This is a genomic window from Hymenobacter puniceus (genome assembly GCF_014333525.1).
GTDB lineage: Bacteria > Bacteroidota > Bacteroidia > Cytophagales > Hymenobacteraceae > Hymenobacter.
On sequence record NZ_JACSCX010000001.1, the window covers coordinates 805,900 to 863,570 of the forward strand.

The 57,671-nt window shown below is 58.9% G+C and carries 40 protein-coding genes and 2 tRNA genes (2 of these 42 only partly in view); 14 read left to right on the top strand and 28 right to left on the bottom strand.

Translation table 11 applies throughout. The features are described 5' to 3' along the window. Nucleotides 1-542, bottom strand: the 5' portion of a protein-coding gene (locus H8B14_RS03480) for an SGNH/GDSL hydrolase family protein (RefSeq protein WP_261989857.1). The gene continues 139 nt to the left of window position 1, outside the view; only the first 542 of its 681 coding nucleotides appear in the window; it begins with the start codon at nt 540-542; its stop codon lies off the left edge, out of view. Between the two features lie 140 nt (nt 543-682). Here H8B14_RS03480 and H8B14_RS03485 point away from each other — a divergent pair, with 140 nt between their 5' ends. After that, nucleotides 683-1,183, top strand: coding sequence for a YdeI/OmpD-associated family protein (locus H8B14_RS03485; RefSeq protein ID WP_187314193.1), 501 nt, complete (start codon nt 683-685; stop codon nt 1,181-1,183). A gap of 155 nt (nt 1,184-1,338) precedes the next feature. Continuing rightward, nucleotides 1,339-2,316: an ABC transporter ATP-binding protein gene (locus tag H8B14_RS03490; RefSeq protein ID WP_187314194.1), complete on the top strand. Its 978-nt coding sequence runs from the start codon at nt 1,339-1,341 to the stop codon at nt 2,314-2,316. Between the two features lie 118 nt (nt 2,317-2,434). Here H8B14_RS03490 and H8B14_RS03495 read toward each other — a convergent pair whose 3' ends face one another. From H8B14_RS03495 to mfd, 6 genes are all read right to left on the bottom strand, one after another. After that, nucleotides 2,435-2,935 (bottom strand): hypothetical protein, encoded by a 501-nt coding sequence (locus tag H8B14_RS03495; RefSeq protein WP_187314195.1) that lies wholly within the window; start codon nt 2,933-2,935, stop codon nt 2,435-2,437. A 262-nt stretch (nt 2,936-3,197) separates the two neighbouring features. After that, nucleotides 3,198-4,379, bottom strand: a complete 1,182-nt coding sequence (locus H8B14_RS03500) for a M50 family metallopeptidase (protein ID WP_187314196.1) — start codon at nt 4,377-4,379, stop codon at nt 3,198-3,200. A 552-nt stretch (nt 4,380-4,931) separates the two neighbouring features. Continuing rightward, nucleotides 4,932-5,702 carry a hypothetical protein gene (locus tag H8B14_RS03505; RefSeq protein ID WP_187314197.1) on the bottom strand — a complete coding sequence of 257 codons (771 nt, stop codon included), beginning with the start codon at nt 5,700-5,702 and terminating at the stop codon, nt 4,932-4,934. Between the two features lie 13 nt (nt 5,703-5,715). After that, on the bottom strand, nt 5,716-6,030 hold the full coding sequence (locus H8B14_RS03510; protein ID WP_187314198.1) for a hypothetical protein: 315 nt from the start codon (nt 6,028-6,030) through the stop codon (nt 5,716-5,718). A gap of 34 nt (nt 6,031-6,064) precedes the next feature. Continuing rightward, nucleotides 6,065-6,925 (bottom strand): zinc ribbon domain-containing protein, encoded by an 861-nt coding sequence (locus H8B14_RS03515; protein ID WP_187314199.1) that lies wholly within the window; start codon nt 6,923-6,925, stop codon nt 6,065-6,067. A gap of 143 nt (nt 6,926-7,068) precedes the next feature. Continuing rightward, on the bottom strand, nt 7,069-10,587 hold the full coding sequence (gene mfd / locus H8B14_RS03520) for a transcription-repair coupling factor (RefSeq protein ID WP_410054452.1): 3,519 nt from the start codon (nt 10,585-10,587) through the stop codon (nt 7,069-7,071). Between the two features lie 286 nt (nt 10,588-10,873). Between mfd and H8B14_RS03525 the strand changes: the two genes are divergently transcribed. The 3 genes from H8B14_RS03525 (at nt 10,874) to H8B14_RS03535 (ending at nt 13,757) form a co-directional block, all read left to right on the top strand. Next, nucleotides 10,874-11,089 (top strand): hypothetical protein, encoded by a 216-nt coding sequence (locus H8B14_RS03525; RefSeq protein WP_187314200.1) that lies wholly within the window; start codon nt 10,874-10,876, stop codon nt 11,087-11,089. 208 nt (nt 11,090-11,297) lie between these two features. Continuing rightward, nucleotides 11,298-12,038: a metal-dependent hydrolase gene (locus H8B14_RS03530; RefSeq protein WP_187314201.1), complete on the top strand. Its 741-nt coding sequence runs from the start codon at nt 11,298-11,300 to the stop codon at nt 12,036-12,038. Between the two features lie 711 nt (nt 12,039-12,749). Continuing rightward, the gene (locus H8B14_RS03535; protein WP_187314202.1) at nt 12,750-13,757 is read left to right on the top strand and encodes an NYN domain-containing protein; all 1,008 of its coding nucleotides are present in this window, start codon (nt 12,750-12,752) and stop codon (nt 13,755-13,757) included. A gap of 162 nt (nt 13,758-13,919) precedes the next feature. Here H8B14_RS03535 and H8B14_RS03540 read toward each other — a convergent pair whose 3' ends face one another. After that, a complete protein-coding gene (locus H8B14_RS03540; RefSeq protein ID WP_187314203.1) occupies nt 13,920-14,402 on the bottom strand; it encodes a PaaI family thioesterase in 483 nt (160 codons plus the stop codon). Between the two features lie 84 nt (nt 14,403-14,486). Beyond that, entirely contained in the window at nt 14,487-14,957 is a 471-nt protein-coding gene (locus H8B14_RS03545) for a GNAT family N-acetyltransferase (protein WP_187314204.1), read from the bottom strand. Between the two features lie 159 nt (nt 14,958-15,116). Between H8B14_RS03545 and H8B14_RS03550 the strand changes: the two genes are divergently transcribed. Both H8B14_RS03550 and H8B14_RS03555 read left to right on the top strand, forming a co-directional pair. Next, complete coding sequence (locus tag H8B14_RS03550; RefSeq protein WP_187314205.1) at nt 15,117-15,614, top strand: YajQ family cyclic di-GMP-binding protein; 498 nt, start codon at nt 15,117-15,119, stop codon at nt 15,612-15,614. Nucleotides 15,615-15,718: 104 nt separating this feature from the next. Next, the gene (locus H8B14_RS03555; RefSeq protein ID WP_187314206.1) at nt 15,719-16,489 is read left to right on the top strand and encodes a TerC family protein; all 771 of its coding nucleotides are present in this window, start codon (nt 15,719-15,721) and stop codon (nt 16,487-16,489) included. Nucleotides 16,490-16,612: 123 nt separating this feature from the next. Here H8B14_RS03555 and H8B14_RS03560 read toward each other — a convergent pair whose 3' ends face one another. The 3 genes from H8B14_RS03560 to H8B14_RS03570 all read right to left on the bottom strand — a co-directional run bounded on the left by H8B14_RS03560 (nt 16,613) and on the right by H8B14_RS03570 (nt 20,584). Next, nucleotides 16,613-17,044, bottom strand: coding sequence for a hypothetical protein (locus H8B14_RS03560; RefSeq protein ID WP_187314207.1), 432 nt, complete (start codon nt 17,042-17,044; stop codon nt 16,613-16,615). 125 nt (nt 17,045-17,169) lie between these two features. Beyond that, the gene (locus H8B14_RS03565) at nt 17,170-19,860 is read right to left on the bottom strand and encodes a T9SS-dependent M36 family metallopeptidase (RefSeq protein WP_187314208.1); all 2,691 of its coding nucleotides are present in this window, start codon (nt 19,858-19,860) and stop codon (nt 17,170-17,172) included. Between the two features lie 181 nt (nt 19,861-20,041). After that, on the bottom strand, nt 20,042-20,584 hold the full coding sequence (locus tag H8B14_RS03570) for an RNA methyltransferase (RefSeq protein WP_187314209.1): 543 nt from the start codon (nt 20,582-20,584) through the stop codon (nt 20,042-20,044). A 333-nt stretch (nt 20,585-20,917) separates the two neighbouring features. Between H8B14_RS03570 and mutS the strand changes: the two genes are divergently transcribed. The 3 genes from mutS (at nt 20,918) to H8B14_RS03585 (ending at nt 24,191) form a co-directional block, all read left to right on the top strand. Beyond that, nucleotides 20,918-23,635 carry a DNA mismatch repair protein MutS gene (mutS, locus tag H8B14_RS03575; protein WP_187314527.1) on the top strand — a complete coding sequence of 906 codons (2,718 nt, stop codon included), beginning with the start codon at nt 20,918-20,920 and terminating at the stop codon, nt 23,633-23,635. A 275-nt stretch (nt 23,636-23,910) separates the two neighbouring features. Further along, nucleotides 23,911-23,983: transfer RNA gene (locus H8B14_RS03580), tRNA-Gly, on the top strand. A gap of 125 nt (nt 23,984-24,108) precedes the next feature. Continuing rightward, a tRNA-Leu gene (locus tag H8B14_RS03585) sits at nt 24,109-24,191 on the top strand. A 44-nt stretch (nt 24,192-24,235) separates the two neighbouring features. Here the strand turns inward: H8B14_RS03585 and H8B14_RS03590 are convergent. Further along, nucleotides 24,236-24,766: an XrtX-associated membrane protein gene (locus tag H8B14_RS03590; protein WP_187314210.1), complete on the bottom strand. Its 531-nt coding sequence runs from the start codon at nt 24,764-24,766 to the stop codon at nt 24,236-24,238. A 4-nt stretch (nt 24,767-24,770) separates the two neighbouring features. After that, a complete protein-coding gene (gene xrtX, locus H8B14_RS03595; RefSeq protein WP_187314211.1) occupies nt 24,771-25,328 on the bottom strand; it encodes an exosortase X in 558 nt (185 codons plus the stop codon). A 419-nt stretch (nt 25,329-25,747) separates the two neighbouring features. On the opposite strand from xrtX, the gene H8B14_RS03600 reads away from it, so the two are divergent. Then, nucleotides 25,748-26,740, top strand: a complete 993-nt coding sequence (locus H8B14_RS03600; RefSeq protein WP_261989858.1) for an AAA family ATPase — start codon at nt 25,748-25,750, stop codon at nt 26,738-26,740. 1,225 nt (nt 26,741-27,965) lie between these two features. Here the strand turns inward: H8B14_RS03600 and H8B14_RS03605 are convergent. Next, nucleotides 27,966-28,520: an RNA polymerase sigma factor gene (locus tag H8B14_RS03605; RefSeq protein WP_187314212.1), complete on the bottom strand. Its 555-nt coding sequence runs from the start codon at nt 28,518-28,520 to the stop codon at nt 27,966-27,968. Nucleotides 28,521-28,796: 276 nt separating this feature from the next. Here H8B14_RS03605 and H8B14_RS03610 point away from each other — a divergent pair, with 276 nt between their 5' ends. Next, the gene (locus H8B14_RS03610) at nt 28,797-29,621 is read left to right on the top strand and encodes a class I SAM-dependent methyltransferase (RefSeq protein ID WP_187314213.1); all 825 of its coding nucleotides are present in this window, start codon (nt 28,797-28,799) and stop codon (nt 29,619-29,621) included. Here the strand turns inward: H8B14_RS03610 and H8B14_RS03615 are convergent. From H8B14_RS03615 to H8B14_RS03630, 4 genes are all read right to left on the bottom strand, one after another. Continuing rightward, nucleotides 29,618-30,877 (bottom strand): lipopolysaccharide biosynthesis protein, encoded by a 1,260-nt coding sequence (locus H8B14_RS03615; protein ID WP_187314214.1) that lies wholly within the window; start codon nt 30,875-30,877, stop codon nt 29,618-29,620. The genes H8B14_RS03610 and H8B14_RS03615 overlap by 4 nt on opposite strands. A 275-nt stretch (nt 30,878-31,152) precedes the next feature. Continuing rightward, the gene (locus tag H8B14_RS03620; protein ID WP_187314215.1) at nt 31,153-32,331 is read right to left on the bottom strand and encodes a glycosyltransferase; all 1,179 of its coding nucleotides are present in this window, start codon (nt 32,329-32,331) and stop codon (nt 31,153-31,155) included. A 124-nt stretch (nt 32,332-32,455) separates the two neighbouring features. After that, nucleotides 32,456-34,105: a T9SS type A sorting domain-containing protein gene (locus H8B14_RS03625; RefSeq protein WP_187314216.1), complete on the bottom strand. Its 1,650-nt coding sequence runs from the start codon at nt 34,103-34,105 to the stop codon at nt 32,456-32,458. A 116-nt stretch (nt 34,106-34,221) separates the two neighbouring features. Further along, nucleotides 34,222-37,014 carry a TonB-dependent receptor gene (locus tag H8B14_RS03630; protein WP_187314217.1) on the bottom strand — a complete coding sequence of 931 codons (2,793 nt, stop codon included), beginning with the start codon at nt 37,012-37,014 and terminating at the stop codon, nt 34,222-34,224. A gap of 147 nt (nt 37,015-37,161) precedes the next feature. On the opposite strand from H8B14_RS03630, the gene H8B14_RS03635 reads away from it, so the two are divergent. Both H8B14_RS03635 and H8B14_RS03640 read left to right on the top strand, forming a co-directional pair. After that, nucleotides 37,162-38,061, top strand: coding sequence for a YicC/YloC family endoribonuclease (locus H8B14_RS03635; protein ID WP_187314218.1), 900 nt, complete (start codon nt 37,162-37,164; stop codon nt 38,059-38,061). 324 nt (nt 38,062-38,385) lie between these two features. Next, on the top strand, nt 38,386-38,931 hold the full coding sequence (locus tag H8B14_RS03640; RefSeq protein ID WP_187314219.1) for a hypothetical protein: 546 nt from the start codon (nt 38,386-38,388) through the stop codon (nt 38,929-38,931). Between the two features lie 299 nt (nt 38,932-39,230). Here the strand turns inward: H8B14_RS03640 and H8B14_RS03645 are convergent, their stop codons facing one another. The 9 genes from H8B14_RS03645 to H8B14_RS03685 form a co-directional block, all read right to left on the bottom strand. After that, entirely contained in the window at nt 39,231-40,601 is a 1,371-nt protein-coding gene (locus H8B14_RS03645; RefSeq protein WP_187314220.1) for a M28 family metallopeptidase, read from the bottom strand. Between the two features lie 23 nt (nt 40,602-40,624). Further along, a complete protein-coding gene (locus H8B14_RS03650) occupies nt 40,625-40,990 on the bottom strand; it encodes a VanZ family protein (protein WP_187314221.1) in 366 nt (121 codons plus the stop codon). Between the two features lie 55 nt (nt 40,991-41,045). Next, a complete protein-coding gene (gene gcvH / locus H8B14_RS03655) occupies nt 41,046-41,426 on the bottom strand; it encodes a glycine cleavage system protein GcvH (protein WP_187314222.1) in 381 nt (126 codons plus the stop codon). 243 nt (nt 41,427-41,669) lie between these two features. Next, nucleotides 41,670-49,190 carry a T9SS outer membrane translocon Sov/SprA gene (gene sov, locus H8B14_RS03660; protein WP_261989860.1) on the bottom strand — a complete coding sequence of 2,507 codons (7,521 nt, stop codon included), beginning with the start codon at nt 49,188-49,190 and terminating at the stop codon, nt 41,670-41,672. A 149-nt stretch (nt 49,191-49,339) separates the two neighbouring features. After that, nucleotides 49,340-49,945: a Holliday junction branch migration protein RuvA gene (gene ruvA, locus H8B14_RS03665; RefSeq protein WP_187314223.1), complete on the bottom strand. Its 606-nt coding sequence runs from the start codon at nt 49,943-49,945 to the stop codon at nt 49,340-49,342. 281 nt (nt 49,946-50,226) lie between these two features. Beyond that, the gene (locus tag H8B14_RS03670) at nt 50,227-52,506 is read right to left on the bottom strand and encodes an NADP-dependent malic enzyme (RefSeq protein ID WP_187314224.1); all 2,280 of its coding nucleotides are present in this window, start codon (nt 52,504-52,506) and stop codon (nt 50,227-50,229) included. Between the two features lie 186 nt (nt 52,507-52,692). Continuing rightward, nucleotides 52,693-53,286 carry a hypothetical protein gene (locus H8B14_RS03675; protein ID WP_187314225.1) on the bottom strand — a complete coding sequence of 198 codons (594 nt, stop codon included), beginning with the start codon at nt 53,284-53,286 and terminating at the stop codon, nt 52,693-52,695. A 143-nt stretch (nt 53,287-53,429) separates the two neighbouring features. Then, nucleotides 53,430-55,967, bottom strand: coding sequence for a TonB-dependent receptor plug domain-containing protein (locus H8B14_RS03680; RefSeq protein WP_187314226.1), 2,538 nt, complete (start codon nt 55,965-55,967; stop codon nt 53,430-53,432). A 187-nt stretch (nt 55,968-56,154) separates the two neighbouring features. Further along, nucleotides 56,155-57,671 carry the 3' portion of a PAS domain-containing sensor histidine kinase gene (locus H8B14_RS03685; protein ID WP_187314227.1) on the bottom strand. It continues 328 nt past the right edge of the window, so 1,517 of the gene's 1,845 nt are visible here — the last part of the coding sequence; its start codon lies off the right edge, out of view — the gene reads right to left on this strand; it ends in the stop codon at nt 56,155-56,157.

Here is a 57,671-nt window from a genome sequence, read left to right on the forward strand (position 1 = left end):
CGCAGGCGCTTGGGGTGCGCGGCCACGTACTCGCGGATGAGGCGGTTGGCTTCCTGCATCTGCGGGTAGAGCGCCCAGCGCGACGGGCTGGGCTTGATGGCCAGAAACACCAGCGGCACCTTCGGCAGCTTTTGCTGCATTAGCTGTTCAAAGGCCAGAAACGACTGAAACACCTCCTGCGGCGTGGCCCCGGCATTGATGTCGTTGTCGCCCTCGTAGAGCACCACCTGGCGCGGATTGTAGGCCACCACCAGCTTATCGAAGAAGTGCAGGGCGTCGGGGAAGCGGGAGCCGCCGAAGCCGCGGTTGAGTGCCGGGCGGCCCGGCAAATCCTCGCGCAACGTTGTCCATTTGCGCACCGACGAGCTACCATAGAACAGGATGGGCCGGGCAGGCGGCGGCGTGAGGCTGTCCTGGCGGGCAAAGGCGCGCAACTCGTCGGTCCACTGGGCGGGGTTGAGCGGGGGCACGGCTGCCGACTGCGCCCAGCTAGCCCCCAGTGTTGTCAGCCAGAAGCCACCTATTATCATTACTAGACGCATCAGATACAGCATAGGGAAACAGCTAAAGAGGGCCGGGCCTCGCGAAAAACAGGTTGTCAGTAGAAGGTAACGGCAACATGTGGCAGGCTGCACAAATTCTGTTGTATTTGCAGTAGCTAAACTGCCAGGCGGCCTGCCCTATGCCCATCGAACTCTTCAACGCCGAGGTGAAACTAGAGAAATTCTCCGGCAAAGGCGGCTGGACGTATGCACCGCTGCCGGCCACGGTGTCGGCCCCCAAGTCATGGTTCAACCAGTTGCGGGTGAGCGGGCAGATTGATGATTTCGTGCTCTACAACGCCAGCCTGATGTCGATGGGCAAGGGCCGGCTGTTTCTGCCGGTGCGCGCCGCTATCCGCAAGCAGCTCGGCAAGGAAGCCGGCGACGTGGTGCAGCTAGTGCTGCTCTGCGCCGACGAGGATGCGCCACTCTCGGTATCGGCCGAGGACTTTGCGGAATGCCTGGCCGAAGTACCGGCCGCCCTGACCACCTATCAGCAGCTGCCCGCCGCCGACCAGCAAGCCTGGGTGGCGTGGGTAGCCTCCGCCCCTACCGACGAGCAGAAAGTGGCGCGCGTGGAAATTGCCTGCCAGCGCCTGGCTTACCACAACAGTTCTTCTCGCTGCCTGCCGCTAACCTGACCCTCCCCCGTAGGGTGCGGTGCCTGCCCCCGCCCGCCGTTGCCCGAACGATTATCCCAACGGCATACCCTGGCGGCTATGAGCGGCCCGCGGCTGAACGGCGTAGCTTTGCGGGGCGGGCAGAGGTTGCCCGCATGGTTAGTTGGCGGGTACTTATGAGCTTATTGCAGGTTGCGGGAATATCGGTGCAGGAAAGCAGCCACACGGCGCTGCAGGATGTCAGCTTCTCGCTGTCGGAAGGACGGCGGCTGGCCATTGCGGGTGAAACTGGGGCCGGCAAAAGCACCCTGCTCCAGGTGATTGCCGGGCTGGTGCAGCCCACGGCCGGTACGGTCACGTTTGATGGGCGCCGCGTGCGCGGGCCCCACGACGTGCTGATTCCGGGGCATCCGGGCGTGGCGTATCTGTCGCAGCATTCGGAGCTGCCGCACTCGTTGCGGGTGGAGCAGGTGCTCCGCTACGCCAGCAAGCTGGCCGTGGAAGAAGCCGAGGCGCTGTACGATTTGTGCCGCATCCGGCATCTGCTGGCGCGCCGCACCGACCAGCTTTCTGGCGGTGAGAAGCAGCGGGTGGCGCTGGCCCGGCTGCTGCTGGGGTCGCCGCGGCTGTTACTGCTGGATGAGCCGTTTTCCAACCTCGACCGCGCCCACAAGCAGCTGCTCAAAGCCGTAATTGAGGATATCGGGGCCGAGCTGGGCATCACCTGCATGCTCGTTTCGCACGACCCTACCGACACGCTGGCCTGGGCCGAGGAGCTGCTGGTGCTGCAGGCGGGCCGGCTGGTACAGCAAGGTTCGCCCCAACAGGTGTATCAGCAGCCCGCCAACGAGTACACGGCCGGGCTGTTCGGCGACTACAACCTGCTGACCGGGGCGCTGGCTACGGCGCTGGCGCAGCAGGCCAGCCTGAAACTCCGCCGCAAACCGCTATTGGTGCGGCCCGAGGCCCTGCAGCTCAACCCGGATGCGCCGGGACTAGCCGGCACCGTGCGGGCCGTACGGTTTGTGGGCAGCTACTCCGAAGTGGACGTAGCCCTCAAAGGCGGCCAACTGACGGTGAAAACGGCCGCGCCCACTGTAGCGCCCGGCGAGGCCGTGACGGTGGCGGCTACGGCGGCGTGGTATCTTGGGTAGCGGCGCGACACTTCGCGTCTCGTCGTTGAACGGCCGGAACCGTGCCATACTGCCCAGGCGGCGCGGACGACGCGACGCGAATACGCGTCACTACACTGGTGAGGTTGGAGTGCTTATATCAGTTCAGTTCTGGTACCGGCCGCCGCCAGGTAAACAGGAACGGCAGGCATCCTACTAGCAACAATACAGAGCCGACAATACCCAAGCGGGTAGCCAGCGGCCACACTTCAAATGGCGACCGAAGATATGCCAAGCCACTTTTGACGACCTCGATTTCATAGCAATGCGTCCGGGAGGTGAGTATGGCAAGTACAAACAGCGCAACGGGAAGCAGCTTGCTTTCCCGCCTGTGCCATACCACCAGGGCCGACAGCATGCACCCACCCAGAATAGCCAGGAACCATGCATATAAAGGCGCGGCAATCAGTCCGCCTATATCTGTTGCCCTGAACACCTGGGGCGAGTTCTCTAGGGCCCGCATTCCTCCTCGTTCATATAGTGTCAATAGCTCGGCATAGGGAATCAATGCCAGCTGCCGCGCACCAAGGATGAATAAGGATATGGATAGAAAGTGCAGGAACAGTAAACGCCAGTTGATACGTGACAGCTGAATTGGCATAAGTCAGGATAGATGGGCTTACTTCCGCGAAGAAATTGATTACTGAACAAATACTCTTGAGTTGAATACCATCATAGAAAATGCAGTAAGTACCCCTACCTCACTGCGCATCAAAAATCACCGCACCCTGCGCGACGTGGAGCGGCACTACCTAATGCCGCGAATGGTGTTCATCAGTTCCAACGGCCACGGTATATCCACGGAGTTCGTGCGCTGCACGATACCGTCGCGGCCGGTCTGCAGTTGGTTTAGTAGTGCATGGCTACCTGCTGTGCGCCGTCAGGTGCGGCTCAGCTTCAGGTGAAGCCGACTGGGAAACGGCTGGATAAGCTGGCTCTGCCGCAGACGCGGTGTGCCGTTCGGCAATGCGCCGGCGAATATCAGCAATGCAGTCCTGAGTGTATTCCCTACTGCCGGCTTCGGTCATGAGGGCTGCTTTGGCTTCGGCTAGCGCCAGTAGGTGCAGGGCCTGCTCATCGTGGTGCAGACTGAACGCCACAGCGGCCCGCACGAAATAAGAATCCTCCGGCGGCAATGGCTGTATTTGTTCGGCACGCGTCAGCCAATGCTGCGCATCGGCGGCAACAGCGTTGTGGACGCCTGCAACGTATGCCGCCTGGCAAAACAAGAGTTGCTGAACAGGAGCCGAGGCAATATGCTTACAGTCCAGTGCCGCATTCAGGTGAAAACGCCCCTGCGTCAGGTCATGCACGTCGAAGTAGTAGCTGTAAGCGTATAGGTGCGCCAGGCAGTCTGCTTCCGTGTTCGTGGTGCTGCCCAGCAGCTTCGGCAGCCATGCCGGATTCCAGTCGCGGGGCCGCTGGCCTTGATAGGTGGCATCATGAATCCGGAGAAGCGCGTAACTGCGTGCCGCAGCCGGGGTCCGGAGTAAGAGCTGCAGTATTTTGGCGCCATCGGTGGTGAGGGTGAGCGGCAGCAGGTTCATCACGCCCAGACACACCGAGATGCACCCAAAGCTACCCAGCAACAGCCCCAGCATAAATACTGGCAGAGAGACACCCTGGCTGAGCAGGTAAATCAGTTTCATTTTTTCGCTGACCAGGAGTGCCACGCCGCCAGTCAGGAGGTTGAGTAACGGGCCCGCGCTTAGAAAGATGCTGTGGCGCAGCCGAAACCGGTGGAAGCGGGAAGGCACCGAGACAACAAAGCCCCAAGCATTATTTCGGGTTCGGGCCAGCCGGGCGCGCCATTTGCTGCCGTGCCGCTCCACTCGCAGCCATAGCACACTATATATCAAGCAGTAGTAGCCCATGAAGTGGCCTGCCACCCAATGCCCGAACTCATGCACCGTTATGCTCAGCACCAAGGCCGGCACTATAACAGTAAACGGCAGCAAGGCATCAAACCCCGTTAGTCCGGCCCGCTGTATTTCGTGGGATACTGCTACAAACCAGTCGGGTAGCCACTGCAAAATACAATACATGACAGCAAACGACACCACATAGCTCCAAACCCGCTGCGTTGCCCAAGAAGACGACTCTACACGCATATAAAACTTTATCTAACAACTGCCAACCAGCAGCATAGCAGCAGCAATGTACTGCCCACCTTGGCTGAAGTCCAAAACAGACTCCTGCGCCAACTGGTGACCCGGCAGCGGCAACTGGCCACGGCATCACCAGTCAACTCCTTTGGCCGGACAGATGAGGCGGTGGCGGGCGGCACCCGCTAAGCAGGGCGGCAAGTATGCTGCCCCCGTGACAAGGGCCGCTGCCCAGGTGACAACGCCTAGTGGCGGGCTGACGAGCCGTGCTAACCGGGTGGCATCCGCTGGTAACGGTGTCGCAACGCCCTCAGCCCGCCGCAGAGGCTTCAGCAGCGGCGCGACTGTCCATATGCGGGAGTATTGATAAGGATGCGGGTGGCTTTGAGCGAGTGGGGTAAATGGTGTGGTCCCGACTTGCTGCGTTGCATTAGATGATGTACAATCCAATTGTTATAGCTAAGGGAATGTTTCAGGTTCTCGTCGGCAGGACTAAATACTGTATTTCTTGACTATATTTAGTATTATATCTTCAATAAAATCAATTGCTTTTGTTTCTATTATTTTTATTGCAGATGGATGAGCAGCAGAGTTTCTGATTCCTAATTTTGCATCTAATATCTTTTTAATATCATGTGTAATGATATTCGCTGAACGACACATATCTAAAAATTTACCTTCTGGAATTTCACTAAAATCATCTTTAGTATTTACTTTTCTTATTTTTATAAATTTATCTGTGCTTTGAGAAAGAATATCGTTGAATTCAGTTAGTTTATTTTTTAATATACATTTTTGCATATGGTCAACACCTAACGTCCAAGTCATAATAATAGCTGCTCTGTATGCCTGTACTTCAAAGCACTTAACAGCTTCTTCGAAGAAGTCACTTTCCATTTCATTGTCGAGGCTACTCAATAGCTCTCTTATATCCTTATTTGCTACTGCTTTAGGAGTGTTATTGCCAATTTTAGCAGAAATTTTTTCTTCAAAATTTCTGCTTATTTGATAATTTGTCTTTGTTCTAATGTACTTAGAGGTTAGCGCTTGTTTTGCTGTCTTCGCAGTGTTCCTAGTAAGATAAGTGCCAATACTGGAGTGTGGTCTTAACCTCAAGCACTCAAAACATTTTTGAATGTCTCTCGGCATAAAGCCAGCCGCACTGTTAGATACATGTAGAAAGTAAGCAAAAAAATCTACTTGGTCGCTTGCATAAAGAGTGTAAAATTGATCTATACTCTTTATGTATTCCTCAATTACCATACAGTGTTTGCTATTATTTGAATTTAAGCTTTTGTTCCAAATGATTAATGCCTGCTGTTGTTAGCTTATAATTATTACCCTCCTTTATCAAATAGCCTTTCACATTTATAGTCTCAGATAAGCTTTGAACAAGTGCTTCAGGAGTCTTAGGTATTAGATCTTTTAACGTTCGATAGCAGGTAAATATATGATCGACACTTATTTCATCATGCTTCAAAATCTCTTGCATGTAATAAGTAAATATTAAATTTCTGTCGTATGCAGATAATGACTTATGCTGTTGGAAAAAATCACTCAGAATTACTTTGTCTTTGGGGTAAAGATCCAAGTCTGATATCAACTTATAATCCGCTGTATTCTTTCTAATCTTGTTCGAATCTGAAGTAGATTCTTTTTTTGTTTCTCGCGGCATTATTTAAATCCCAAGTATTTTCAATTGAATCGTCTAGTACCTCCTTTAGAAAAATAGATGTCAAGTCATTACCAGGTTTGATAAGGCTAATATTGTCGTCTTGGCTATGATAAAAATCCTTATTATTTCCTTTTATCCATGAACCCCAATGGCTGTCATGAATATTGAGCTTAGTTAGAAATGATACTAAATCTGCCTTTGCAACCTGATCTGATTTGTTTAATTTATAGTATGATAGCAGTAGATATGTAAGTCTCTGAGCAAAGTCTAATTTGCCTTTAGCTTTTAGCCTTGTTTCGCTTAGAATTATCTCGCCATTTATAATGGAGAATATATTTCTTATTGGATGTTCGGCATTAGTTACATCTTCTGCTTTAACATCTTCTTGTATAGATGGAAGTTTGTTTATGATATCTTCTGTTTGTGAAATGTTATTATTAAACAAACTACCTTGTGCCTCGAAATCTGAACTGGATTTTTTGCTATTTGCACGTGGTATATTAAGGCTACGGCCTGCTAAAACTATTCCTAAAGCATGCCCTAAATTATTTCCTACCTCATCAGAAAATACAGCCTTAAATCTTCTGTGTCTTGGGCCTTCGTCGAATTCAAAAACATTGTGATTAAGAGGAATAGCTTCTGTGCTATCAACTTGGCTTTCTATTTTAGTTCCACAGTATATACATGCTTTAGCATCCTTCTCTAGTGGCTCCTTGCATCCTACACACCTCACACTGCTGCCACATTGTGAGCAGAAATGAGCTTTAGTAGGTAACTGAGTAGGGCAGAAAGGGCATTCGATGTAATCCATTCTTTTGTTGTAAGTAACGGTGATAGAATGATCAAAGCGCAATGTCAAACATAGCAAAGTTTTTATACAATAACTTATTTAAAGCCAAAAAGGCAACTCCTGCCAAGAGTTGCCTTTTTGGCTTTAAATAAGTTCACAATGACCTACACCCCCACCGTTTCCTCACTCCCCAGCTCGCTTAGAATCCGCTTGGCGGCCTGGACGCTTTTCACGTCTTCAAAGGAGATGATGAGCTGTTCTTTGCGCTCCTTCATGGATGCCGAGCGCGGGTGGGTCTGCACGTAGCTGAGGATGTTGCCGAAGGTGGCGCCCTGGAAGTAGGGCTCGTTGTTGGTGGCCGGGATGAATCCTTTGAGCAGGTTCTTCTTGAGCGTGAGCTTCTCGAACCCGGTCTGGCAGGCCAGCCAGCGCAGGCGCACGATGTCGGCGAGCTGTTCCACCTCCTGGGGCAGCGGTCCGAAGCGGTCCACGATGCCGGTGAGCAGCTTGCGCAGCTCCTCGGCGTTTTTGGCCCGATCGAGCTTGCTGTATAGTTGCAGGCGCTCCGAGACGCTGCTCACGTAGCGGTCCGGAATGAGCACCTGCAGGTCGGTTTCGATGTTGCACTCCTTGGGGCCGCTGGTGCCGGCGGCCTGCTGGAGGCGCTGGGTGGGGTCGCCAAGGAACAGGTCGCGGAACTCGGTTTCCTTGAGCTCCTGCACCGCCTCGTCGAGAATCTGGTGGTAGGTTTCGAAGCCCAGGTCGTTGATGAAGCCCGACTGCTCGCCGCCCAGCAGGTTGCCCGCGCCCCGGATGTCCAGGTCGCGCATGGCCACGTTGAAGCCCGCGCCCAGGTCCGAGAATTCCTCCAGGGTGCTCAGGCGCTTGCGGGCGTCGGAGGGCAGGCCGGCCACCGGGGGCGTGAGCAGGTAGCAGTAAGCCTTTTTGTTGGAGCGGCCCACGCGGCCCCGCATCTGGTGCAGGTCGGAGAGGCCGTGCATGTGGGCGCGGTTGATGAGGATGGTGTTGGCGTTGGCAATGTCGAGGCCCGACTCGATGAGGGTGGTGGCCACCAGCACGTCGTAGTCGCCGTCCACGAACTTCATCATGCGCTTTTCCAGCAGGTCGCCGTCCATCTGGCCGTGCACGTAGGTCACACGGGCATCGGGCACGAGGCGCAGAATCATGCTGGCCTGCTCCTCGATGTCCTTGACGCGGTTGTGCACGAAAAACACCTGCCCGCCCCGCTTCAGCTCGCGGGAAACGGCGTCGCGGATCAGCAGCTCATCGTAGACGTGCAGCTCCGTTTGCACCGGCTGGCGGTTGGGCGGGGGCGTGGCAATCACGCTCAGGTCGCGGGCCCCCATCAGCGAGAAGTGCAGGGTGCGCGGAATGGGCGTGGCCGAGAGCGTGAGCGTGTCCACGTTGACCTTGATTTCCTTGAGCTTGTCCTTGGTTTTCACCCCGAACTTCTGCTCCTCATCAATCACCAGCAGGCCCAGGTCCTTGAATTGCACGTCCTTGTTGGTGAGGCGGTGGGTGCCGATGAGGATGTCGGTTTTGCCCTCGGCCACCCGGCCCAGGGTTTCCTTGATCTGCTTGGTGCTCTTGAAGCGGTTGACGTACTCCACCGTCACGGGCAGGTTGCCAAGCCGCTCCCGGAAGGTTTTGTAGTGCTGCATGGCCAGGATGGTGGTGGGCACCAGCACGGCCACCTGCTTGCCATCGGCCACCGACTTGAAGGCGGCCCGGATGGCCACTTCCGTCTTGCCGAAGCCCACGTCGCCGCACACCAGGCGGTCCATGGGGTGGGGCAGCTCCATGTCGCGCTTCACGTCCTCGGTGGCCTTGGCCTGGTCGGGGGTGTCCTCGTAAATGAAGGAGGATTCCAACTCGGCCTGCATAAACGAGTCGTGGGCGAAGGCGTGGCCGGGCGCGGTTTTGCGCTTGGCGTACAGCCGGATTAGCTCGGCCGCAATGTCCTTCACCTTTTTCTTAACCGACTTCTTCTTGTTTTCCCACTCCGGCGAGCCCAGCTTGCTCATGGTGGGCGGCGTGCCCTCGCTGCCGCTGTACTTGGCAATCTTGTGCAGGGCGTGGATGCTCACCGTCAGCACGTCGTCGTCGCGGTACACCAGCCGGATGGCTTCCTGCAGCCGGTCGTTGATTTCCACCTGCGTGAGGCCGGCAAAGCGAGCAATGCCGTAGTCCTGGTGTACCACGTAGTCGCCGGGCACCAGGGTACGTAGCTCCTTGAGCGTGAGGGCCTTTTTCTTGGAGAACTTCCGGGTTTCCTGGGCCCGGTAGAACCGCTCGAACAGCTGGTGGTCGGTGTAGACGACGAGGCGCAGCGTCTCGTCGATGAACCCTTCGCGCAGCCCCAGCAGCAGGTGCTGGAACTGCACGTTGTTGTCCAGCTCGTCGAAGATGGTGCGCAGGCGGTCGGCTTGGCGTACCTGCTCGGCGGCAATGATGTTGGTGTAGCCCTTGGCCTGGTTGTCGTGCAGGTTCTTGACGATGCGATTGAAGTCCTTGCCGAAGCTGGGCTGGGGCTTGGCGCTGAACTGGAACTCCTCCGCGCCGGTCTTGAAGTGGAACCGTTTGCCGAACTCCACCACCGCAAACCCTTCCAGCAGCTTGCGCAGCGTCTTGGCCGACTCAAACAAATCGGCCGGCTTGCTCACCACCTGGGTGCCGCCCGCCACGGCCAGCAGCTCCTGAAAGCCCGCCTCGGCCTTATCGAAGTACTCGTCCACCACGTCCAGGGTCTGGCGCACGTCCTTGGCCCACACGGCGGTGTTCTTCGGAATAAACTCCAGAAACGCCTCCCGCGTCTCCTGCAGCAGCTTGGTCTGCACGTTCGGGATGATGCTCACCTGCTGCCGCTTCTCCACCGACAGCTGCGTTTCAGGGTCAAACGTCCGAATCGTCTCCACCTCATCCCCGAACAGCTCGATGCGGTAGGGCAGCTCGTTGGCGTACGAGAAGATGTCCACAATGCCGCCGCGCACGGCAAACTGGCCGGCCTCGTACACAAAGTCGCTCCGCTCGAAGTCGTACTCGGCCAGCATGTCGCTCACGAAGTTCACGTCCAGCTTGTCGCCCACCTTCACCAGAAACGTGTTGGCCACGAGGCTTTTCTTATTGATAACCTTCTCGAACAGCGCCTCGGGGTAGGTGACGATGAGCACGCCGGCCGTTTCCTTGGCGCTGGCCTTGCCGCGCTTTTTGTCCTTGGTTCCGGTGGAGTCGGCTGCGTCGTCGGCAGCCTGCTCGGCGGTGGTTTTGGGGCCACGGTGCGAGTTCAACTTGTTCAGCACCTCGGCCCGCATCAGCACATTGGCGTTTTCCGTCTCATCGAAGCTGTAGGGCCGTTTGTAAGACGTCGGGAACAGCAGCGGCTCCTCTTCAGGCAGCAGGTGCTGGAGGTCGGCCAGGAAGTAGGCGGCCTCGTCCCGGTCGTGCAAGACGAACAGGTGGTGCTGGTCGGGGTACTCCTGGTGCACGGAGGCGGCCAGCACGGCATCCTGGGAGCCCACAAGGCCCTTCAGATGCAGGCGCACAGGCGCTTCGGCCTTGTCGGCGGGCTTCAGCGAGTGGCGGGTGGCCGGGTTCAGGCGCGCGCCCAGCGTCATGCCGGTGGGGTCGAGGGCGTAGAGCTTCAGTAAATCGGTGACCTTCAAAACGGAGTTCGGCTAGGGAGGAGGCAAAGGTAGAAGCCCGGCCGAAGTCAACTCCGGTCGGGCATTGCGTACGGCGGGTTGTCATTCCGGGCGTAGCGAGGAATCTGAGGTACCCATTACAAGGATAAACCCGGATTCCTCGCTACGCTCGGCAATGACGGTTGGCCTGCGGTTAGGTGCGCTACTCAATACCGCCGCACGGCGTGTAAAGTTTCCGCCGGACTTAGGACCAGTTGCCGTACCTTACCAGTTCATGCAGCTAAGTAGCCCGGGGGGGCATAGGGCAATGGCAGATACGCAGCACGAACAAGAGAGAGGAGACGAGTGGGACAATCTGTTACACCATTTGCGGCAAGTGCGCCAGCAGGTGCAGGAACAAGGCCCACTGCCCGAACAGGCCCAGGCCGAAGCCACCGACGCTTTCCGGCGTGGACTGGCACTGCTGGAAACGCAAATGCAGGACATGCGCAGTAATCTGAAAGGCAGCGCCGGCAAGTGGTAGCAGTGCGTATGGCATACCACCGCAGCCGACAAGCCAGGGTGTGCCTTGTCTATCGTAAGCTGTAAGTCTGGCACTGGTTATCAACACAGGCAGGCCTGGCTGCTCCTATCCTTGAAGCCAACTTTCCGCTGTGCAGCGGGTATAACGGGGCCCGTACTATTGTTACAGCTTTGCAGCCAGTTTCTCGCCTCTTCATAGCCTATTCTCTTTGCGCGGCTCATCTCACCTGGCCATTGGCCTCATTACCGGCGTTGCCGTAGCAGGCCTCGTGCCCGGTATCCCCTTCTCTCCGGCCGGTATTGCGCTGGCTGGCTTTTCGGCCCTCGCCCCCGACCTCGACCACCCCAGCTCGCGCCTAAGCAAGCGGCTGGGCTTTGCGCAGCAGTATGTGCGCTGGGCATTTGTGGGGGTGGCACTGCTCCTGGCGGCTTACACACACTTCCAGCTGCCCATCGGACCCGACCGGCGCATGGGCTTTACAGCGGCGCTGGCCTTTGGGCTCATTGGCGCGGCCATGCAAGGCGACTCCACCCGGCGGCTGGCGCTGCTGTTCACGGGCCTGTGCACTGTGGTGGCAGGCCTCTACACTGAGTTTTTGTGGCTGAGTATGCTGGGCTGCTTTGTGGCCGTGGCCCCTTTCACTAATCACCGCTCCTGGACTCACACCATCTGGGCAGCCATCCTCTGGACCTACATCGGTCATTTGGCCAACCAAAGCCTGGGCTGGCGCGGCGTGGCCCTGTACGCCGGCGGCGGTTACGTATCGCACTTGCTGGCCGACACGCTCACGAAAGCCGGGGTGAAATGGCTGATGCCGCTGCTGGACACTTCGTTTAAGCTTCCGCTGATTCGAACCGGCTCGGCCAGCGGCAATATGCTGGAGGTGGCCATCTGTGTCGGCTATGCCGTACTGGTAGTAGGACTAGTTGCCAGCCGAATTGAATTTTAACGATAAAACACTGTATATACATACTTACACACGTTTTCACTGCCCGCTTTATCCCGCTCGGTGCGTGGCAACTGTGCCGGTGCAATAACGGCACGCGAGTCTGGCGGCAGATTTGAGCTGCAACTCGCTTACAAACAAACTTCTAAATCTAGATTCACGGTTCAACCCCGAAAAAAGCTCATGCTATTTTCATTTAAAAATCTATAATTTGCAGCCTATTGCCTCTGGCAACGTACTTAACCGGCGGCTCATTTGCCGTTCAGATGGTTACGCAGTATAACTTCACTGGGTAATGCGCACTTTTAGTAGAGCAGCACCAAACTGCACTTTGAATATATGATCATACGTTCAATGATAGGCTTATGTAAAATATATTTTATTTAATATTACAGCTGTTTTCTTGCGAATACTATTGGAAGCCCGCCTCTGCTGCGGCCCGATATAGGAAGCATGAAGTATTGGGGAGCAGTGGAGCTGTCCGGCAGATCAGGCACTAGTACCGCAGGTTACCTTAGCTTCAACTGGCATTGCTTCCAGTTCAGCTTGTAATCCCTGGCAGGTACCGAATATAGTCTATCATGCAGGCAGCTAAAGCAGTGGGTATCGTATCTTTGACATCAGTCTATGCCAGCAGTGGCTGTAGCTGAAACTAGTTAACTGCCCCCTTACCCCCACACACACCTTTTTACTTACCTTTTCAACCCTTTTTGTATGAACCAGATTAATAGCCCTCTGATTAGGGTCGGCGTCTTTTATGACGGCAATTATTTTTTGAAGATCAGTGATTACTACTATTTCCAGCACGACCGTAAGGCTCGGATCAGCCTGGAAGGCCTGCACGAGTTCATCCGCCACCAGGTAGCCGAGGAAGAAGACGTAGACGTGCGCCTAAGCCGCATTATCGACGCACATTTCTTCCGCGGCCGTCTGTCGGCAACGGAAGCACGCGACAAGGACCGTCTGTTCCATGACCGGCTGCTCGACGATATTCTGATGAATATGGGCATTGCCACGCACTACATGCCCCTAAAAACGCGCGACGGCCGTCTGCAGGAAAAAGGCATTGACGTGTGGCTTAGCCTGGAGGCGTTGGAGCTGGCACTGCACAAAAGCTACGACGTAGTCGTGCTTATTGCCGGCGACTCTGACTACGTGCCCCTGATTAAGAAGCTCAATACCATTGGCACGCGGGTAATGCTGCTGAATTGGGACTTCAAGTACGTCGATTTCAAGGGCGAAGCGCGTGTAACGCGCGCCTCGCAGCACCTGCTGGAGCAGGCTACCTATCCGGTACAGATGCACGAAATCATCGACCAGGGTTTGGCCGATGCCGACGAACTGATTGAAACGATGTTTGTGAACACGCCGGAGCCAACGCCCTACCCGGCCGTTGCGAAACCCGTGCGTCCAACCGGCCCTACTGCCGCTGGCCCGGTCGGCACGATTGGCATCAGCACCATCAAGAACCTGAAGAACGGATTTGGTTTTGTGGTGATGCCGCCCAACAACCTGTTCTTCAGCTACGCTGATATGGCCGAGGGTGACTTCAACGAGTTGCGCGAAGGTGATTGGGTGGAATTCACGGTGGGCCGCAACCACCGCGACGAAGACTGCGCCCGCAACGTACGCAAAGTAGCCGCTCCTGCTATGGAAGAGGGCGACGAGTACGACGACGAGCACTCCGAGCACGAGTCGGCTGATTCGTCGGAGCATCTGTAAGCCTCTTCCTGATACCAGCGCCGTTTAGCGCATAAAAGCCGCCAGCTGCTCATACGAGTAGGCTGGCGGCTTTCTGCGTTTACTGGCGCTTGGTAGTGAGTAGCTGGTAATGAGTAATGGAATCTAATATCCACTACCAGCTACTCACTACCAAGCACTACTTCACTCCTGGGGCTCAGCATCAGGAAAAAGCAGGCGGTGAAAGTCGCGCTTGTCGGCGGGGTAGCGGTTAAAGGTGCCCATGCCGCGTGCAACCACCACGCCACCGTCGCGGTTTGGGCATTCGATGGTTGCGCTGCTGACCAGCAGTGTTTTGCCGGCATGCTCCACGCGGGCCCGAGCTACCAGCGCATCGTGCAGCCGCACCGGATGCAGGTAGTTGATTTTAAACTCCACCGTCGAAACCAGCTCGCCGGCCGTGAAAGCCAGCGACAAAGCGGCAGCTCCCAGGGCTGCGTCCATCAGCCCGGCCAGTACGCCGCCATGGCAGGTGCCCGGCGACGACAGGTGCTCGTCGCGGACGATCATGCGGTACTCTGCGTCGCCGGGGCTGTGCACAGTCAGTTCCATGCCGTTGGTACGGCCGTAGGCATTTATTTGGTTGTAGATGGCCACAAGCGTGGCTACGTCGGGAAGTTGATCCATGAATGGTGGCGGAATAAGCAGCGGCCCAACCAGGCGGCATGCCGGGCAATATACACTGCTTACTCACGCCGTGCGGTTGTTGCTTTAGCTTGCGCTGATTGCCTGGGAGGTCGAAACATACAGGTCTTTTGCCATCAGAAAATGCGCGACGACGCCAAATAGCGTGTGCGATGGGGCCTGCACTGTGTAGCCGAGCTGCTCGTAGAAAGGCACGGCTGTCTCGCGGGCATGCAGCACCAGGCGGTGGTAGCCTCGCTGCCGGGCAGCAGCTTCCAGGTGCTGCAGAAGCTGCTTACCAATGCCCTGCCCCTGGCACGAAGGAGCTACCGCCATAAAGCGCACCTGCCCCACGCCTGGGTCGGCTGCTTGCAGCATGGCTACGCCCACTGCCTGGCCGGTGGCGTCTGTATACAATGCATGTATGGTAGAAGGCCAACTGTCTTCCGGGACTCGTTCTGAGCCTTCGGGCTGCTGCCAGGGCTGGCGAAGCACTTCGTAGCGTAGGCGGTAATACGCCACCCATTCGGCAGGGCTTTGCGGTGTCAGGAGAGGCATAGTGGCGGGCTCAGGGGCAGGAATAACTGCAAGGATACTGAAAAACAGCAGCCTGTCTATCTGCCTTACCTTCCTACCTTTGCGGCCTGCCTTAGCCGTTGTGCCAACTGCTGCGCCGGTTTAGCGTACTGCCTTTCATTCCCTTCATTTCTTCTCCTCATGGCCTCCTTCGATATCGTCAGCAAAGTAGACCCTCAAACGCTGGAAAACGCCGTGAATACGGCACAGAAAGAACTGCAAACCCGCTACGACCTCCGCGACACCAAAGGCGGCATCGAGCTGAACAAGAAGGAAAACACCATTCAGCTCAGCTCTGAAAACTCGATGCGCGTGAAGGCTCTGGAAGACATTCTGCTGGGCCGGGTAGTGAAGCAGGGCATCGATGGCACGGCCCTCGACTTTTCGGCTGAAGAGCAAGCCAGTGGCCAGCTGATCAAGAAAACCATCAAGGTGCGCGCGGGCCTCGACAAAGAGGTAGGCCGCAAAATCAGCAAGGCCATCAAGGATGCCAAGCTGAAAGTGGACGTGCAGATGCAGGACGACCAAATGCGCGTGACGGCCAAAAAAATCGACGAACTGCAGGGCGTTATTGCACTGCTGCGCCAGCGCTCCGCCGACATTGGCCAGCCGCTGCAGTTTGTGAACATGAAATCCTAGTTGCGGAAAAATCCCCGACCAGGAGTTGAGAGCATAGCAGCGCGAGTTGCTTCTGTATGCTTACAGCTCCAAGTTGCCTCTCCCTTTTCACTTAGTAGTTGAATATGAATTTCGACTTTTCAGTTTTTTCCAGCCCGCAAACCTGGATCAGCCTCCTGACGCTGACGTTCATGGAAATCGTTCTGGGTATCGACAACATCATTTTTATTTCCATTGTAGTAAACCGGCTGCCGGCGGCGCAGCAGAAGCGGGGCCGAAGCATTGGGCTGCTACTGGCGCTGCTGTGCCGCATTGGCTTGCTGATGAGCATCAGCTGGATTGTGGGGTTGAAGGCGGCCCTCTTTACGCTTGATTTACCGTGGATGGCGGAGCCGTTTGGGGTTTCAGGCCGTGACCTGATTCTGCTGGCCGGTGGCTTGTTCCTGATTGGTAAGAGCACCACCGAAATTCACACCAAGCTGCAGGGTGAAGAGGAAGAAAACGTGGATGGCAAAGGAGGCGCCACTATGCGCAGCATCATCCTGCAGATCATCGTCATTGATATTGTGTTCAGCTTCGACTCCATCCTGACGGCCGTGGGTCTCGTGGATAACGTGCTGATTATGATTCTGGCCGTGATTCTGTCCATGGCCGTGATGTTGGTTTTCTCGGGCGTAGTGGCCGATTTTGTAAACCGCAACCCTACCATCAAGATGCTGGCCCTCTCCTTCCTGATTATGATTGGGGTGATGCTGGTGATGGAAGCCTTCCATAAGGAAATCGAGAAAGGCTACATCTACTTCGCCATGTTCTTCTCCCTGATTGTGGAAGTACTCAATATGCGCCTGCGCAAGAAAAGCACGCCGGTTCATCTGCGCGACTCCCAATTCGACTAACGCTGGCATAAGAGCACATATGCAAAACGGCTCGCAGCATCTGCTGCGGGCCGTTTTGTTGTGGGTTAGCTACGAAGCAGTAGATACAGGTGTATGGCAGGCCCAATACGGTGTAGTGGGTGCTCATGTAGCAGCACTCAGCTCAGCTACCGTAGCGGCTTGGTCCTGCACGCGGCGGATAGCCAGTTCCAGCAGGCGACGGTTCAGTTCGGGCCGATGCTGGCGGTAATGGGCTAGCTCGGCAGCTGTAAACAGGCCACCTACTACGCCGATAATGGTGTAGCGCAACTTGGTATTGCGCGTCAGCAATTCGGCCAGCAACCGCTCCTGCTCGGTGGCCGAAGCCGCTGCCAGCGGAATATGATGGTCACATACAAAATCAGCTACCACAGCCAACAGCACGTCGTTTTGCAGCTTCAGCAGCGGGCGCAACGTGTGATGCAGGAAGTCAGCGGGGGTGGCGTTGCCGGAAGCGGGTAGCACCTGCGGCAACTGGGGGCGCAAAGCCAGTAGCGCCGCATCGGGCCGCAAGAAAGACGAGGAATCAGAGGGCATAAGGGGAAAATACGAATAGGTGAAGAACAGCAACAAAAAACCCGCCCGACTAGCTGTCGGACGGGTTTTTTGCCTGGTGCATCAGGCAGCACCAACCACCGCCAGAGCGGCAGTTGCTTGCGCCTTTAGTGCTGCACCGATACCTTCTTGGTGATGGTGCCCTCCGAAGTGGTTACGCGTACTACGTACACGCCATTCGCCAGCTCAGCGGTGTTCACCTGCACGCCGTTCTGCTGCAACGAGGCCGCCGAAACCGACTGCGTGCGTACCACCTGGCCCATCAGCGTCAGCAGCTGCACCGAAACGGGCGTTTTGCTGCTTACCTGTGTGCGTACCAGTACCTGGTCGCGGGCGGGGTTCGGATATACTTCCAGCATCTGCTCGCTGAGGCGCTTGCTGGTGCTGAGAGCTGGCGGTGTAGCAAAACCAGCCGTGTTGTCGGTGGTGCTGGTTGCCAGGCCCTGGATGGCGTTGAAGCCCATACCGCGACGGGCGAATACCTGCCAGATCAAAGCCGAGTTGGCGGCACCATTCAGTACGGAGTCAGCCTTCAGGATGGCGTTGCGGCCGTCGAGGAAGCCTGGGCCGCAAGGCTGCAGCTTCAGACCTTCCATCACGAGGCGCATAGCTATGTTGTTGCCACCAGTGCTGGCTTTCAGGTCAGCATTGTAGCCGTGTCGGCCAATCAAAGCCCAGTTCAGGTCCCATAGCGCAGTGCACCACACGTAGCCGATGGCATGCTGCTGGCCAGTTGCGGCACCATAGCCCGTTGTGCCAATCAGCGCGTACGTCGCCGGGTTGATGCTCATGTCGGTGCTATAGCGAGTGGGGCGGATACCACCACCAGTGGTTGGCTCCGATGAAGCATAGGTACCAATCCCGCGTCCTGTGGTGCCTACGTCGCCCACCTTGGTGGTCAGCCAAAGGCCGAAGAAGTCGCTCCAGCCTTCCCCCATCTGCTCAGCATTATTGAGGCAGCTGGAGTTCAAGCGGCCGCCAGTGAGGCGGTTGGAGATGCCGTGGCCGTATTCGTGGGCAATGATGCCGTTATCAAAGTCACCGTCGCGGCGCGGCGTAGAGCCCGCCGTAATGGTCACAGTCTGGCCAGCATCAAGAGCAGCCTTCAGGCGCAGGCCTTCCACGGTGCTTACAAACACCGACGGAATACGAATGCCAACGGAGTCAGGTGCAGTGCCAGCCATCGTCAGCAGTGCCGTAGAGTTGGCAATGCTGTCCATCACGACTACCATCTTGGCACCAGCGTTCTGCGCGTTCTTGATTTTTATCGAGAAGCTGCATTTGCCGCGCCGAACGAAGGCAATATTGCCGTTGATGGCCGCGGCATTTACGAACGTGGGGTTGCAGCCGCGCATTGGCTGGGCCGAGCCATCGTTCACGGCTACCAGATTACCGGTAATAGCGCTGCCGAACTGCTCAATCCGACGGCCATTAGCGCCTTCCTGTGCCGTTAGTGGGCCGGCCAGCGAGGTGGGCGCCGTCACGCGTACCTGCACATCACCAGTCCACTCATACATTTGCATCCGGGGAGCAAATCCATCAATAGGCGTAGAGAAGTTGGCATTGTTGCGGTTAGGGGTAGGCAGGCCCGCACCGTCCTGGGCCTGGGCCTGCACCGGGTCATTGCCGCCTGGCGTAGCCACGCCACCGGTGCTGGTGTAGTTCTTGAACTGGAAGTTGCCGGCCGCCTCCGTAAAGCCTTTAGTGGCCATTACATCGTGTACGATGTTGCTCCAATAGAACAAGTTGGTTACTGCGGCCTCTTTGTATGCATCCGGCTGCAGCGTCTGGTCGAAGGAGAAGTCGAAAATCTGGGTGGCACCACCTTCGGGGCTGGTGCCTTTCTGGTAAACGTTGGTATTGTTGCGGTCCAGGTAGGCATACACGTTGTTGCCTTTGGCGTTGGTGGAGTCAGCGCCGGCCACACCGTTCACATCGTGCCAGCCGAAGGGCGAAAACGCCGCATCAGCGGGGTTCACCAGCAGCTGGCGGGGGCCGTGGCTGGGGCTCTCAATGGTCAGTGGTATTACGTTGTAGGAGTTGGGGGCCGTAACCTTATTACCCGTAGGCGCAGGAGTGGGAACCAATACCTGCGACCAGCTGCGCGAAGCCAGTGCCTGCTGTGTCATTTCAGCAAACGAAACCGGCTCCGAGATGCTGTAGTCATCTTTGGCCAGCAAGGCCCCAGTCTGGGCATCTACGCGCACGTTCCAGTAATGCTCGCCATCCAGCGGGGCTAGCGTTACGTCCCAGGCCAGCGTCAGGTCGCCGTTGGCTGTGGGCTGATACATCAGCTTCACCGGAATCTTTTCCAGCGAGATACCGGCATTGTTGAACACCATGCCTTCGGCGGGCTGGCCGGCTTTTTCCACGCTCAGGGCGCGGGGCGCGGGCATGTTCAGTGCGCGGGCAGCGGCGGCCACAGCCTGCGCTGCTGTGAGCGAAGGAGCCGAAGTACGGGCTTTAGCGGCCGTACCAGCCACAAAATTCTGGCTCAACGCTACCACCTTGCCATTGCTGGCTACCGTAACGTTGGCCACGGCGCCTACTACCTCAATTCCCTGATGGCGCTGGCGCAGATATACGTGCGTAAGACCCGTGCTAGCGTCGGTGAAGTGGCTGGTGACGGCTGGGTCGGACAGATCCTGCTCGCTCAGGCCCTGGCGAACTGCGGTGGTGCTCAGCGCAGTCAGTGCGCGGTTGAGGGGAGCTTGTTGGGCAGCAGCCAAGCTTGGTATAGCCAGCATAGCAGCTACCACCAGCGCACGGGTACCCGGCGTAGTAAAGGGTTGTTTCATTCGGTTATGAAGGGTAGAAATGAAGGATCAGAAGCGCGTTTAAATGAAAGAATCCTCATAAAAGAGGGGTTCTGTTTCAAATCTACGCAGGAAATTGGAATTTTCCTGTTGATCTTTCTTTCATTGCCGAACTAAACTTGCGTGCATTCCTTAATGCCATTCTGTGGTTTAACCGTCTATCCTACTGCACATTGCCACTTTGCATCCGGCTAATGAACTCCCATAGCACCACCCCGGCCGCCACACTCACGTTCAGGCTGTGCTTGGTGCCGAACTGCGGAATCTCGACAGCCGCGTCGCACAGTGCCAGCACCTCATCGTCTACCCCAAACACCTCGTTGCCCATAATCAGCGCATAAGGCTGGTTGGTTTCCACTTCGAATTCCGTCAGGGATACACTGCCAGTGGTCTGTTCCACGGCAATCAGCTGGTAGCCGGCAGTTTTTAGCTGGCGTAGCGCCTCCACAGTGGCAGAAGCGTATTCCCAGGCCACCGACTCGGTGGAGCCCAGGGCCGTTTTGGTGATTTCGCGCTGGGGCGGGCGGCCCGTAATGCCGCACAGCCAGATTTTTTCCACGGCAAAGGCATCGGCCGTGCGGAAGGCGGCGCCCACATTGTGGAGGCTGCGCACGTTGTCGAGCACTAGGGTGAGGGGGAATTTTCGCGTATTTTTGAAGTCTGCCACCGTCAGCCGGTTCAGCTCTTCCATCGAGAGTTTGCGCATGCTCGCAAAGGTAGGAACGCCCGGCCGGGTGGTGGCTGTTAGGCTGGTGCCGTTCGGTCTTGTTGTCGAAAAGGCCGTCATGCTGAGCGAAGCCGAAGCATCTCTACCGCTTCGTTGTAACGACTGAGTTACTAACGGTAGGGATGCATCGACTACGCCTCCGGCTGCGCTCAGCATGACGTGCTGGCAAACCGAACAGCTACCCCGCCCCCGGCACGCCCCCATATCCCCGAATTTCCGCCTTCCGTGAAAACCAAAGCCGCCGACCCCAATAAAAAGCCTATCCGCACGCACGGCACCCTGGGGCCCGCCCCCGTGATTGACACGCCGCTGATGCGCCAGTACTACGAGCTTAAGCAGGCTCATCCCGGCGCCGTGCTCCTGTTCCGGGTCGGCGACTTCTATGAAACCTTCGGAGAGGATGCCGTTACGGCTTCACGTATTCTGGACATCACCCTCACCAAGCGCGGCGCGGGCACTTCATCAGAAACGCCGCTGGCCGGCTTCCCCCACCACTCCCTCGACACCTACCTGCCCAAGCTGGTGCGCGCCGGCCAGCGCGTAGCCATCTGCGACCAGCTCGAAGACCCCAAGCTGGCCAAGGGCCTCGTCAAGCGCGGCATAACGGAACTCGTGACGCCCGGCGTGAGTCTGCACGACAACGTGCTGGAGCGCCGCTCGAACAACTACCTCTGCGCCGTGCACTTCGGCAAGCACGAGGCCGGCGTGAGCTTCCTCGACATCAGCACTGGTGAATTTCTGGTGGCTCAAGGATCCGTTGAGTACCTGGGTAAGCTGCTACAGAATTTCCAGCCCGCTGAAGTACTGTTCTGCAAGAAAAGCCGCCGCGAGTTCGAGGAATACTTCGGGCCCGACTACTGCCACTTTGCTTTAGAAGAATGGGTGTTTGGCTTCGACTATTGCTACGACACGCTCACGCGCCACTTCAACACCAGCTCGCTCAAGGGCTTTGGCATCGACGGGCTGCGCGAAGGCATCACGGCGGCGGGCTGCATCCTGCACTACCTGGCCGAGACCAAGCACACCGACGTCGGCCACATCGGCAGCATCGGGCGGCTGGAGGAAGATAAGTATGTGTGGCTCGACCGGTTCACGGTGCGCAACCTGGAGCTGGTGCAGGCTCAGCACCCCGGCGGCGTGCCCCTCATCGACATCCTCGACCAGACCGTGACGCCCATGGGCGCGCGCCTGCTGCGCAAGTGGGTGGTGCTGCCCCTGAAGGAACCCGCCCAGATTCAGCGCCGCCTCGATACGGTGGAGGCCCTGCTCCAGACGCCCGAGCTGCTGGAAAACCTGCTGCTGCACCTGCGCCAGATCAACGACCTGGAGCGGCTGATTTCCAAGGTGGCCGTGCGCCGCATCAACCCGCGCGAGCTGCTGCAACTGGCCCGCGCCCTGGAAGCCATCAGCCCCATTCGGGAGCAGCTGGCCGCCTCCGGCATCCGGGCTTTGCAGAAGCTGGCCGACCAACTCACTCCCTGCACCGCGCTGCGCGAGGAAATACGGCTGAAAATCCGGGAAGACGCGCCCATCCTCACCAACCAGGGCGGCGTACTCAACGACAAGGTGGATGCCGAGCTCGACGAGTTGCGGGCTATGGCCTTCACCGGCAAGGATTATCTATTCCAGCTGCAGCAGCGCGCCATTCAGGAAACCGGTATTTCGTCGCTGAAAGTGGCCTACAACAAGGTGTTCGGCTACTACCTCGAAGTCACGAACTCGCACAAGGATAAGGTGCCGACGACCTGGATCCGGAAGCAGACCTTGGTGAATGCCGAACGCTACATCACGGAGGAGCTAAAAACCTACGAGGAGAAGATTCTGCACGCCGAGGAGCGGCTGTTCATCATCGAGCAGCGCATCTACAACGAGCTGGTGCTCACGGCCGCCGAGTACGTGGCCCAGGTGCAGCAGAACGCCCGCGCCATCGGCGTGGCCGACTGCCTGGCCTCCTTTGCCGCCACCGCCCGCCAGCACCGCTACGTGAAGCCTGTGGTAGACGACAGCACGTTGCTCGATATCAAGGCCGGCCGCCACCCCGTCATTGAGCGCCAGCTGCCCCCCGGCGAGCAGTACATTCCCAACGACATCTGCCTCAACCAGGACGACCAGCAGATTGTGGTGATTACGGGCCCCAACATGGCCGGCAAATCGGCCTTGCTGCGCCAGACGGCCCTGATAGTGCTGCTGGCCCAGATCGGCTCCTTCGTGCCCGCCGATGCCGCCCACGTCGGTGTCATCGACAAGATTTTTACCCGCGTAGGCGCTTCCGACAACCTGAGCAAGGGTGAAAGCACCTTCATGGTGGAGATGACCGAAACTGCCTCCATCCTCAACAACTTATCGGATAGAAGCTTGGTGCTGATGGACGAAATCGGGCGCGGCACCAGCACCTACGACGGTATTAGTATTGCCTGGGCCATTGTGGAACACCTGCACAACAACCCCAAGTTCAAAGCCAAAACCCTGTTCGCCACCCACTACCACGAGCTCAACCAACTCTCCGACGACTGCCCGCGCGTCCGCAACTACAACGTGGCCGTGAAGGAAGCTGACGGCCGCATCCTATTCCTGCGCAAGCTGCGCGAAGGCGGCTCCGAGCACAGCTTCGGCATCCATGTGGCCCGCATGGCCGGCATGCCCACCTCGGTGGTACTGCGCGCCAACGAAATCATGCATCACTTGGAGCAGGAGCGCACCTCTACCGGCGTAGATACCGATGCCGCCACCGAGTTTGATGACGTGTTGGATGGACTCGAAGCCGAGCCAACGGGCGGAAAAGTGGTGCCTTTAAATGGAGCCATAGCGGCTGCTGCCCCTGAGCAAGCCCCCCAAGTTCCCAAAGTTCAGCCGGCCGCCGCGGTGCACAGCGCCCCACGCCCCAGCCTCCAGCTTAGCATGTTCGAGCCTGCTGATCCGGCCCTTGAAAAGGTGCGTGAGCTACTGGAGCGCCTTGACGTGAATACCCTGACTCCTATTGAGGCCCTGCTAAAGCTGAATGAGTTGAAACTAGCTGCTGGTGGCAAGTAGATATTTTTCAGCGGGCCCGTCTTTATCCTCATCCGGCTGCGGATAGCCTCTGTTTTCAGGACGGCAAACCGCAGTCGGGTGGGGATAAATATTTCCTACAGCCGGCAGCTGCAGTGGACGGATTGTTTTTTGCGCGAATTTTTCTCCCTGAAAATCAGCCGACAATACCAGTGAGCGTGCTCGTCAGCCACTTTTTTTGACCACCCCCCTTGACTTCAGGGATTCTTCTTCTACCTTTGTCACATCAAAACGCCACTACGGCGCCAAGATCACAAGCGAGAGTAGCTCAGTTGGTAGAGCGCGACCTTGCCAAGGTCGAGGTCGCGAGTTCGAACCTCGTCTCCCGCTCAAAAAGGATGTTTCTTCGGAGACATCCTTTTTTTGTTTTAACAGCGCAGCTAAAAATTTCTGTTGGCGCAGGAATTCAAAGTTATTTACCCAATTTTGCTTTGCTCCTTCAGAGCAGCGCAACTGCCAGAGTGGTGTAATGGTAGCCACGAGGGACTTAAAATCCCTTGTCTTCACGGACGTACGGGTTCGAGTCCCGTCTCTGGTACAAACAAATGGCCTTACGGATATAATCCGTGAGGCCATTCTTTTTTAGCTAGCATGTTTGGAGGGTGCACCGGGCCCGTACCAACGCAGCAAACAAACCAGAATGATGATGGGCAGAGGTGAAACCAGAAAATCAATGAAACGGCGCCCAAGCTGGTAGATCCACGGTACGTTGCCGGTCAGGCGACCAACCAATAGTAGCACAACATAGGCCGCTATAACTCCCCCGTATAACTTCAGTACCAAAGACATACGGTAGGCCGGCAGCAACAGGCGCAACAGCAGCAACGACAGGCTCAGGTAGAAAAGCGCATAAGTGGCTACTACCGGTAGGCTACGTTTCACGACTTCCCCGCTGATGCCTTGCTGCAAACGTGCCATTTGCTCGGAGAAGCCCAAGGAAGTGGCAACCTTTTGCCAGACCGGACCCAGAGTCGCGAATAGTGTTTCATCGAAGATACCGCACAGAAAAAGTAGTACAATCAGTATGGCTATGGCAGCCAGGCGCAATAGCCGAAGTGCTGCCCACGGCTGGCGAGTGACTACTATAGATGCATTACCAAACGTTGTAGCCATGAGGTTATGCGGCGGTGGAAGGTGGCTCTACAACCGCTAAGCGACGTGCCCACCACATCCAGAGCAGGAAAATGCAGCCGTACACCACAAATGTGAACGTGTAGTGGTGGTTGAAGTCTACAGACTTATGGGCATAGAGGTGATTTAGGGCTAAAGCACTTACCCGCAGCACATTCAGTGCGTAAATCAGCAGAATGCCCGTTGGAATAAACCACAGCTTGCGTACGACTGGCCCCGGATAGGCCAGCACAAACCCGGTGAACAGGGCATATAACACCAAGCCATTGCAGGGATTACCGACGAACACAGCGGGTTTCTGTTCTATAAGCAGCAACTGCGGGTTACTAGCACTGAGGCTGGCTGGAAAACCTAACGCCTGCAGCAACCAAGTGGAGGCTTGAGCAATATCTCTGGATAAAGCCGGATCCAGCTGGTTTTCGGCCTGGAGCCACTGCTCATAACCGAAAAACCAAACCAGATACATAGCCACTGCCAGCAGCAGAAACCGCCGCAAAGAGTGGACCGACGTTGTGGTAGCGGAAGAAGTTGAGACTGTATCCATGCAGCCAAAATAGCTTTTTATTCAGCCCCTGCCAGCGGCCAGTGTAGCAGAACTGTTGCTTAGGATACGTAGAGGATTGACGACTGGCTTTAGCGGCGGCGCGTTGTTGCTGAATTTTTCAGCTGTGCGCCTGACACCGGCTACGACTTGGCCGCAGCAGCGTGTTCTTAATTGATAAGCGCTGCGTTTGTAGCAGGATGCATAAAAGCGAGATAAGTAGTAAATATCTTGCTGCTAATCACCTATGTGTAGGGCAACAGAAAAAAGCGGATAAAGCGCCCTTCATTCCTATAGCCGGCTACGCCTTGTCTGCTTCACCAGCGCGTAGCTTTGCTTGAGTAAGCAGTTAAATCCGGAATCCAATTTGACAGGATGCTACCCAGTTTCTTTACCTTTAACCTCACTCCTACCCTCCGCGTATGATGCCGTCCTCCTCCAACCCCAGCACTGTACCACCCGACTACCAGCAGAAAATCAAGCAGGTATTCGCGGAAATGGGCAAGGTGGTTGTAGGCCAGCAATACATGATTGGCCGGCTGCTGATTGGGCTTTTCACCGGGGGGCATATCCTGCTGGAGGGCGTGCCCGGCCTGGCCAAAACCCTTACCATCAGCACCCTGTCGAAGGTTTTGCACCTGCACTTTCAGCGGGTGCAGTTCACGCCCGACCTGCTGCCTTCCGACCTAGTAGGCACCATGATTTACAACCAGAACCAGTCGGTATTTGAGGTGAAGAAGGGGCCCATCTTCGCTAACTTGGTGCTGGCCGACGAAGTGAACCGCTCCCCGGCCAAGGTGCAGAGCGCGTTGCTGGAAGCCATGCAGGAAAAGCAAGTCACCATCGGCGAAACCACGTATCCGCTGGATTTGCCGTTTCTGGTATTGGCCACCCAAAACCCCGTAGAGCAGGAAGGCACTTACCCATTGCCGGAGGCCCAGGTCGACCGGTTTATGATGAAGGTATTTGTAGACTATCTAAAGAAAACCGACGAGCTGGAAGTGATGCGCCGCATGGCCAACATGAGCTACGTGGGCGAAGTAAGCCCCATCCTGACCAAGGAAGACATCTTTGGCATTCGGCAGCAGATCAACCAGGTACAGATTTCTGAAACGCTGGAAAAGTACATCATCGAACTGGTGTTTGCCACGCGCCGGCCAGCCGACTACGACTTACCCGAATTTCAGCAGTACGTGCAGTTTGGCGTGAGCCCGCGGGCCAGTATTGCGCTGCACCGCGCTGCCAAGGCAGTAGCGTATTTTGATGAGCGCGACTATGTGCTACCGGAAGATATTAAGGACGTAGCCCGAGACGTGCTCAACCACCGCATTCTGCTCACTTACGAAGCCGAAGCCGATGGCATCAAAACCCAGGATTTGATTGAAGCCATTCTGCGCAAGGTGCCTATCAGCTAGCGTTGCCACTTGCCTCAGATGCGGGAAACCGCGTGCCGGTGGGTGGCGGGTGCGGGCGGCACAGTAGCCGGCACTGCCACCGCGGCCGGAGGCGCTGCCCCCGCTGCACTTGCGGCAGGCACTCCACCGGTAATACGGGCAATCAGTAGCAGACAAAACAAGGCCCCACCCACAACCCAAGTCCAGTTGTCGTGTTGAGGAGCGGCAATTGCAGGCAGATCTTGGGTAGCAGAGGGTTCGGAAACAGAGTAGACCAGCGTATCCATAAAACCGAATGAGAGTGAAACAGCTGAAGCAGCTTCAGCTTTCGCGTAGCAAACAAGTGGCCGTCACCGCGAATAGGTGCATCCAGTAGGTCAGTAATCTGCCAGACAGTTTTCCAACCATAAAGGCTGCCGGGGGACTAACTTTTTTTGCAGCTACTCAGCTCCTGATAAGGCCATGTTGTGAGGCGCTTAGAAACTGGGCTGGCCGGTGGTCCGGGCGCGGCGGGGGCTCACTAGGTGCCGTGCCCACTGCCCTACCGCCAGCAAATGCCGCCGGATGCTTCTTCCCTTTTCGGCCCGGCGGTGCGTAGGCTGGCGAAATTCAGCCCGAAAAGCGCGTGGGCCATCTGCCTTCGCCATTTCAGCGGCCGCAGGCGCCTGCATTGTCGCCGAACCAGCCGTTTCTTCCACAGGCACCGATGCAGCACTAATACAGAGCACGGGATGCTGATAGGCGGGAGCACTGCTGTCAGCACCGGCCGCACGTAAAGCTGTGTGGCTGAGCCCTGAGACCAGAACCGGTAGCAGAAGAGCTACTGGCTCGACTGGAGCCGGAGGGTGCTTTGCGAAGGGGCGTGTCGCTGCCGAAACCGGCCGACCTTCCCTGTTGCGGACAGCAGCGTCTGCTGCAGAACCAGGCAGCACCGAAGCGGCCAAGGGGGCAGCCTCCATCGCGCGAGTGGGAGGCGCAGCCTGCACTGCTGGTACAGCGTGCGCCACAACAGGTTTGGCAGCTGGTATCGTGGAGGTGGGCTTTGGCACAAACCATCCCACGGCTACGCCCGCCAGCGCTATGGCGGGCAGCAGAAACTTTAAAGGAAGCAGAGGCTGAGCGGCGCCAGGCAGCGCCGCAATCCGGCCTTCCATCCCCTTCCAGACATGGTGGCCCGGCGGCAGTTCAAACTCGCTGAACGCTTCGCGCAGGTGCTCGTCCAGCAGTTCTTCTTCGGGGTCGTAGCTCATAGTCGGAGAAAGATGTTCTGTTGCTGATAGAGATGTTGCAGTTGTTTGCGGGCCTTACTAAGCTGGGCTTTGGAGGTGCTTTCCTGAATTCCCAGCAGCTCACTGATTTCATTGTGCGAGTACCCATCCACGGCGTAAAGCAGCAGAATCATTTTACAGCCGTCGGGCAGCTGCTCAATCAGGGCCAGCACTTCGGCCACGTTCAGGCGGTCGAGGGCGGCGGCGGCAACGGCAGGCTCCGGCAGCTCCACCGGTTCGGCCTGGCACCGGCGGCGCAGCTTGCCGCTTTGCCAGTGGTTGATGGCCGTCGTGACGACGATGCGCCGAATCCAGCCTTCCAGCGAACCTTCCGCCCGAAAATCGCCTAAGTGCGTGAACACCTTCACGAAGGCATCCTGCAGGATATCCTCGGCTTCGGCTAGGCAGGTAGCATACCGGCGCGCCACACCCAGCATCCGCGCGGCGTAGCGGGCGTAGAGGGTCCGCTGCGCTGCCGGTTCGCGGCGTTGGCAACGGGCCAGCAAGGCGTCGAGGTCAGGTGAGGCCAGCATACTGAATGAAAGGCGCCCGGGCAGCAGGGCCACTACAGGGGCAGACAGGCAAGACAAAAGAAAGGCTGCCGGGCAGGCACCAATTACTTGCCCGGCAGTTGCAGTGTCAAGTTAACTATCAGTCAGTCAAATCTATCATGCCTCAATCAACCACCCTACTTGCCGCAGCACCTTGGGCAGTAAGCGGCCTAAGGTGCTGGAACAGGCTCCTGCCTGCCATGCGTAAACAGGTGCGGGCAGACGTAGTAGCTTTGCAGCTCACCCATGCTGCTGCTTGTGTCCCGTCTTTCCAAAACCCTGCGCGGCCTGGCCAGCCTGGCGCGCAACCCCTGGCTGCTCAACCACGTGCTGGCCGCCGATACCGCCGACTGGCAGCAGCGCGCCCAGGCACATGGGCAGCGGGGCGTTACGTTCCAGGGGTTGCCGGCCGTGCCGCTCACGCATTTCCTCTCTCCCACCACCCCGCATACCGTGCGGCCATTCGCGTTTCGGGAAGGCGGCTCCCTGCCCACCGACCTGCTGCTGCTGCGCGCCCTGGCCGGCCAGGTGCCGCAGTGCCGCTACTTCGAGATTGGGACGTGGCGCGGCGAAAGTGCCGCCAACGTAGCCGACGTTGCGGCTTCAGTGCATACGCTCAACCTGTCGGCGTCAGAGATGCGCGAGTTGGGGCTGAGTGAGCGGTATATCGAGCTGCACGGCTTTTTTTCGCGGCCTCTGCCCAACGTGCAGCACCTGCACGGCAACTCTGCCACCTTCGATCTGGCTGGTTTAAAGCAGCAGTTTGATGTGGTGTTTATTGACGGTGACCACCGCTACGAAGCCGTGCGCACCGACACGCGCCGCGTATTCGAGCATCTGGTGGGGCCTGCCACCGTGGTGGTGTGGCATGATGCCAGCCGCCAGCCGGGCGAGCCGCGCTGGGAAGTGCTGGCTGGCATCCTCGACGGCCTGCCCGCCACTGCCACCGGCCAGCTGGTACAGGTGGAAAACACGCTCTGCGCTTTGTACGCGCCGCAACCACTGCCCACCCACACCCCCGACCCACTGCGCGACCCAGACCAGTGGTTTGAAGTGACGCTACAGCCTGTGGCAGGCCACTAACGAGGGCGCAGCAGCTCGCGCAAATAGGCTACATCGGCAGGGCCAGGCAGCCACTCCGCCCAGCCGGCCCCAGTCGCTTGCCTGAACCGTACCAGTAGGTAAGTAGTAGAGGCCACGTATGACAGCGACGTAGCCATAGCCGCCCCGGCAATGCCCAGCCGCGGAATCAGCAGCCAGCAGGCCGGCACCGTCACGGCCAACCCCACTACCGTAGCCCAGTTGTTGACGCTGTAGCGCCCCAGGCCGGCGAAGTAGCTGCTGCACGCCACGTTCAGGGCCACTGCCACCACGCCCGGCACCAGCCAGCCGATAACCGACCGCGCCGCGCCAAACTCCGGCCCGAACACGCCTGCCAGCAGCGCCGACGGCAGCAGCGCCAGCACCACCACGGCGGCAGCCGTGGCCAGCACCGCAAGCCGCGCCACCCGCAGCGCCGGCGCCAGTTGCGCCTGCTTGTCGTCGGCGTGCACTAAGTCTACATACTGGATGAGGGCGGCGCTGCGCGGAATCAGCCAGATGGCTTCGGCTAGCGCCACGCCCACGCTCAGCACGCCCACGGCCCGGGCATCAGCAAAATGAGCCACGAAATAGTAGCTGAGGCGGTAGTTGGCAAAGGCCAGGATGTTGGATAGATGCGCCCCGCGGCTGTGGCGGCTAAGTTCCTGCGTGGTGTCGCGCAGGCCCTGGCCTCCCTCCCACCGGTCAGGTAGCCGGCGCAGCAGCCCGAAGCTGGCCAGTAGCGGCAGCGTGTAGGCGGCATAAGCGGCGTAGTAGTAAGCGGGCACCGCGCGCCAGCCCAGACCGGCAAACGCCAGCAGCAGCAAGCCGGCCAGCAGTGCTACCTGCGCAATATTGAGGACATTGTAGGCCGTTTCCTGTTTCCGCCCCAGCAGCAGCGAGATATTAATGGACAGAAACGCCTGTAGCAGCGCCAGCCCCCACAGATGCCCCAGGTAGCTCAGCGGCCCCGGGCGCAGCAAGCCGGCCAGCACCGTGCCCGCCGTGCACACCACCACGGCCCAGCCGTAGGCCGGCACCAGCAGATGCCACACATTGCGGCGCGGCACCAGAAAGATCAATGACGAGCCACCCAGCAGCCCGATGAACAGCAGCAGCGCCGCACAATCCGTTACGAACAAGCTCACGCTGCCTCGGCCAGCCGCTCCCAGGTAGCGCGCCGTCAGCCATACCACTGCAAAGCTCAGCAGCGCCGACGACAGACGGGTGGCAAACGTGTGGAAGATGCGGCGGATCAAGTTGAGGTGACAGGTGACAGGTGACAGGTGACAGGTGACAGGTGGCAAAGGTAGCTGTCCTCCTGAGCGAAGCGAATGAGCTTGTTGCGCGCGTGCCAGCGGCAACCTTAAGGCTTTTCGATTAGCAGTATAACGTGGCTGTAAGCTGGCGACAATACAAGAAACGGTCCTACTGAGCTTACCGAAGCCTCTCTTGCTTCGTTGAATCGGCCTTGATTACTACTGCGTGGGAGATGCTTCGGCAAGCTCAGCAGGACGATCTTATTATCACCTCATCAGCGTATTACCTCACCATACCAAGCCCCGAACTGCCGGCCGACGGCCTGCTGGCTGAAGTGCTGCTCGGCGTGGCGGTGCAGGGCGGCGCTATCAAACTGCTGCGGATGGTCAAGGACGCTGGTTAGGGCTTCAGCCAAAGCATTTTCGTCGGTGGGAGCTACCAGGAAGCCGCGGGTGCCGTCGGGAGGTAGTAGTTCCGGCACGCCCCCAACGTGGGTGGCTACGGCCGGCAAGCCGCTGGCCTGGGCCTCGATGAGGACGCAAGGCAGATTTTCGTAGTTGCTGAACAGCACGAAGCAGGCGGCACGGCGCATTTCGGCGGCTACGGCTTCCGTTGGGAGCTTGCCCAGGAACGTTACGGTACCAGCCTGCAGCAAGCCTAGCTCGGCGGCCAGCTGGCGAAGTTGGGCTTCGGCTGGGCCGTAGCCGGCAATGCGTAGCGTCAGGCCAGGCCGGGTGGCGCGCAGCCGGGCCACCACCCGCAACAGCCCGCTCAGGTTTTTGGCTTGCTCGTTGAAAGCCGCCACGTGCAGCAGCCCCTGCCGCACCACCGGCACCTCGGCCGGCCGGAACAGCGCCGTATCCACCACATTCGGAATCACCACAGTTCGGGCATTCATAATTCCCAGCTGCGCCAGCGCCCCACGCAGATTTTCCGACACCGTATGCAGCCCCGCCGCCGCCCGCACCACCCGTTGCGTGAGGTAGCGCCGCAGCACTCCAATCCGATGCGCGTTTTGCGGCAGATACAGCGTCCAGTGCTCCGTCACCACGTACGGAATACCGCGCGTCAGCTTCAGCCACCACGCAAACAGGCCCGTGCGCAGCAGCACATGCACGTGCACCAGCTGCGGCGGCGCGCCCCAGTATTGCACCAGTTGCCGGTAGCCGCGCCCCAGACACCAGAAGTACAGCACCAGCTTCAGCAGCTTGTCCAACGGGCTCAGGCCGGTAGGGCGGGCGCGGTAGTAGTAGCGCAGTATGGGTATCGGACTGGTGAGGTTGGCGTCGCACTCAATTAGGCCCTTAAGCGGACCCCGGGCCACGGCGGCAAACAGCACCGCTACCCTGGCGTGGGGCGCAATGGCCGCCACGTGCCGGCCCACGAAGTCGCCATCCTGGTCGTCGTAGCGGTTGGGGTACCACTTGGGCAGCATCAGTACGCGAGGCTTCATCGGGGCGCAAGCTACGGGTTTCGGCTATGAATCAGGTGGTGGCGTTGCCTTAGTGAAACAAGCCGTAAACAACAAAAAAGCCTGCTCCGCGAAGGAGCAGGCTTTTTAGCAAGCAGGAGTATCCTTATTTCGACACCACGAAGCGCACCGACTGCGTGCCGGCTTCGGTGGTAACGGCGGCCACGTATAGGCCGGCATTCAGCGAAGCGGGTAGCTGCACTACCTGGGTACCGGCGGCCAGCTTGGCGGCGTTGGTTACCAGGGCCACCTGGCGGCCCGTTACGTCCAGCACGCGCACCGTTACGGCGCCGGCTTTCTTTAGCTCAAAAGAGAGCTTGGCCGCGCCTTCCGTGGGGTTGGGCGCCACGCTCAGGCCCTGCACCTGCTCGGCGGCAGCCTTGTTGCTCAGCGTCTGGCTGGGGCGGTTGTAGCAGGTAATGTTGGGGTTGAAGTTGGTCCAGCCCGCTGCCCAGTTGGCGGTACCGGCCGGGCCGAAAGCGCCCCGGTACGCTACGTTGTCGAAGGTGAAGCCTGCTGTGGCTGCCAGCTTAGCATCCGTAAAAGCCGCCCCGCTCACCAGCGGCGAAGCAGCCGGCAGCGTGAAGTTAGGCGAGTAGAACTGCTGGAACTGGAAGTTATCGGCGTTCAGGTTCAGGTCCGAGGCGTTGGTCAGCGTGGTGTTATTGGCCAGCCAGAAGCCCTGCACATCGAATGTGCCGCCGGTCTGCTGCGTGTAGGGGTTGCCCATGCCAGCCATGACGTTGTTTTTGAGCACCAGCGCGCCACTCGTGGCATTAGGCTGCGCATTGCCATCAAGCGTCAGGCCCTGGGGCCAGCCTGTCAGCACCGAGTTGAAAATGGAGATGCTGGTGTTGCGGCGCAGGTGCATAGCTCGCGTGAAGTTGGCCGTCACCCCAATTGGATTAGGCAGAATGGCCGTCACGTTCGAGAACACCGGGGCCGTGCGAGGCGTGGCGCTAGAGCCGGCTGCATCGTTGTCCGACTCGAAGGCCGTGGAGCCCGATACGTCTGCCGAGTTCGGGTCGCGAAGCACGAGGCCGTACTGCACCCGTCCCGTGAAGCCGAAATCGGTATCGAAGTCGTCGTCGGTAGCGGCAATGGCTACCAAGTGCTTAGCATTCACGGTGCCGCCAAACCACTCAAACGAGTCGTCGCCGGAGTAGGCCACCTGCACATAGTCGATGGTGGTGCCCGCGCCCACGCCGCCCAAAGTCAGGCCATTGATTTCGGAGTTGGGCTGAAACGCAATACCCGGAAACTCGATGCGCACGTAGCGCAGCGTGCCGGAGTTGTCGTTGGCATCGGTACCGCCGTATACCGCTTGCACCCCGCCCTCGATGGTAGGCGTGCCGGCCTGGTTGATGGGGGCCCGGCCGCAGAGAATTACGCCGCCCCAGTCGCCGCGGCTGCGCGAGCCGGCAGGTTCATTGGAGGTAAACACGATAGGCTGCGCCGCCGTGCCGCTGGCTTCAATCCGGGCGCCCTGCTTGATGATGAGCGTGCCTTTGCTGGCCTTGTCACCTTTGATGATGGTGCCAGGCTGTATCGTCAGCGTCGCGCCGCTTTCCACATACACGAAGCCGCTGAGCAGGTAGATGTTGTTGCTCGTCCAGGTGGTGTTGCTGGTGATGGAACCCGAAACGGTTACTGCCGCCGGAGCAGCCGGGCAAGCCGTCTGGGCCAATACGCTCGTAACAGGGGCCGTAGCCGCCACAGTGCACGCCAGCAAGACAGGAAGTAGAAGCTTTTTCATGAGGGTAGGCAGAAATGAATGAGAAGCAGAATTGACGGCACGAAGGTCTGAAACCAGAACGCCCACTGGGCTAGAGCGGGCGTTATGGTTTCGTTAGCATGGTGTTACCTTATTGTTTAGAAGTTGTAGGTAACTCCCAACGTAGAGTACGTACCGCGGCGGTAGCTATTAAAAGATACCCGCGGCTCGTCGCGGCTGATTTTGCCGTCGCGGTTCAGGTCGGAGTAGGTGCGGTAGCGCTGGTTAAACAAGTCCTGCACGCCGGCTTTCACCTGCAGATGTTTGCCTACGCCCTTGGTGAGGGCCAGATCTACCACGTGGCGCGGCATCTCAATGGCCGAGTAGTTCTGCGTCACGTCGCCGACGAAGGCAATTCGCTGGCCCACCACGTTGTACTGTGCCGAAATCTGCAGCTTGCCTTCATCATCCTGGTAGAAAAGGCCGGTGTTGACTACGTAAGGCGCCTGCCCCTGGAGCGGCCGGTCAAATAAAGCAAAGCCGATGGTGCTGGAATCCTGGGCCAAGTTCACCCGGCTCCGGATCAGCGAGGCATTCACGACTACGCCCAGCTTCTGCAGGAACGGGTTTTCGGTGAGCTCCGTGAAGCCTTTGCGGGCTTCTACTTCCACGCCCACATCGTAGGCCTTATCGGCATTTTTATACTCCAGGTACAGCTGCGAAGTCGGCACCGACTGCGTTACCTGCTCAATAGCATTGCGGAACTGCTTGTAGAACACGCCCACCGACAGCAACTCTGAGCGGCTCGGGTAGAACTCGTAGCGCATATCGGCATTGTAGATGGTGGCCGTGCGCAGGTCCGGGTTGCCCTGGATAATGGCGTTGTTGTTGAAGTCGAAGTAAGCGAAGCTGGCTATTTCGCGGAACTCCGGCCGGTTCACGCTCACGCTGGTACCCAGGCGCAACAGGCTGCGCTGGTTGAAATTGTAGGTGGCATTCAGCGAGGGCAGCGGAATCGTTTTCACTTCCTTGTATTCCGGCCGGGTGCTGCCGTCGTCCAGGAAGCGGCGGTTGTGCTCTACCCGCACCCCACCTGTCAAACTGAATTTGTCGGAAAGCGGCGCCACGATGCCTACATAGCCAGCCAGCAAGGTATTTTCGGCCTCGTACGAATCATCGGGGCGGGTACCTTCCTCCAGCTTGAAGCCATCCACCGGATTGACGTTTTCCGGCGCGAAAATGCGGTCAATCGGCGACGTCAGAATAGCATCCCGGTCGGGGCGGCGGTTGAACCGGTCGAAGTTGCTGTAGGTATAGGAGAAGTAGCGCTGGTTGTAGGAGCGCGCCTTGCGCTCGGCGTAGAAGCCGGCCCGCACCTTGTACTCGCTGGCTTTGGTGGTGTCGCGGCCCAGAATGCGCTGCTCCCACTGGCCGGCCCCGGTGTACGTGTTTTCTTTCAGCTCGGAGAAGAAGCGACTGGCATCGAACGGGTTACCACCGAACGGAATCACCACGTAGAAGGGCCGGGCCGAGCCTTCCGGCCGCTGGGCACGGTAGCGGCTGTAGTCGGGCTCGTCGCGGAATACGTAGTTGTAGCCCCCGGTCCAGGTGACGGTAGAGCGGTCGGCGGCGCCCAGATCGTGCGTACCCTGCAACTGCCCCGAGTAGATGGTGCGGCTCTGGTAATGCAGTGCGTTGTCGTTGCGTTCCTGCTGCTCGGTGTTGTCGATACCCTGGCGGTTTACCACTTCATCGGTCCCGTATTGGTTGAGGAAGTTGCGAAACTCCACCCGGTTGCGGTCATTGAAGCGCACTTGCCAGTTGTGAATTACGCCCAGGCGCACGGCCGTCAAGGAGCGCAGATCATTATAATCGTACTGCAGCGGGTAGCGCTGCTCAATGGAATCGTAAGCCAGGGCGCGCTGCCGCGACTGCACGTATTGCTCGCGCGTGTTGGAATAGGATACCGACGTGACATTGCTCAGGTAGGCGGCGCCCAGCTCAAACCGGCGGTTCAAGCCCAGCGAAAGGCGCAGGTCGGGGCGGGCCGTGCCCAATGTAGGGAGCCATTGGTTGCGGAGTTGCCCCGCTCCGGCCGTAATATCACCGGGCATTTGCCGGTCGCCGTTGTCATAGCCCAGCCAGTCGGTGCTGCTGCGGCTGGAAGTCTGGTAGCCGTCTTTAAACGTAGTGCCGCTCCGGTGCCAGGCCGAAGCCGAGAAGCTGGTGGTATTTTCCAGCACCGAGTTCTTAGTATACACCTGTACCACGCCACCGCCAAACTCGCCGGGCAGTTCCGGGGACCCTGACTTGAAAATCAGAATCCGGTCAATCACCGAGCTGGGCAGAATATCAAATGAAAAGGAGCGGGTATCTACCTCAGCCGAAGGCGTCAGCGTACCGTTCAGCATCACCGTGTTGTAGCGCTCCGACAAGCCCCGAATCACAATGAAGTTGTTGTTCTGTATGGTCACGCCCGGAATGCGCTTCACTACTTCGGCGGCGTCACGGTCCAGCGTCTTCACAATCTGGTCGTTGCTCATGCCGCTCACCACCACCTCGCTTTTCTTGAGGTCCTGAATCATGGCTACCTCGGTACCAGTCTGCTTCTGGCCGGTAACCATCACTTCTTTCAGGGCCGTAGCGTTTTCCTCCATGGCGCCGTTGAGCGTAGTCTGCTGACCGGCCTGCACCTGCACCCCCGGAAACGTCAGCGGCTTGTAGCCGATGTAGGTCATGGTGATGTTGTAGGTGCCGGCATCCAGCTTCAGCTCGTAGCGGCCTTCCACATCTACCGGCGCCGCCTGCGTGGTGCCTGTTACCAGCACCGTAGCGCCAATGACGCCTTCACCGGTTTTTTTATCTACCACTTTGCCCACCAGGGAGCCTTGTTGCGCCAGCGCCAATGTGCTGAACAACAAGCTGAAAATCAAGACTAAAAGACGGGGCATACAGGTAGTTTTCGTTTGCACTGCAAAGCTACCGGGGACCTGTTATGCCAATATTGCGCCGACGTTATGCTTATGTTATGAGGAAGGTAAGTATCTCATATTCTGAAACAAACTAGTACTTTTGCGGCCGTTTTACCTTGTTTGTCTATGCTCCAGTCCATGACCGGCTACGGCGTCGCCCACCGCGACACCGACCGTTATTCGGCCACCGTCGAAGTTAAATCTTTGAATTCCAAATCTTTGGACTTAACCCTGCGCCTGCCCCGCTTTCTGCAGGACAAGGAGCTGGAAATCCGGAATCTGGTAGCCAAGACGTTGGTACGCGGCAAAGTGAACCTGAATTTCGACTTTTTGCGGGTGCGTGCTGCCGGTACGCAAAGTAGCGTAGTGAACCAAGCGGTACTGCAGCTGGCTTATGAGGAACTTCAGCAGCTAAGCGCACGCACAGGCGCTTCTTTGGAGCAACTCACCGCTATTGCCAAAGCCCTGCCCGGTGCTTTGCGCATGCCTACAGAAACAGCGGCTGCTCCCGCCGAGGAAGAAGATGAGGTAACCTGGGAAGAATTGCTGCCGTTGGTACAGGAGGCATTAGAGCGCGCCAACGAATTCCGTCGCGCCGAAGGCCAGACCCTCACCACCGAAATCCTAAGCTACCTCGACAGCATCCGGATACAGCTGGCCGAGATAGAACGCCACGACCCGCACCGCGTAGAGCAGGTGCGCGAGCGGCTCCGCTCCCACCTCGCCGACTTGGCCACCAGTGAGCAATTCAATATTTCACGCTTCGAGCAGGAACTGATTTACTATATCGAGAAACTGGATATTGCCGAGGAAAAAGTTCGGTTGGTCAGTCATTTGCACTACTTCACCGAAACGGTCTATCTACCAGAGCCTACTGGAAAGAAATTAGCGTTTATTTCGCAAGAAATAGGCCGCGAAATAAATACGATTGGTTCTAAAGCCAACGATTCCATTGTGCAGCATCTGGTGGTGGGCATGAAGGAAGAACTGGAGAAGATCAAGGAACAAATCAACAATATTCTGTAGTCGTCTGTGGAGCCTATGAGAGCCGCTTTTGAACTTTGTCAATAAATTCCTGCATAGGATTATTGCTATAAATAACTGATATTGTCAGACACAGCGAAAATCATTTCAGGTTTTTCGCTGCTGCTTTTCCTGCTAATAATTGCCTTGGACACACTGCTAAGACTCTTTTTGACGAATTCAGTAAATCCGGGTTGATTATTTTTTTCGTAATTCCTTTGCTACTCAGGGTTTCCTGCGTAAATTGTGTTATCCGAACAGACTGCCTGATGAGCAGCCCGTCGTAGAAACCTCAGTTGATTTTCATCTTTTTTCAGCCCCATACATATGAAAAAAGTAATACTCTTGCCTGTTTCCTTGTGCCTGATGCTGCTGCTGACGGCCTTCCGCCCTTTTGCTGAGGTAGAACTGATTAAGAAGCGCGTGCTGAGCGAGCGGGTCGAAATCCTGATTCCGAAAGGTTTTGAGGTGATGAGCGAGCAGCAGATGGACTTTAACTATGCCAAAGCCCAGAGCCGCCCGAGCGTTATCTACACCAACAGCAAGGAGGCCAGCATCTCCTTCACTTACACCGACAATACTGCCGATCAGGACATGATTGACATGTATGCCGACAATTTTTACAAGACCTACTCCAAGCAGTTCAAGGAAGCCAAGTGGTTTGCCAACGGCGTGAAGGAAGTAAGCGGCCGCAAAGTCGGCTACCTCGAGCTGATGAAGCCGGAGCTAGGCCACGAAGTATACCAGCTGATTTTCTTTACCGACGTGGAAGGCAAGCTGCTGATGTGCACCTTCACCTGCGCCGACCGCCAGAAGCCAGAGTGGGAAACCGTAGCCAAGCAGATCATGAGCTCGTTCAAGGCAAACGGCTAGGTCTTTTCTACTCCCTGAATTCAGAAACTCCTGCAATTACTGGCCCTGTGCCGGTAGTTGCAGGAGTTTTCTTTTGCTCGATATCGACCAAGGATATTATTCGCAAATGGCTACACTCTATAACTGGGCCATAGCTGAACACTCCACGAAGGTCCTGCTGAGCTTGTCAGGGCATCTCTCCCGCTTCGTATGAGCTGCGCGATAAAGCGGGAGAGATGCCCTGACGGGCTCAACAAGCTCAGCAGGGCGTTCTGCAAGTTGCAAACGACTTCTCGGACACCGATTGGTGCAGCAGACAGCTACCGGGCGGCAGCTCCTAAGTCATCCAGGAACTCGCGGAGCAGGCCGAACACATTGGCGAAGGCTGTGAGCGGCAGCGTGGCCGCCTGATCCTGCACATCGTGGTAGGCGGTGGAGCCGCCACGAGTGTAGAGAAAGAACGCCGGCACTCCGCGCTCCGAGAACGGGAAGTGGTCGGAGTTAGCTGCGGCCCCACGGGCGGCCAGCGTCGGCAAAGCCTGGCGCTTGGTATTGAGGGCCTGCAGCTGGGTGAACAGCGCGGGCAGTGTGCGGCCATTCACGACAGTGGCGCCTTCTGAGCCAGTTCCCACCAAATCCAGGTTCAGCAGAAAACGAATCCGGTTTAACGGAATCAGCGGGTGCTCCACGAAGTAGCGGGAACCCAGCAGCCCGGCCTCCTCGGCTCCGAATGCCAGAAACACCACCGAGTAAGCGGGGCGGTTTTCGGGGCGGCTGTAGTGGGCGGCCAGCTCCAGCAGCATGGCCGTGCCACTGGCGTTGTCGTTGGCACCGGGGAAGTAGGTGCGGGCCCCCATACGGCCCAGGTGGTCGTAGTGGGCCGTTACTACCAGAAACGAATCGGGCTGCAGGCGGCCGGGCACAAACCCCACGATGTTCTGGGTGGGATACTGCACCTCAAGATTGGCTTCCACGTGTGCTTCAACGTGCGCCGCAATGTTGCTAGGACCTTGATACGCCACTTTGCGCCACATTGAGTCCAGCACTTCCAGACGCATCTGTGGGGCCTGTTCCGAAGCCAGCGACGCCGTTAGCTTGGGCACCAGCATCAGACGCAGGGCGGCGGAGTCGAGGTGCTGGCGGAGCGGCAGGGGCAGCTGGGCCAGGCGCCGCTCGTCGGTGGCACGCAGCACGTAGCCGCCCTGGTACCAGCGGTGGCGCAGCAACTGCTGCTGGGCCGTAGCATCCGCGAAAACCAGCGTATCGAGGCGTAGGATGGGTACAGCCGAGAATGATCCGCCAATGTGCCCGCCGCCAGAGTTGGACGCCGCAATAAAATCGTGGCCGGCTCGCAGGCTTTGAGAGTTACCGAACACGGGAAACCGCAGCATGCTGTGGTTCAGCTCCAGCTTCAGAGCCCCCGGAAACGTGTTGACGTCGAGCGTGAAGGGCTGCGTGTAGTTGGGAGCCAGCGGCTGCAAACCCAGCTCTAGGAAACGCTGGCGCAGATAGGTTGCGGCTTTCTGCTCGCCCCTATTGACGTAGCCGCGGCCGTGCATGGCCGGTGCCGCTAAGGCGTCGATGGTGCGCCGCACGCGCGGCATATCCTGCGCCGTAGCGGGTGCCGCAACGAAGGCCAGCGCCAGAGCGGCCAAGAGGGCGTACTGGATTTTTTTCTGCCAATCAGTCATCAGGCGCACAGTTGAGTGGCAGGCTACTGCCACCAGCGGCGGGTAGCGTAAGCCAGTCCTAAGCCAATAGCGGCACCCAGCGCGTCGCTGATGGCGTCGGACCACTCGCCGTGCCGGCCCAGGTTCATGGTCATTTGCAGCAGCTCAATCAGCAGGCCAAATGCCACACAACCAAGCAGCACTACGGTGTAGGCATGGCGGCGCAAAGCTGGCCACCACAGCTGCCGCCTGATGGAAAACACCAGCAGCGCCGCCAGCACCACAAATACGCCCGCGTGGGCTGCCGTGTCGAAGGAAATCAATTCCCACGGCGGCACCACCGGCATGTCCTCGGAGGGCGTGAGGGTGAGCACCAACACCAGCGCCGCCCAGGCTAGCGGCAGCCCCACTAAGGGCCGACGGCCAGACCTGGGCGGCGCGGATTGTTCGGTAAAACCGGAAGGCTTAGGCACCTACCAGCTCACCGTAGGCTTCGGCCGACAGCAAAGCGTCTAGCTCCGAAGGGTTGGCAATGGCCATCTTCACCATCCAGCCGTCGCCGTAGGGGTCAGAATTTACGGTTTCGGGGCTGCCGTCGAGCTGGCTGTTGATTTCCAGCACCGTGCCGGTAATGGGGCTGAACAGGTCGGAAACGGTTTTCACGGCTTCCACCGTGCCGAATACTTCGTTCTGGGCAACTTCCTTATCGAGCGTGTCAATGTCAACATACACGATGTCGCCAAGCTCTTTCTGGGCGTGGTCGGTGATGCCGATGTAGGCAACGTCACCTTCCACACGAATCCATTCGTGCTCTTTCGTGTACTTCAGGTCAGCGGGCAGAGTCATAACAGTGCGGGGTTGGGAAGAAGAGGAAGATGCCGGGCAGCGCCGCGGTTGCTCAAAAGTAAATGTTTCTGCTTTGTGGTAGGTAGTTTCCGGCAGCTGTTCAGGCAAACAAATGCAACCGGCAGCCGGCAGCCAGCCAAAAAAGCAGCCCTGGCAGCTACCATGCGGTAGCCACTAAACAATTCCGGTCCGGCAGCGCAAGGCTACCAGACCGGAATGTTTGCTATCCATGAAAGCTTCGGCTTACTGCGACAAGCTGTAGCGCAGCTGCAGGCCGCCTTCGGTGGTGGAGTTTTTAAACGAGTTCTGCACGCGTGGGTCCGTGACGGTGCGGGCAAAGAAGAGCTGCAGGTTGAGGCGCTGGTTGAGCACGTAGTCGATAGTGGGGCGCAACTGCATCTGGCGGGTGCCATTGGTGGTGAGGCCACGCGCCCGGCCTACCGATGGCGTACCGCCGGTGGGGTTGTTGGGGTCCACTACGTCTTCGATGCTGCGCTGAATGGTGGTGTTGTCGCGGATACTCAGGTCGAGGCGGGCGGTTAGCTCGTTGCGCAGGATGCGCTGCTCACCGCCAACGCGGAAGGGCAGCTTGAAGCGGTTGGTGGCGTAACCGAAGCCGATTACCAGTTCCTGGGTGTGCAGCTCCGTTACCTGGGCATTGCTGGTGTTCAAGCCAATGGCGCGCTCAGTGCGCAGCTCCAGGCGGCCCGTAATTTTCTCCAGCGTCTGGAAGTTCACCCCAATCAGCGGCGAAAGACGCTCGGCAATGCTCACCTGCCCGATGATGTAGTACGGAATGTACTGGCCCGAGGCATTGGTGATGGTGCTCAGACCTTCGGGCTCCCGCTCGTAGCCGGAGGCCGTGGTGTAGCCTGCTACCGTGTATACCGACGAATAGGCGTGGGTGAGCGAGATAGAGCGGAAGTAGCGCTTCACGAAGGGCAGCTCGGCCAGACCGTTGTAGTCGACGCGCCAGTTGGGAATGGGCAGCAGCTCAAACGGCTTGAACTTCTCGGCCTTATAGCCATCCGACGACTTGCCGCGGTAGGCATCCAGGAAGGCTGGAATCAGCACATCCTGCGAGTTGAAGCCATACGTACCCGTGCCACTGGTATTGGCGTCAGCCAACCGTTGCTGCACGATGCCGCGGTTGTTTATGAACCGGTCGAAAGCTTTAGATTGTTCGCCCTCATTCATCCGGTCACCAAACAAAGTCCGGATGCTAATGAACGAAGTGCTGAACGTGCCGGAACCCAGGTCTTGGCGCGGGGCGAGATTGCCAGTGGGCTGCAAAGTCACCTCGTCAATTTCATTGCGGTAGAACACCTCGCGGTTGCGGGCCAGCTGGCGGCGGCCTTCCAGCTGAATGTTGAAGTCGCGGAAGGGCTCCAGCGAAGTACGCAGCACCAGGTTTTCGGTGAGCAGCGAGCTGATGGGCGTGTTCAGGAACTGGCTTTGGTTGGTGTACCAGCCACGGCCAGCGGCGCGCTCGTACAGCGCATCCAGGTCGTACTGCTTGCCCAGCAGGAAGGGCACGCCCGGCGCATCGAAGTCGGAGTTCATACCGAAGAAGCGGGTGCGCGGCAGATAGCCAGGCAGCAGCGTGCCGTTGGAGCGGGTGTAAGTGAAGTTCAGCGAGCGGGCCGTCATCAGGGACCGAAGCACGGCTTTCAACAAGCGCAGCTCGGGGCCTTTGGCAGTGTCAGCAGGCACTTCCGGCTGGCCGGCTTTGGTGGCCCGGTCGAGGGCGCCGGATATGCCGGGGCGGAGCTTGCCGTTGCCGGCTTCGTTGGCGCCGGGTGCCGGCGCGTTGTTGATGATGTTGAGGAAGCGCACCTTATTATAGAGCTTCACCAGATCAATCTTGCCGTTGGCGCTCAGCTCGCCGTTGTTCTGGATGGTATTGCCCAGGTTGAGCTTGGTGGTAGTGGTATCATTGGGGTCGGGCGAGCCGTTGGGCAGGAACACGATGGGCGCCGGCGCCCGCAGGGCCGTAGAAGCGGCCTGCCAGGTGTAGTTGGCGGCGTAGCGCGCATCTGCCGACAGCCAGTCGGTGAGCGGGAACTTATCGAGCGGCAGGCGGTACGTGACGGCCACCGTCTGGTTGAAGTTGGTAGTGCGGCCGCCCTGGCGGAACAGGTTTTCGCGCAGCTGCCGCCGGTTTTCCTGGGCTTCCGGCGAGTCGCCGATGGTGCGGCCCTGGCCTTCGTCAATCACCGCGCGGTTGTTGGCGGTGTAGTCGATGGTCAGCGCCTTGGTGAGGGCCCACTGCAGGTCGTAGATGCGGTTGAAGAAAAACGACTTCTGGAACACACCCGGGATGCCGTTGGTGGTGGGCAGCTGGCCCGGCTCCAGCACGCGCTGCAAGAACCGCTCGTTGTAGCGCCGGTCAATGTCGGCCCGGAACGAGAAGCGCGTAGGCAGCGGCGTGAAGTTCACGTCCTGGAAAATCTTCAAATACGGGTTGTCCAAGGCCTTGATTTTGGCCAGCGGCGTGTAGCTCTTGGGCGTGAGCTGATAGAGGTAGGCCAAGGCACCGGTGTAGGTGCGGGTGTAGTCCCGGTCGGTGCGGATATCGGTGTGGGTGCGCTCGGTGATGGAGTAGCTGGCCGCGAAGTTCTCGATGTCGTACGGCATCGGCTTCTTCTCGGAGTTGGTGCGCTCCTTGCGCACGTTCAGCACCGAAATACTGCGGCTGGTGGTCTGGTCAATGACTTCCTTGCGGTACTCGGCCTGCTTGTCGGTATCGATGGTATTGTCGGGCCTCGTGAATTTGCGCAACGACTGCTCCAGGCGGGTATCGGGGTCGAGTGGGTCGTACTCGGGGGCGCGGGTTTCGTTGCCGGCCTGCACCAGCACCGGAATCCGCAGACCCAGCTTTTCAGGAAAAAACTTGTCGGCCGCCACCGTGGCATTGACATCGCCGCGGGTGATGCTTTCCAGGGAGCGTTGCTGCAGCTTGTCCTGCAAGCCGCCGAAGCCCACCGAAGTGTAGCTACCGGTGGCCGTGATGTTGGCCAGGTCGGCGAGCTTGGTGTTGAAGCGGGCGGTAGCGGCCCAGCCGTTCTGCTTATCAAAGTCGAACACCCGGAATTCATCGGCCCACAAGCAGAACGACTTGGTGTTGCCGTCGTTGGTGGGGTTGAACAAGCCAATCATGGCGCCCTGCACCGCGCTCAGGTCGGGGTTGCCGAATACGGTGATGCTGGCGCCGTTGGGGAAGGTTTTAGTATAGGGCCCAGTGTAGCTGGCCGCATTTTGATTGACGGCTAGGTTGCGCTCGGCTTTCACATCAATAAAATCCTGCAGCGAGAGGCTGATTTCGTTGGCCGTGGGCCAGATTTCGGCCTGCGTGGTGGCGTTGCGGGGCGTAATCTGCAGCGGCAGCCGGTACTCGTAGTAGTTCTGGTTGTAGTCGGTGCCGAGGCGCACGAAAGCCTGCACCTGGCCGTCGCGCACGTTAGCATCTTCGCTTTCGGCGTGCAGGAACAGGCGCAGCTGCTTGTAGCGCAAGAGACTCAGGTTGATGTTTTTGTAGGCAGCCTGCCCGAAACCGTCGCGAAGCTGGTCGACGCAGAGGCGTAGGCTTTGCTCGTTCTGCTGGCGGTTTACGGTGCCGGAGCCGTACTCTTTGTCGCGCTGAATATTGGGGGGCAGCACGTACGGAATAGCGCCTTTGGTGCCATCCACTGCCGGGCCGTTCTCCTCAAGGCTTACGGTGCTGATGTTGAACGAGCGCGCCGCGTCGCCGCAGTTGATGCAGGGCTGGCTGGTTTCAGAAATCGGCTGCAGGTAGCGGCGCCACTGGTTGGCAATGAACTGGGGCTGCACCATGCGCAATACCACCGGCTGTTGCCAGCCCGTGAGGTACATGCGCAAAAACCGGATGCTCTTGAACCCGAACGGCTGCCCGTCGGCGCTGCGCACGGCGTTGTAGTTGCGGATCGGAATGCGGAACTGGTACCAGTTCACCTGGTCGCCGTTCACTTGCTTGGTGATGCGGTCCACCACGTAGTTGTTGCCCACAGCAATGTCGCCGGGATTGGGCCCCAGGTCCAGCTGGTACTCGTAGTAGCGCTCCGTTTCGGAAATTACGTTGTCACGGTTCAGGTCCTCTTTGTCGGGGAAAGCCGTAGACGAGAGCTGGCTGTTTTCCTGTGAGTTGCCTTCCAGGCCGTTGTACTGCTTGTAGCGGCCCAGCAGCTTCACGTCGTTCTGGTCGTAGAACGGGTCGAGGTGGTGGCGGAAGTTGTCGCCGGACGGGTCGCCGTAGGCTTTGCTGAAGAAGGCCGCTTCCTCGGTATCGTTGAGGCCGTCGAGGCCCACGTCCTGGCGGGCGCGGCCCCCAGGCGTGTTGCTGAAGGCATCGGTCAGGAACTGCTGGCGCGTGACGCGGCCCCAAGGTGTCTGGCGCGTGTCGGTGGCCACGTTGGCATCTTCGGTAGGCAGGCCGTTTTCAAACTCGTACTGGTTGTTGTCGCGCAGTACATCCTCGCTCACGTTGCCGAGGTTGATGATCAGGCGCCCGCCGGTGGTGTTATTGACGGGCGGGTTTTCGCTGTCGTTGATTTCGCCCCGGCGGCCGGCAATGAACGGGTCCATCAGCCAGAACTCCAGGTACTCCACGTTGGCGTTGTCGAAGTCGGTGTCGAAGGTGATTTCGCGCGAAATGGCCCCGAAGTTCTGCGCAGAAGGCGTACTCAGGGTGCGGCCGTCGGCCCCGATGGCGGGATTGTAGTTGTAGGGGCCGCGCTCCGAAGGATAGTAGGCCATGTCCAGCGAATACTCGAAGCCGTTGCCGGTGGTGCCTAGGTCGCGGTTCGGGAAGATTTCGTTGCGCTGGATGCCGCGGGTGTAGTGGTTCTGCAGCTCGGCGGCGCCAATGTTGTCCGGAACGTTGGGCCCATCGGTGTAGTAGCTCTGGTCGATGGAGTACCAGGCCAGCTTGGCGCGGCGGTAAGCGGCGGTAATATCGTTGGCGTCGAAGTTGGGAAACGTGCGGGGCGTGGAGCCCAGCCGCCAGGCCACCGCCGAGTTGAGGCCTCCTAGTGTGTAGGGCGTGCGCGCATTCTCGAAGTCGTCGAGGTAGCTCACGCCGTTTTCGCCGTTGCCCAACTTGGACTCGCCGGGCAGCAGCTGCGCAAACTCGCCGCTAAAGGCCACCGACGACGGCTCTTTCGTGGAAATGAATGGCAGCATGTCCAGATACTTCGTGAGGGCGCGCGAGTCGCGGCGCATGTTCACGTCGAAGCCGTAGATGGTGTTGTTGCCCGGCTCGTCGCCGATGTTGACGCGGTTAATGCCGGGCGCCTGGTTTTCGCGCAGGTGCAGCACCGTAGCCCCAAAGTTCACATCCTGCGAGAGGCGGTAGTCGAAACGGGCCCCGAGCAACCGGCGCGGCTGCACCTGCACCAAGGCGTTTTTTTCGAACTCCACCCGCAGCTCATTGGCCGAGTTGAGGTAGGCCGGGTTCAGGATTTTCACCTTGGCTTGGTCGTAGAACACCTGGTAGTCGCGGCCTTCCTCCAGCAGCACCGAGCCGGCGCGCACCCGCACCGAGCCCACCGCAATGCCCAGGCCGGGCAGCGTAATCTCATCGGTGGCGGTAGCCTGGAACCGGCCGCGCAGCACAAACTTGTCTTTCTCGGTACGCTGCTGGGCGTCGCTCTGCACCTGGGTGTAAAGCGCGTCGTAGACGTACTTGGCGGCCAGCAGCCGCTCATTGGCGGGGTCGGAGCCCGGCGTTACGCCTAAGGTATCAAACTGGCTGCGCAGGTAGTTGCCGAAGGGCTCCACTACCGGGAATATCACCTTGCCCAGCTCCGGGTCGATGGTGATGCCGGGGAAGAAGTCGAAGTTGCCGTCGGCGTTCTGGTCGTTGTTGGGGTTTACGTTGTCGAGGTTGAGCACCTCAATTAGCGGGCGGTTCTGGATGCGGGCGCCTTCTTTCAGCGAAATCAAATCCACGCCCGTTATGTCGTCCTTATAGATGATCTGGAGCTGAAAGTTGTCCCGGTTGAGCTGTGAGGCATTCAACGGGTACACATTCTTCATCATCAAATCCCAGGTGGGCAGGTTCCGGGTGAGCAGGTTCAGGTTCTGCGGGTTCTGGCTGGGGTCGGCGAGGCCCACGGCGGGGTTGGTGGCCTTCAGCAGCTTCAAGAACACCACTTCGTCTTGGCTGCGGTTGCCGTAGTCATTCACCACCTCCCCTACTTTATAGGTGCGGCCGTTGTAGAGGTACTCGTAGCTAACGCCCAGCACCTGCTCGGGCAGCAGCTGCGTGTTCAGGCTCAGGTAGCCCAGTTGGGCATTGAAGGTGTACTCGCGCGGGTCGAGCTTGCGGGCACGCACGTGCTCGAAGTCCACGTTCTTCACCAAAGGCTGGCCGGCCACGCTGCCGCTGCTCAGGTAGTTATCCACGGTCAGCTCGCCGCGGGCCTGGGCATTGGGGGTTAGCAGTTGCTGGAGCTGGTTGTTGGTGTTGTTGGCGGCGGCCGTAGGCACGGTGCCGGGCAGCAGCAGGGGGCTGCGGTACACGCGGCTAGCTTCGCCCAGGTCCATGAGCGGCACCACGTTGCGCAGATTGTCGCTCTGGCGGTTGTCGTTGGTCACCCACACTTCCAGATAGCGAACCTCGATGCCGCTTTGTACCGTGGGCAGGTTGCGTAACGCCAGGTTGTACCGGTCACGGAAGAACTGGCTCAGGAAAAAGTGCCGGTCTTTCTCGTACTGGCTGGCCTTAATTTCAAACTGCCGGCTCTGGCCGCCGTTCTGCACGCGCACTTCGTCGGCCTGGCCGCGCAGGGTGCTGGCCACGGCCGTCACGCTCATGCGCCCAAACTGCAGCTGCGTTTTCACCCCGAACAGGTTCTGCCCGCCCACAATCAGCGAGTTGTTCAGCGGCAAACTCACGTTGCCCAAATCCACCTTCCGGATAATGTCGGTGTCGAAGCCCGTGTAATCGAGCTTCATGTTGTTTTCGAAGTCGAAGGCCGCTTTGGTGTCGTAGTTGAAGTTCAGGCGCAGCTTCTCCCCAATCTGGCCGGTCAGGTTGAGGTTCATGTTCTGGTCGAACTGAAACTCGCCGATGCGCTGCTGCCGTAGCGTGAGCGTGGGGTTCTGGTTGCGGTTGAAGCGTGCGCCCATCCGGATGGTCACGGCGCCGGCCGGCCGAATGTCGACGTAGGAGCCCCCGAAAATACGGTCAGCCATGGGGCCGAGGTAGATCTTGGGAATCAGGCGGCGCGAGGCGGCCGAGCCGGAGTCGCCAACGACGCCCCCGGCCGAACGATTCCGGAAGTAGTCTCGTACAGCCTGTTGCTGCTGCCAGCGCGAATATTCCTTGAACGTGAGGCGGCTGGGGTCGCGGAAGTCCACATCCTCCCCAATCCGCTCCTCCACATCGAAATACTGCAGGCTGTCGTCGGGCGTGATTACCTGCTGCACATTGCCGGGCAGCGGCAGCACCAGCGGCGAGCGACGGCGCTGCGGCGAAAACGGCGACCCTACCCGGTCCTGGGGCGCCACGCGGGGCCGGCGGCTAGGGCGGTAGCGGCTGGTATCGGGCAGCGCGGTGCGCGGCGTATCGGGCGCAGCAGTGAGCCAAGGCCGGGCAGCACTGGTTTCGGGCAGCCACGCCCAAAGCTGGCGCAGCGAAAAAGCGGCCGACCCGGCAGTTTCGGCCTGCGACCACCAAGCACCCAGCAACGACGCAAAAACAACCGCAACGCAGGCAGTGAGGGACTTCTTACCGGAGTTCAAGTGCTACAAATAATAAAAGGATGCAGGTGGCGACAATCGGTAAGTAGCAAGGCGTGAGTGGCCGGTATCAAGTGGAAGCAAGGGCATTTATGCCCCGGCTTCACCTCTCAATACCAACTACTTCATACTCATTACTTCCGTCTCAATACTTAATTTGACTTAAGAGCAAACTTAATCAATTCCTCCACGCTCAGGTCGTTACCGTAGCGCTTCTGGATCTGGTCAAGGTTCTTCTCGGCAGCGGCCCGGGCAAAGCCCAGCGTCACCAAAGCCGACAACGCCTCACTGCGGCTGGTATTGTGTGTGCGGGCCAGCGGCACGGTATCAACGCCGGCTTTGGCCAGCAGCTCGTCTTTGCGCAGCTTGTCGCGCAGCTCCAGAATCACGCGCTGCGCCGTTTTGGGGCCCACGCCCTTGATGCTCTGGATGGCGCGCACGTCCTCGTTGACGATGGCCTGGCGGATTTCGCCTACGCTCATGCTGCTCACCATCACAATGCCCGTGCCCGGCCCGATGCCCGACACGGAAATCAGCTGCATGAATAGCGCTTTTTCGCTGGGGTCGAGGAAGCCGTAGAGCGTGTGGGCGTCTTCCTTAATGTGCTGGAAGGTGTAAAGCTTGGCCTTGTCGCCCTCGGCGGGCAGCTTGCTGAATGTGCTGAGCGAAATCCGCACTTCGTAGCCGATGCCACTCACGTCGAGAATGGCCTGAGCGTGGTCTTTGTAAGCGAGCTTTCCTTCGATATAGGCAATCATGGGGTTGTAGGGCTTAGGACCTGGAGAATGGGAATCAGGGTGGCAGGGCAACACCAGCGGGCGGATTTTCTATCCCGAAACCAGCGGCATTATTAGCGAAATAAATTGCCTGTGGCGAGGCAATGAATCAGTAGAAAGCGAGCTGCAACAGGCGCAAATCCGCCCAGACAAAAGAACGTCATGCTGGCTCGCTCCGGCAAGTTCAGCATGACGTTCGATGGGTTTGTGGCAAGCTGCTCAGGTTCTTTTATTTGCCGTATGCTGGCAAATTGCAAGCTCAGTTACAGCCCGCGGTTGTTCTGGCTTTGCTGGGCATCAACCACGGCAATGGAGGCCATATTCACGATTTCGCGCACGGAAGCGCCCATCTGCAGAATGTGCACCGGCTTGCGCATACCCATCAGCACCGGCCCGATTACTTCGGCGCCCCCGATTTCCTGGAGCACTTTGTAGGCAATGTTGCCGCTAATCACGTTCGGGAAGATGAGCGTGTTGGCCCCGCCTTTCGCGGCCAGCTCCGAGAACGGGTACTGCTCGCGCAGCAGGTCGGGGTTGAGGGCTGTGTTGGCTTGCATCTCGCCATCCAGAATCAGGTCGGGGTAGCGCTTTTTGGCCAGCTCGGTGGCGCGGCGGGCCTTGTCGGGCAGCTCGCCGGGGTTGGAGCCGAAGTTGGAGTAGCTGATAACGGCCACCCGCGGCTCGGCATCGAAGAAGCGCACGGCCTCGGCCGTCAGGCCGATGATGTCCACCATTTCCTCAGCCGTAGGGTCGATGTTGACGGTGGTATCAGCGAAGAAGAACGGGCCTTTCTTGTGCTGGATGATGTACATGGACGCCACGCGCTTCACACCTTCTTCTACCCCAATTACCTGCAAGGAGGGCACAATGCTCTTGCCGTAGTCTTTGGTAAGGCCCGTGATGAAGGCATCGGCCTCACCGGTTTCCAGCATCATCGAACCGTAGTAGTTCCGCTCGCGCAGCAGGCGGCGGCCTTCGTAGAGCGTGATGCCGCGGCGGCGGCGCTTCTCATACAGCAGGTTGGCGTACTCCTCCCGCTTGGCGTCTTCCTCCAGAATGTCGATGATCTGGCAGCCGTGCAGGTCGAGGTTGTTGGCCTGGGCAATGGCTTCCAGCTTTTTGCGGTTGCCGAGCAAAGTAGGCACCGCAATGCCCTCGTCGAACAGAATCTGAGCAGCCTTGAGGATTTTGTAGTTGTCGGCTTCGGCAAATACCACGCGCTTGGGATTGGCGCGGGCCGCCGACGTAATGCGGTTCATCAGCTTCTGATTCACGCCGAGGCGGCCGCGCAGCTCGTCTTCGTAAGCGGTCCAGTCTTCGATGTTGCGGCGGGCCGAGCCGCTTTCCATGGCGGCGCGGGCCACTGCCGGGCTCACCGTCGTAATCAGGCGTGGATCGAGGGGCTTCGGAATGAGGTAGGTGCGGCCGAAGGCCAGCGTGTTGTCGCCGTAGGCGCGGTTCACCATGTCCGGCACCGGCTCCTTGGCCAGCTCCGACAGCGCATGCACGGCGGCCAGCTTCATGGCCTCGTTGATTTCGGTGGCCCGCACGTCCAGCGCGCCCCGGAAGATGTAGGGGAAGCCGAGTACGTTGTTGACCTGGTTGGGATGGTCGGAGCGGCCCGTCGCCATGATGATGTCGGGACGGGTGGCCATGGCCAGCTCGTAGGCAATTTCGGGATTGGGGTTGGCCAGCGCAAATACAATAGGGTTGTCGGCCATCTTCAGCAGCAGCTCGGCCGGCAGCACGTTGGCCGCCGAAAGGCCCAGGAATACGTCGGCTCCTTCCAGCGCCTCCGCCATGGTACTGACGGGCCGGCTGGTGGCAAACTGCAGCTGCAGCGGGTCGAGGTCAGTGCGGCTGGCGTTGATGACGCCATCTTTGTCAAACACCACCACATTTTCCAGCTTGAGGCCCAGCGCCAGGTACAGGCGCAGGCAGCTGATGGCCGCCGCGCCCGCGCCGCTCACCACCAGCTTGATGTCCTCGATGCTTTTGCCCACTACTTCCAGGCCGTTGAGCAGCGCCGCCGACGAAATGATGGCCGTGCCATGCTGGTCGTCGTGCATGAGCGGAATGTTCATCTTGTCGCGGAGCTCGGTCTCGATGCGGAAGCACTCCGGGGCCTTGATATCCTCCAAGTTGATGCCGCCGAAGGTGGGCTCCAGCGCCTTCACGATGCGGATGAACTCGTCGGGGTCGGTGGCGTCGATTTCGATGTCGAAGCAGTCGATGCCCGCAAATTTCTTGAACAGTACGCCTTTGCCTTCCATCACCGGCTTGCTGGCCGCCGGCCCAATGTTGCCAAGCCCCAGCACGGCCGTTCCGTTGCTGATAACGGCTACCAGGTTACCCTTAGCGGTATATTTATAGACGTCGTCGGGGTTTTGGGCAATGGCCAGGCAGGGCTCGGCAACACCCGGCGAGTAGGCCAGCGCCAAATCCAGCTGGGTGCTGACAGGCTTGGTGGGCACTACCTCAATTTTGCCGGCGGGGCTTTGGGAATGATAGTCAAGAGCGTCCTGCTTGTTGATTTTGAGCATGAGTCGGATTCCAAAGTGAAACGCTGCCGCCGAAGCTGCAGCATAAGCAAGTTGGGGCCAAATCCGCCGGAATCAAAGTTTAAACGCCTGAGCTGTCATTTCGGAGGAAGCGAAAAACCTGCACTATCCGGTTGACTCAGCAACCCAGATTCCTCGCTTCGCTTGCCACAACCGCTACACAGCTCTCTACCGCAGCGGCACTTCCGTGAAAGTACCGTACACGCGCAGGTCGCCGGAACGGTGGTTGTCGGTGCCGGAAGTCAGGAACACAAATGGGTCTTTGCTGCCGGCCGCCTCCACGCTGTAGCTGCCGCTGATGAGGTTGCGGGCAGCATCGTAGCTGCTGATAACAACCGAGCCCGTGAGGCGGTGGCTGTTGCCAGTAACCAAGTGGCCAATGGCATTGCCAGTGAAGCTGGAGCGCAGATAGCTGACCTGCACGTCGCCGGCGCTAGGGTCGGGCTGCGAGGCCAGCGTGTAGGTGCCGGCCAGACCGGGCTTCTGGCGGCTCTTGGCAATCGTAAATTCCAGCTGGTCGGTGGGGCGGGTTTGGCTGTTGCTAAGTTTCAGCACAAGCCGGTCGGGCAGCAGCTGGCCGCCGGGACGGTCGGCTAGATGATTGATGCCACGCGTTTCGTCGGGGCTGTTATAGCGAAACGTCATGTTCAGGGCAGCTTCCTGCGCCGGCACGGCTGGCTGGGGCTGCTCGGCGGCATCTTTCTGGCAGGCAATAGTGAATAGAGAAGCAGTGGTCAGGCAAGCGAATAGGAAACGTTTCATTGAAATAATCCGGCATAAAAGTGAAGGTGCCGGCCCGGCTCCAAGAGTTGTGCCAGAGTAGCCAGGAATAGTTCCGTAAACCGGATATTTTTTATTAGGCAATCCGCACTGAACCGACAACCTGCTCTGAAGCCGCACTGCGCTTACTGCGCTGCTACCGTGAGTGAAGTGCTGCCGGTCACTGGCTGGCCGGTGGCCCCGATGCCTTCCACCCGCACGCGGAACGTGCCGGGCTCGTCGGCGGTGTAGAACGTGAAGCGGGCCGTACCGGAGGCAGGCACCCGCAGGCGCGGCAGCCAATGGAGCGTAGTGGCCCGCGGGTCGGGGCGGTGGGCGGCCGGCGTTTTCTCGTAGCGAGGCGCGTAGAACTCGCGGGGCCGGTAGTAGGCCGGCAGCTGATACGACACCATACTTTCGGTGCCGTTTTCCTGGCTGTAGTCGTAGTCGGGGTTGCCGTGCTTGGTGAATACGGCAATTACCCCGCCCATTCCGCGCAGCCCGTAGATGGCTGCTGAAGCACCTTTCAGCACTTCGATCCGCTCGATCATCGACGGCGGAATGTCCTGCATGCCTCGCGTATCAGGTAGCGGGATACCATCAAGCAGCAGTAGCGGATCATTACGACCGGTCATGCTGGAAATACCTCGGATTTGCACGATGTAAGAGGTACCACTACGGGATATTTCCATGCCTGATACCCGCCCCTGCAATAGCTGAAAAACGTCGGTGGCGTTGTCAGCAGCCGGAATGTCGCGCGTACGCACTACCGCATCGGCGCTCAGATGGATCGAGCGAGGGTCGTGCCGGGTCGGGGTGGGGCGGCTGCCTTTCACGGTTACGTTGCGCAGCACGATGCTGCGGCTGGAATCGGGGCGGTATTGCTGCTCCAGCACCTGCTGGCGGCGGCTGCGCTGGGCATACACGGCCACCTCCGACGGCAGGGGCGTTGCCGGATTGAGCAGCGGCAGCGGCGTAGGTTTGGCCGGCAGCGGCCACAGCTTGTCCAGCTTCACTATTACATTGGACCCACCCTTCTCGGTGCGAGCCTGCACCAGCACCCGGCTGGAATCCTGGCCCGAAAAGCTCGTGAAGGCGAACCGGCCGGTGGCATCGGTCTGCCCCACAGTTACGCTCTTATTGGCTTCCTGAAACAGCGTGAGGGTGCCGTTGGGCACGGGCTTATCATTGAGGCGCACCAGCTGGCCGCTCAGCGTCAGGACCTGCTCGGGCGCAAATGGGTAGGCGGCGGCTGGTGAAGCATCGGAGGCCAACAGCTTCCACCACACAAAGCGGCTCCAGCCCTGCGTGAGCAGGAGGTGGTCGAGGGCCCGCCGCGTTTCGGGCGTGGGGTTGCGAAAGTAATAGCCGGGATTTTCCACGTAGCCTTTCAGCTCGGACGTGAGCAGCAGGTGCGACTCCACATTGGCGTCGGTAGTGCCAGTAGCTGGCAGGCCTTCCGCCACTACCGACGCTGACAGCTCGGCGGCCACGGGCTGGCCGGCGGCATTGCGCACGTCCACCGTCATCGACACCACTTCGCGCAGGCCGTAGGTGGTTTTTTCGGGTTGTAGGCTGATGCGTAGCGGCGCGGCTTCGGGCACAAACGCCAGGCGCTCGGCCCGGGCAATCTGCTGGTCGTCGAAGAGGGTGAAGTGCACGATGCCGGCTGGCAGCCCCGCTTTGGGCACGGTAGCCACGAAGGTTTCCGACGCCTGAATCTGGCCGGCGCCGGTGTACACCACTACGCCGCGCACGTGGCCCAGCAGCCGGAGCCGTGTTGGCGCCGGCGCGGCTCCTTGCGGCGGCTGGTACCGGATAAACACCTGCAGGCTGGGGCCGGCGTCGCGCACGTTCATCACCCAGCCTGCTTGCTGCACTTCGGGCAGCGGATAGTCGGCGGTGGTGCTGTCGGGCAGCACCACCCGGGCCCGGTAGCGGCGGCCGGCCGTCGGCATGAACGGCAGCGCCGTCATGCCCAGCACGGAGGTAGTGAACGTAGCCTGCGGTTGATTTTGATCGTCGAGGATGGTGCCGCGCACGGCCAGCCCGGTGCCGGTGGCGTCGAGGGCCTTCACCCCCACCACCGTAGGCAGACCGGCCACGTAGTCGCCGCCTTCCGGGAAAAACTGCACGTCGGGGCGGGCCGCAAGGGCAGTTTCCCGACGGGTAGCACTCATTTCTTTCGCTATCAGCCGGCTGCCGGCCCGCGACGAAGGCGCGGCCTGCCACACCGGCACCCGTCGCGAGAAAAACAACTCTTCGCCGCTGTTGCGCATCCAGTTGGTGTAGGCCCGCAGCGTGTAAATACCCTGGGGCAGCGAGTCGGGCAGCTGGATATCGCCGTGCGCCATTCCCCCGCGCAACGCCAGCGTGCGGCGCAGCGGCACCTGGCGGCCCGATGGACTGACCATATCCACGTACAGCACCCCACTCAGCGAGTCCGGCTGGTGCGTGCTGCCGTCTACCACGTACGCCTTGAACCAGAGGGTTTCGCCGGCCGCATACGCAGACTGATTGAGGTGCAGGTAGCTGACTTCAGGGTGCGCCTCGGTATAGTATGCCTGCAACCGGGTGGCGAGGCGTTGCATCACCGGATCGAAGCCCAGGAAGCTAGAAGAAACGGCAAATGCTCCCAACGACAAGCAGGCTGCTGGCAGCAGACGGGGAAAATGTGACGGCATAAACGTATTGCTATAGAATGAATAATTAGTACTAGTTCAGGTAACGATACTATTGTCGCAATAATCCGGCCGAAGAACCTCCAATTAACCTTGATCATTCGGGCTAACCTGCCGAATGCCTATCCACAGTAGCATACCAACTTCCAACGAACAGCGTAGCGCCGAAAACTTAGCACAGAGCCGTGCACTAGGCATGAGGCACCGTCCAATAAATCGTGAAGGTCGTGCCTTCACCTAGCGTGCTGGTGACTTCTACATGGCCACCCTGGCTGCTCACAATCCGCTGCACGAGGTACAGCCCAACACCCGTACCGTCAACATGCGTGTGCTGTCGGGAAAAAAGCTGAAAAATCGGGTGCGCCGCATTATCTACGTGCATGCCCAGGCCATTGTCGCGCACTTCCAGCGCTGGGTGGCCTTGAGCAGTCAGGAAGGTGCGTAACACAATGTGCGGGGGCCGGATGGGATGACTGAATTTCAGGGCATTACTCACTAGGTTATGCACCACAGAGCGTACATTAGCCCGGCTATAGCGTAAGCCCGGCGCCTCACCAACCTGCACTTCAATTCGAGCGCCGCGCTGCATAATTTCAGGACGCAGCCCCAGTAGAATTTCCTCCAACACCAGCGCCAGGTCCAGCACTTCTACCGGATCCTGCTGCTGCCGCTGTGTGCGCACAGTGGTGGCTAGATCAATCAGCGTGGTATCTAGCTGCACCAAAGCCGAGTCCACCATTTCCAGCATCAGATCCTGCTCGGAATCGGTGAAGGCCACTGAGCGCCGCAGCTCCTCAAACAAGCCCCGCAGATTATTGGTAGGCTGCCGCAGGTCGTGGGAGGCGGCATACACGAAAGTGTCGAGGTTGTGATGAGCGCGCGACAGTTCATCGTACTGGGTTTGCAGCACCTGCCGCAGTCTATGCTGCTCTTCGATGTCGGAGCAGGTGCCAAACCAGCGCGGCCCGCTACCGGCGCTAAGCTGCCGGGCCCGGATGGTGTGCCAGCGGTATACCCCGTCGTGGCGCCGCATCCGATATTCGCCTTCAAACTCCTCGCCGCTGGCCACGCTCTGCACCCAGCGGCGGGCGGCAGCGGCCTGCTCTTCGGCCTGCAACAAGCCCACCCAGCCGGTAGGGCCCAGCTCAGCTTCCGTCAGGCCAGTGTACTCGTGGGTGTACTGATTGTAATAATCAACCAGGCCCTCAGCCGAAGCCGTCCACACCAGTTCTGGAATGCTGTCGGCCAGAAAGCGCAACTCGGCTTCGCCCCGGCGGCGGGCTTCACTTAGCTCCCGCTCCTGGTGTACTTCGGTGAGAGCACCGTGCCAGAATACCGGAGCATCGGGCGGATGGATTTCAGGCAGCGACCGGCTAAGCATCCAGCGGTACATCCCATCGTAGCGGCGCAACCGGTATTCAAAGTTCCAGCCGGCCCCCGCCCGCCGGCCGGTTTCAGCTTCGTACAGCACACGCAGCCGGTCTTCTGGGTGAATCAGCAGCGGCCAGATGGCCGTGAGGTCGGCGGTGGGCGGCTGGCCGGTGAAGCGGTACCACTGGGGGCTGACGTAGGTGACTTTACCAGCGGCATCGGTGGTGTACGTAATAAGCGGGGCCGTTTCGGTTAGCACCCGCAACCGGGCATCGAGGTGGCGGGTAGCCAGCAGCAGCTCGTGGGCGCGCTGCCGCGATGATTCCTGCTCACTGA

What these genes read in the sequence shown, in the direction of transcription:
- H8B14_RS03485 (WP_187314193.1), top strand. Translation starts at nt 683, where the DNA reads ATGCCCATCGAACTCTTCAACGCCGAGGTGAAACTAGAGAAATTCTCC.
- H8B14_RS03490 (WP_187314194.1), top strand. Translation starts at nt 1,339, where the DNA reads ATGAGCTTATTGCAGGTTGCGGGAATATCGGTGCAGGAAAGCAGCCAC.
- H8B14_RS03495 (WP_187314195.1), bottom strand. Translation starts at nt 2,935, where the DNA reads ATGCCAATTCAGCTGTCACGTATCAACTGGCGTTTACTGTTCCTGCAC.
- H8B14_RS03500 (WP_187314196.1), bottom strand. Translation starts at nt 4,379, where the DNA reads ATGTATTGTATTTTGCAGTGGCTACCCGACTGGTTTGTAGCAGTATCC.
- H8B14_RS03505 (WP_187314197.1), bottom strand. Translation starts at nt 5,702, where the DNA reads ATGGTAATTGAGGAATACATAAAGAGTATAGATCAATTTTACACTCTT.
- H8B14_RS03515 (WP_187314199.1), bottom strand. Translation starts at nt 6,925, where the DNA reads ATGGATTACATCGAATGCCCTTTCTGCCCTACTCAGTTACCTACTAAA.
- H8B14_RS03525 (WP_187314200.1), top strand. Translation starts at nt 10,874, where the DNA reads ATGGCAGATACGCAGCACGAACAAGAGAGAGGAGACGAGTGGGACAAT.
- H8B14_RS03535 (WP_187314202.1), top strand. Translation starts at nt 12,750, where the DNA reads ATGAACCAGATTAATAGCCCTCTGATTAGGGTCGGCGTCTTTTATGAC.
- H8B14_RS03540 (WP_187314203.1), bottom strand. Translation starts at nt 14,402, where the DNA reads ATGGATCAACTTCCCGACGTAGCCACGCTTGTGGCCATCTACAACCAA.
- H8B14_RS03545 (WP_187314204.1), bottom strand. Translation starts at nt 14,957, where the DNA reads ATGCCTCTCCTGACACCGCAAAGCCCTGCCGAATGGGTGGCGTATTAC.
- H8B14_RS03550 (WP_187314205.1), top strand. Translation starts at nt 15,117, where the DNA reads ATGGCCTCCTTCGATATCGTCAGCAAAGTAGACCCTCAAACGCTGGAA.
- H8B14_RS03555 (WP_187314206.1), top strand. Translation starts at nt 15,719, where the DNA reads ATGAATTTCGACTTTTCAGTTTTTTCCAGCCCGCAAACCTGGATCAGC.
- H8B14_RS03560 (WP_187314207.1), bottom strand. Translation starts at nt 17,044, where the DNA reads ATGCCCTCTGATTCCTCGTCTTTCTTGCGGCCCGATGCGGCGCTACTG.
- H8B14_RS03565 (WP_187314208.1), bottom strand. Translation starts at nt 19,860, where the DNA reads ATGAAACAACCCTTTACTACGCCGGGTACCCGTGCGCTGGTGGTAGCT.
- H8B14_RS03570 (WP_187314209.1), bottom strand. Translation starts at nt 20,584, where the DNA reads ATGCGCAAACTCTCGATGGAAGAGCTGAACCGGCTGACGGTGGCAGAC.
- mutS (WP_187314527.1), top strand. Translation starts at nt 20,918, where the DNA reads ATGCGCCAGTACTACGAGCTTAAGCAGGCTCATCCCGGCGCCGTGCTC.
- H8B14_RS03590 (WP_187314210.1), bottom strand. Translation starts at nt 24,766, where the DNA reads ATGGCTACAACGTTTGGTAATGCATCTATAGTAGTCACTCGCCAGCCG.
- xrtX (WP_187314211.1), bottom strand. Translation starts at nt 25,328, where the DNA reads ATGGATACAGTCTCAACTTCTTCCGCTACCACAACGTCGGTCCACTCT.
- H8B14_RS03600 (WP_261989858.1), top strand. Translation starts at nt 25,748, where the DNA reads ATGATGCCGTCCTCCTCCAACCCCAGCACTGTACCACCCGACTACCAG.
- H8B14_RS03605 (WP_187314212.1), bottom strand. Translation starts at nt 28,520, where the DNA reads ATGCTGGCCTCACCTGACCTCGACGCCTTGCTGGCCCGTTGCCAACGC.
- H8B14_RS03620 (WP_187314215.1), bottom strand. Translation starts at nt 32,331, where the DNA reads ATGAAGCCTCGCGTACTGATGCTGCCCAAGTGGTACCCCAACCGCTAC.
- H8B14_RS03625 (WP_187314216.1), bottom strand. Translation starts at nt 34,105, where the DNA reads ATGAAAAAGCTTCTACTTCCTGTCTTGCTGGCGTGCACTGTGGCGGCT.
- H8B14_RS03630 (WP_187314217.1), bottom strand. Translation starts at nt 37,014, where the DNA reads ATGCCCCGTCTTTTAGTCTTGATTTTCAGCTTGTTGTTCAGCACATTG.
- H8B14_RS03635 (WP_187314218.1), top strand. Translation starts at nt 37,162, where the DNA reads ATGCTCCAGTCCATGACCGGCTACGGCGTCGCCCACCGCGACACCGAC.
- H8B14_RS03640 (WP_187314219.1), top strand. Translation starts at nt 38,386, where the DNA reads ATGAAAAAAGTAATACTCTTGCCTGTTTCCTTGTGCCTGATGCTGCTG.
- H8B14_RS03645 (WP_187314220.1), bottom strand. Translation starts at nt 40,601, where the DNA reads ATGACTGATTGGCAGAAAAAAATCCAGTACGCCCTCTTGGCCGCTCTG.
- gcvH (WP_187314222.1), bottom strand. Translation starts at nt 41,426, where the DNA reads ATGACTCTGCCCGCTGACCTGAAGTACACGAAAGAGCACGAATGGATT.
- ruvA (WP_187314223.1), bottom strand. Translation starts at nt 49,945, where the DNA reads ATGATTGCCTATATCGAAGGAAAGCTCGCTTACAAAGACCACGCTCAG.
- H8B14_RS03670 (WP_187314224.1), bottom strand. Translation starts at nt 52,506, where the DNA reads ATGCTCAAAATCAACAAGCAGGACGCTCTTGACTATCATTCCCAAAGC.
- H8B14_RS03675 (WP_187314225.1), bottom strand. Translation starts at nt 53,286, where the DNA reads ATGAAACGTTTCCTATTCGCTTGCCTGACCACTGCTTCTCTATTCACT.
- H8B14_RS03680 (WP_187314226.1), bottom strand. Translation starts at nt 55,967, where the DNA reads ATGCCGTCACATTTTCCCCGTCTGCTGCCAGCAGCCTGCTTGTCGTTG.